This window comes from Nocardia sp. NPDC058666 (assembly GCF_042714895.1).
Taxonomy (GTDB): Bacteria; Actinomycetota; Actinomycetes; order Mycobacteriales; family Mycobacteriaceae; genus Nocardia.
The window spans coordinates 1-52,532 of record NZ_JBHXRY010000021.1; the positions used below are offsets into that span (position 1 = coordinate 1).

Below are 52,532 nucleotides of genomic sequence, written 5' to 3' on the forward strand. Positions count from 1 at the left end.
GCCCGAAACGGCCTGGATCAACCCACCTCCGAAGGAGAACACCGACACAGAACAGGCAGCCTGACCTGTCTCATCAGGATTGACAGATTCCGTACCGCCGCTGCGCGGCGGACCCTCCCTATGGGTCGGGTGTGCGGGGCTGGGAGTGCGGTAGGTGGCGGATCAAGGGTTGTGGGTGTGGGGGTGCGGTTTGGGCGGGGGCTGGGGTGGGTTCGGCGAATGTGGGACGACGCGGTGTCAGTTCGGGGTTGTTGCGTGGAGCACAGAGGCTAGGGTGGGGGCCGACGTTGTCTGACATCAAACCGATTGCGAGCCGACCGTGCGTGAAGTCCTCCTACTCTGCTGGCGTGACACCGGGCACCCGCAGGGCGGGGGCAGTGAGCGGTATCTGGAGCAGGTCGGTGCGCAGCTGGCCGCGCGCGGTATCAAGGTCACGTTGCGGACTGCCGGGTATCCGGGTGCGCCCAAGCGGGAGCGGATCGACGGGATAGATATCAGCCGCGCGGGCGGGCGTTTTACCGTGTACCCGCGTGCGCTGGCCGCCATCGTGGCTGGTCGGATGGGTTTCGGCCCGCTGAAGGGGCTGCGGCCCGATGTCGTGATCGACACCCAGAACGGCATCCCGTTCTTCGCCACCGCCACGGGCGTGCCGTCGGTGGTGCTGGTGCATCACGGGCATCGTGAGCAGTGGCCGGTGGCGGGCAAGCTGGTCGGGAAGATCGGGTGGTGGATCGAGTCGACGCTGTCCCCGCGCGTGCACCGCGACAATCAGTACCTCACCGTCTCCCTGCCCTCTGCCGAAGAACTGTCGGTGCTGGGCGTGGACCGTGAGCGCATCGCCGTGGTCCGCAACGGTGCCGAGCCGGTTCCTGCCGAGATCGTGCCCGGCGCCGACGCCACCCGCGCCACCCACCCGCGCATCGCCGTCCTGTCGCGCCTGGTCCCGCACAAGCAGATCGAAGACGCCCTCACCGCCGTCGCCCACCTGCGCGAAGACTTCCCCGACGTGCACCTGGACGTCATCGGTGACGGCTGGTGGGCCCCCAACCTGCGCGCCTGCGCCGACACGCTCGGCATCGCCGACGCCGTCACCTTCCACGGCCACGTCGACGAACGCCGCAAGCACGAGATCCTGTCGACCGCCTGGGTCCACGTCATGCCGTCCCGCAAAGAAGGCTGGGGCCTTGCGGTGATCGAAGCCGCCCAGCACGGCGTGCCCACCATCGGCTACCGCAGCTCCCGAGGCCTGACCGACTCCATCGTCGACGGCGTCACCGGCGTACTGGTCGACGACGCCCCCGCCCTGGCCTCCGCCGCCGCGGACCTGCTGGCCGACCCCGACACCCGCGCGGTCATGGGCGAAAAGGCCCGGGCCCGCGCGGGCGAGTTCTCCTGGGAACAAACCGGGGCAGGCGTCTACGAGGTCCTCGCCGCCGCCGCCCAAGGCACCCCGATCAGCGGCCTGGTTTCCCCGACTCGGGTCTAGTCTCGAACAGGCCGCTGACGCGATATCGCGGTCACTGGACAGTCCCCGAGTTGCGCACCGTCGTCACGGTTAGCGGGCTTGCTCGGCTGCGGCACAACCCCCGGGACGATGGGGGTCACGCGAATCTCGGTGGGGTGCGGTAGGGGTGGCGGGCTGCGGTGATGAGGCCGCCTAGTAGGAGGAGGGCCCAGAGGAGGTGGGCGGTGGTGGAGAGGTGGCGTTGGGTGGGGGTGGCGGTGTCGAGGGGGGTGGGGTTGGGGATTTTGTAGAGGGCTAGGTCTGCGTCCTGGTAGGTGAGTTCGGCTGTGGTGAGGGTGATTTGGGAGTTGCCGAGGGGGCCGGGGGTGGTGCGTTCTATCAGGATCCAGCCGATGCCGAGGGCTGCCAGGTCGGTGGTGGGGGCGCCTTGGAGGAGGGCTTGTTCTGCGGTGCGGGCGCGGTTGCCTTCGCCGGTTACGGCGTGGCCGCGGACTTGGAGTTCGCCGGTTTGTAGGACGTCGTTGGGCAGGATTCGGGGGGCGGGGTCCAGGACGGGAGCTGTTCCGCTGTAGGGGAATCGGCGGAACATGCCTGCGGGCAGGACTGCTACGTCGCCGGGGGCGTCGATGTGGTCGACGATCTGTGCCCAGCCTGCGGGGTAGTGGACTGGGCGTAGGGCGCCGCCTACCCCCCAGGCGAGATCTGCCAGGGGGAGGATCAGTAAGGCGATGAAAAGGGTTGCGACGACGCGTGTTCCGGAGGAGTAAGCATTGAGGGTGGAAGGCTCGGTGTCGGTATCCGACGCTGCGCGTGAGTGATTCGGGCCATCTTCGTTGACGCAGCTCGACTCGGTGATGCCATCGAGTCCGGTATCCGTCGAATTCTCGACGGTCGTTAGTCGCCGTGCTGCGGCTGTGACGGTTCGGCACGCGGCCGCGGCGCAGAGGGCGTAGGCGGGCATCGCCAGTGCTACGTATTTCTGTGTGTCGCGCAGCAATCCGGCACCAGGGACGTGCACCACCAGCCATTCGCCGACGGCGAGGCCCCAGGTGGTCGCGCCGAGGGCGGGCAGGGTGATTGCGACTACCGCGATGATCAGCAGTGTGCGCCCGTCACGTCCGAGGTTCCATACCGCGCGCACTCCGCAGGCGACGATGGCGAGCAGTAGGACGGTGCCTACCAGTGCGAGTGGTGTTGTGCGACTTGCGGGTACGGCTTCGCTGTTCCAGATTCCGCCGAGTCCGGCGAGGCTGCCGAGGGTGCCCAGCCAGGGTTCGGCGCGGGCGGCGAAGGCTGTGACGCCGGCGGGGTCGGAGGGGTCGGCGCCGGAGCCGAGGGCGGTTGCGGTCAGCCAGGGGGCGCAGGTTGCCAGCCATGCGACAGTGGCAGGGAGGAAGGCGCGTCGGCCGACCAGTGCGAGTCCGATGATGGCGGCCAGCAGCGAACCTGTCGGGGTCAAACCGGCGGCTGCGAAACTCGCGATCAGCGCCGCCCAGCCACCGAGAGTTCCTGTGCGCCTGGGCAACCCGAGACCGCTGGTTGTCTCGAGGGTGTCGGAGCTGGTTCCGCTGATCGCCGCCGGAATGTAGGTACTGATGGTCGCTTTCGGGCGCTGGCTGGATACGTGTCCGCTCGTGATTGTTCGGATTCGGGTGGCGGCTAGGGCGGTCCAGGGGAGGGCGGCGTAACCGGCGAGCAGGCTCCAGTGGCCTTGTAGAAGGCGTTCTGCGACAAAGGGATTCCAGAGTGCGAGGGTGGCGGCGACCAGTTGGGCGGAGGTGGAGGCGGAGACGAAGCGTCGGGCGAGTACCGCTGCGCCGTAGCCGGCTGACCAGAGGGAGACGATCAGGATCGCTTTCACCAGGATTCCGCCATCGATGATCGGCGACAGGACGGCGATCAGGGCGTCCTGGGGGACGGCGCGGGGGGCGGCGGCGCCGAGGCCGAGGGCGGAATCGGTGAGGTAGGAGCGTGGGGTGCTCACTGCGTCGCGCAGCAGTAGGTAGCCGGATCCGGCCAGTGGGCCGATGATGATCGCCGTGAGCAGGGCGCAATACCCGGCCACCCAGGCCCTTGCACGCCCACTACTCGTCACGTCCACGCACCTTACGTTCCGTTGGTCGTCGCCGGGAGTGGGGTCGACGACGCGGTGGTCGCGCGCCCTCACCGGCGTAATCGACCAATTCGAGGTCGAAGAGGCGGAAATAGCGACTGGCAGGTCGCCGATTGGTCGATTAGGCCGGTGTTCGGTGGGTGACGGTCGCAAGGTGAGTCCGGGTGGACTCACATTTTTGGGGTTGGCGTGATGGCGAACACAGTGGGGTGCGACGATGGGGCGTGTCCTCAGTCCGTCGCCCGCCCGTCGTTGCCGATCTGACCTGGGTGACGGCTGGCGCGATGACCGCCAACGTCGCCGGTTACCTGCTGCAACTGTTGGCCGGGCGCTGGCTAGGGGTGGCCGGGTACAGCGAGTTCGCGAGTCTGCTCGCGGTGCAGTTGTTGTGTGCGGTGCCTGCGCTGGCGATGCAGAACGTGGTGGCTCGGGAGGTTGTGCGCGGGGCTTCGCACGGTGCGGTGCGGGCGATGCAGTGGCGGGTGGCGGGGTTGGTCGCCGCGGTGGGGGTGGTACTGATTCCGGTGGTGGCGGCGCTGCTGGATGTGGGTGTGTGGGCTGCGGCTGCGGCGTTGGGTGCGGCGCCTGCGTTGGTGATTCTGTCGGGTGAGCAGGGGATTCTGCAGGGCAGCAACAAGTTTCGGCAGTTGGCGACGGTGTTGGCGATGGCGGGGACGGCTCGGGTGGTGCCTGCGTTGCTCGCGCTTGCGCTGGGGGGTGGGGCGGCTGGGGCGTTGTGGGCGGGGGCGGTGGGGATTGTCGGGGCGGCGATCGTGGCTGGGCGGATCACTGCTTCGGCTACTCGGACCGCCGCGCAGGTCGATGATCTCGGCGACGAGCTGCGCGGGAAGCATCGCGACGAGCCGCGCGGGAAGGACGGCGACGAGCTGCGCGGGAAGGACGCACTCGCGCGGGGAGCGATTTCGGGTGTGGTCGGTGTGCTGCCGGTGTTGCGGGCTGTTCAGGTGCAGGCGGCGTTGATGGCGTTGTCTTCGGTCGACTTGATCGTGGTGCGGATTGTGCTCGACGAGGTGGATGCGAGTCGGTATTCGTTGGGGACCATCGCTACGAAGATCGCGTTCTGGCTTCCGCAGGCGGTGGGGGTGGTGCTGTATCCGCGGATGGCTCAGCCTTCGCATTCGGCGCGTGCGATTCGGGATGCGTTGTCGGTGTTGTCGGTGATCGGGGTGGTTGCGGTGGTGGGGGCGGCTGTGGCTGCGCCGTTGGCTCCGTTGTTCGCGGGCGAGGACTATGCGCCGATTCAGGGCATGTTGTGGGTGTTTGCGCTGCATGGGGCGATTTTGGCGGTGTTGCAGGGGGCTTTGTTGTCGGCTATTGCGGTGGAGCGGACTGCTTTGGCGGTGGTTACTTGGGTGGGGTTGGTGGTTGAGGTGGTGCTGATGCTGACTTTGGCTCGGACGATTGAGGCTTTGATCGGTACGGCGGTGTCCGTGGCGGCGGTGACCACTGCGGTTGTGGTGGTTGGTGTTTTGCGGGGGGCTCGGGTGCGGTCGGAGATGCCTGGGTAAGGCTGGTTCGGAGTTCAGCGGGTGGGGTGGAAATGGCAACGGCCCCGGTCTGAGACCGGGGCCGTGCGGGAATGGTTTGTCTAGCGGGGTTTGTCGATGTCGATCTGCTCGGTGGGAGCGTCGTAGTCGCCGCGGGGGAACTCGGTGGTGGGGGTTTCGTCCTCGTCCCAGCGGGTGTCCGCGGTGTCATCGGGGGTCGGCTGGGGGCCGCGGCCGCCTGCGTGGGCGGGGGTGTGGCCACCGCGCAGGCCGAGGAACAGGCCGGCTAGCAATGCCAGCACGCCGAGTACGCCGAACAGGATCGGCACCACGCGGCCGAACAGCGACAGCTTGTCGGTGTTCTCCTTGGCGATCGCGATCTGCGATTCGACCGTCGCCTCGTCGAACACCAGGTGCGACTTCAGGGCGGTGACCTCGGGCTTGTCGCCGGACCTCGCGTAGAACAGGTGGATGGACTCGCCGCCCTTGATCACGGTGCCGGTCTGCGGTTCGACCCACAGGTCGCGCACGTTGGTGTAGTACCTGGTCATGGTGACCGGGTCGGTGCCTTCGAGGCCCCACTTGGCGGCGGGCAGGGTGAGGCGGTTGGTGGGGGACTGCTGCACGTCCCAGGTGCTGGTGACGGGCGCGGTCATCTGGAACCGGTAGACCTTCATGTTGTTGATCTCGGTCTCTTCGATGAAGTCCGCGTCGAAGGATTTGCGCACGTTGATGTCGAAGTACGGGTACGTCTTCTTCTCGGTGCCGATGGGGAAGCGGTAGCCGATGCCGGTGTGCTGCACCGGTTCCATGACGCTGCCGCCCTTGTTGTTCACGGTCACCGCGATGGACCCGTTGGGTTCGGTGTCCACCGGCATGCCGGTGGTGCGGGAGATGGTGACGCGGTCGATGGCGGCGGTGAGCAAGCCGGTGTCGCCCTGCACGTCGGTGCGGCGCAGCGTGGTGCCCGCCTGCAGTGTCATATCGTCGGCGCCGGAGGGCTCTTCGACGGTGACGAAGCGCTGGGAGACCAGCGGCACATCCTTGTTCACCACAGCGGGGCCGTCGCCGGAGGTCAGCGACTTGGAGTCCAGGACGAGGCTTTCCTCGTTGGGCTGGTTCACCGCGATCGTGGTGATCTCGAGGTCGAGGGGAGTCTTGGCGACTTTGCTCACCGTGTAGGTGGGGATCATCAGCGCGGCGACGAGCAATGCCGCGCCCAGACCCACGAGCACGCAGGCGACGGTCCTTCTGGTACCGGCACTCAGTGCCATGCAACTCTCCTCGTCGTTCGAACAGGGATGGCCCGGTGGTCGACACTAACAGTCCAGCCGATGAAGGTGCGGTGCTGTGCCGTCGAAATCGCCGACACGGCAGACTGGACCCCGATGACGACCGCCGCCGCCCCAGTTTCGCGCCCTCGCGCCTTCATTCCCGCCCTGGAAGGGATGCGCGGAATGGCGGCTCTCGGGGTGCTGGTCACGCACGTGGCGTTCCAGACCGGGACGAGCGGGACGCCGGTGATCGGCCCGATGCTGGAACGTTTCGATATGGCGGTCGCGGTGTTCTTCGCGCTGTCGGGGTTCCTGCTGTGGCGTCCGCACGCGGCGGCCGCGCATGGTGTCGGTCGCGCGCCCAAGGCTTCGCGCTATCTGCTGCATCGGGTGGCGCGCGTGCTGCCCGCGTACTGGGTGGTGGTGGTGTTCGTGCTGGTGTTGCTGCCCGGTGCCGCGCATTCGGCGAACTGGCGGGTGTGGGTGTCGAATCTGCATCTGCTGCAGGTGTTCGTGCCGTTGACCTTGACCGATGGGCTCACGCAGATGTGGAGCCTGTCGGTGGAGATGGCGTTCTATCTGGTGTTGCCGCTGCTGGCGTGGCTGGTGGTGCGGTTGCGTGGGCGCGCGGCGCGGTGGCGGGTGCCGGTGCTGTGTGGGCTGATCGCGGTGACGCTGACCTGGAATCTGTGGCCGATTCCCACGCCCGACGCGATCCACGCCGACAACTGGTTGCCCGGTTACCTGCCGTGGTTCGCGGCGGGGATGCTGCTGGCCGAACTGATCCATCTCGCGCGAACTGATGCGCGGTGGGTTGCGTTGCTGTCGAATCAGCGGTTGATGTGGGCGATCGCGGTGGCGGCGTTCTTGCTGTCGGCGACCGAGTTCGGTGGTCCGGCGGGACTGGAACGCGCGCAGCCGTGGCAGTACGCGATGAAGATGGTGCTGGGGGCGATCCTGGGGTTCTGCCTGCTGGCGCCGCTGGTGATGCGGTCGACCGGGGGGCATCATCGCTGGTTGGAGTCGCGGACGGCGGCGATTCTGGGGCGCTGGTCGTATGGGATCTTCCTGTGGCATCTGGTGGTTCTCACGGTGGTTTTCCCGGTGTTCGGGATTCTGCCGTTCCATGGGAACTTCGGGTACGTCATCGTGTTGACCACGTTGTTGACGCTGCCGTTGGCTGCGGCGAGTTTCGCTCTGGTCGAGGAACCGGCTCGGCGTTGGGCCGCGCGGTGGGATCGGCGGGATGCGGCCGCGCGCGCTGAACGGGCTCGTTCGACGGTCGGCTGAGCTTGTCAGCGGCGGCGCGGAATGGCCGCGACGCCGACGGCGACGACCGCGATGACGGCGGGTGCCTGGGCCCAGAGCGAGCCGCCCATGTATTCGGTGCCCGACCGCCAGGTTCCGGTCGACAGTGCTGCCGCCGAGGTCAGGGTTCCGATGCCGGCCAGCCACGGTAGGGCTCTGGCAGTGATGGCTGGGCGGAAGTGGTTGCAGCACACCGTGATCAGCGTGATTGCCGCGCCGAACGGGCCGGAGATCACCGCGATTGCGCCGGTGAGGCCGATGGTTGCGAGCCAGCGTGTACCCCAGGTGACTGGGGGTGGGCCGACGTCGGGGAGTTCGCGTCGTCGCGGAATCGCCAGCAGCACAAGGGGAATCAGCAACAGTAGTCCGCCGAAGATGGCTAGTCGGTACCAGCGGTCGGCGGGGAAGGACACGGTGATCTCGCCGGTGGTTCCCGGCGGGATGAGCCAGGCCTGCTGCCAGCCGTCGACGACGATGGGCGACAGTTCCTGGCCGGTGGCGGTGTGCGCCTGCCAACCGACGTTGGTGCTCAGCGGCAGGACCAGCAGTTGGGTGCCGGGGGAGCTGTTGGGTGCACCGGGATAGGGGTCCGTGCGGGGTAGGCGTAGGCGGTCGACGGTGAAGAGTTCGGTGGGGGCGACGGTGAGGTCGGGGTGGCCGGGGAGTAGTTCGATGTCGGCGGTGTCTTCGGGGCAGGAGTGGGCGGAAATCGGTGCGCCGGAGCGGAGTTCGTCGGCGGTGGCGGTGATCGTGGTGTGGATGGCGCGTCCGCCGATGGCGATGACCGGGCCCGCTTCGCAGCCGATGGTGATCAGGCGGTCGCCGGGTGTGTGGGCGGGGTAGTCGGGGCCGAGCACTTCTACTTCGGCCAGGCCCGCGGGCTGAGTCAGGACGAAGCCGAGGGCGGTGCGGTCCAGGACCTCGTTCCAGCTCTGGATGCTGATCTCGATGCGGTCGGTTTCGGTGGGGTACAGCGAGATTCGGGCCGGTTCGCCGTGTTCGCGGTCGGGCAGTTCGCGGATCTGGGGGCCGTTGCCGAGGTTCACCGCGACCGAGGTGGCTGTCGCGGGTAGGCCGCCCAGTGCGGTGGTGATGTCGAGGCCGGTCACCAGGGTGGGTTCTGGAAGTTCCAGTACCAGGGTGGGTTTGCCGCCGGTGAGGCTGCGCACGGTGGACTCGGGGGCGGTCCAGGTGGTTTTCGGGTCGCCGTCGGTGGCGGCGAAGGCGGCGCCGCGCAGGTCGGCGACATCGGCCTTGCCGCGTGCGACGGGGCGGGTGGGGTCGGTGAGCAGGGCTTCCAGGGCGGGGCCGGGGCGGGTGCGCACGGTCAGGTCGGTGCCGACGGTGAGTGGTTCCGGGACCGCGAGGGTGCGTCCGAAGAGGCCGGGTTCCTCGGCGGGCAGGCCGAGGCCCTTGCTGCAGTGCACACGGTCGGGACCGTCGAAACATGTACTGCGGCCGGGGAATTCCTGTCCGAGGTCCCAGCCGCGCACGGTAGTGCCCGCAGCGACGTCGGGCAGCACGATGCGGTGGCGGATATCGACGCGCACCGGCTCTTCGCGGTTCGAATAGTCGTCGAGAGTTAGTTCGCTGATCCCGAATTGCCCGCCGCGCGTGCCGGTTTCGGTGCGGGCGGCGCTGATCATCACCCAGTCCGACTTGCCCGCGGGCAGTGCGACCGACACTGGCGTACCGGGTTCGGTGATCCGCACCGACACTGTTCCGCGCGAGGTGCGGACCTCGACCCACTTCACCGGATCGCCCAGTGCGGCGGCGGTGGTGGTGAAGCGCAGTGATCCGTTGGCGATGGGCTTGTCGAGGTCGAGTCGAATCCATTGTCCCAGTGCGAATTCGGAGCCGTTGCTGATCCAGGCGGTGCTGGGGTCGCCGTCGACGGCGGCCGCGGTGGAGCTGCCGGGTGCGGCGCCGCCGATCTGGGTGGCGTCGGCGGCGGAGCTGGAGGCGGTGACCTTCGCGCCCGACCACTGGCCCTGCACGAGTTCGGTGTCGGCGACGGGGTAGTCGGGGACCAGGTTGTGGGTGCGTCGGGCGTCGTCGGGGGCGCGGACCGCGGAGTTGTGGTTGTCGACTCGGCCGAAATCGGTTTCGCGGTTCATGGGGGTGTCGGTCAGCAGGACCGGTTGTGGGGGTATGCCGGCACGGCGGGCGTCGGCTTCGAGAAGGGTTGGGGCGGCGGTGTTTTCGTCGTCGCGTCGGACGCGCTCCAAGACTTCGGGGCCGCCTCGGACGACCGGGACCGAGTCGAGCGGGGTCGTGTAGGCGCCGGGGAATCCGGGAGGGGCGCCGGTGCCGCTGCGCACGTGGGCGGGGGTGCCCGGCGGTGGTACGTCGACGCGGTAGATCTCGACGGCTGGGTAGGCAGGCAGCAGGTCGTTGTCGACTACCAGGCCCTCGTCTGCCGCGCGCGGGCCGATGGGGGCGCCGAACGAGGTGACCTTGGTCAGGCCGGGTGAGCCTTCGATCGCGCGGTGGGCCAGCATCGGGCGGGTCGAGCGGGAGGTTTCGGGGTCGAGGTCGTTGCGCAGCACCAGGATTCCGATGCCCTGGTCGGCGAGGGTGGCGGCCAGGCCGGTGGACGGTCTGCCGTCGGCGATCAGGCGCTGCACCGAATCCATCGCGCGGATGGTGCCCGGCGGATTCAGTGGGACCGAATCGCGCACGGCCCAGGGGGTTTTCGCCAAGGCTTGCAGTGGTTCGTCGCGGGTGAGTCCCCAGATCTGGCTGCCGAACGGTGCGCCGGGCACGATCAGGGCGCGGGTGTCGGCGGCGTTGTGTTCGAGCCAGGCGGCGGTGTCGTGCCAGTAGGCGGGGACTTCGTCGTAGGCGCCGCGCGGGGCGAGTCGGCCGGTCCAGGCCAGTGAGGTCGCGAGGGTGAGGGCGGCCAGGATCAGGGCGGCCACGGCGACGACGCGGTCGCGTTCGGGATGGGCAAAAGAGCTGCGCCACACCGGCATCGGCACGGAGGCGGGTAGGGCCACGCGGCCTAGTAGGTGGGCGAGACCGATCACCAGCGGTAAGCGGATCAGCGGCTCGAGCTTGTGGACGTTGCGCAGGGGTGCGCCGCCGGAGTCGAGGAAGATTCGCACCGATTCGGCGAACGGGCCACCGAGTGTGCCGACGTATCCCGCGCAGATTCCGGCCAGGCCCACGCACAGGATCAGCGCGAACCGGCCCCGATACGGCATCGAAGATCGTGCCAGCCCGGCCATGCCAGCGGCCGCGAGCAGGCCGGTCGCCAGTACTGCGGCGGGTTGCGTCACCAGCACCGCGCCCGCGATGCGTTCCGGCGAGACGAACGGCGTCCAACTATCGGTGCCGCGCAGTACTTCGCTCAGCGCCGCCCACTGCGTGGTGACGCCCGACGATTCGATGAAATCGAGGAACGGGGGGCTCACCTTGCCGAGCAACAGCAGCGGCACGACCCACCAGAAAGTAGCGAGGACCAGCAGTGGAATCCACGCACGCGTGAACCGCCACCACTGACGGTTCGGCCGGTAGGAGGCCCACCACAGCGCGGCGGGAAGGAACGCCGCCACGGTCGCGACCGCGTTCACCGACCCCATGAACGCGAGCGCCAGCGCGCTTCCGGCCGGTGAGAGTGGGCCGCCTCGAAACGCGACTCGACTCTGTGCGGCGCTCGACGGATCTGCGGCTGTGCTCCCGGACGGGGTCCGAGTCGCCCCGCTACCGGCTACGTCGTGAACCCCCGCCGTGCCTGCGCTATCGGGCGTCCGAACTTCAGCAGTGCCGTCAGCCGGCTCGCGAGAACCCGCGCGCCGACCTTTCACAGCGACACCGAGCGCCGCCGGCGCGAGGAGAACCCACGGTGCCAGCATCATCGGCAAAGTTTCCGACGAGATCGACCCCAGCGTGGTCAACACTCGCGGTGACAGCGCGAACGCCAGACCCGCGATCACCCGCGACCCGCGTGACCCGATCCCCAGCGTTTCGCACAGCTTGACGATTCCCCAGAATCCGGCCAGCAGCAGCAGCGCCCACCACACGCGTTGGGTCATCCAGGCGGGGATGTGCAGCAGGTGGCCTGCGGAGAAGAAGGCGCCGTGGGGGAAGAAGTAGCCGTAGGCCTGGTTTTGGACCTGGCCCATGGGGGCTTGGCTGTTCCACAGGTGGGCGGCGCGCGCGAGGAAACCCAGCGGGTTCTGGGCGAGGTCGTATTTGGTGTCGGCGACGGTGAGGCCTGGCGCCTGCGCGAAGGTCAGTACGAAGGCGGCTACTACCGAGCCGACGAGCCAGCGCCAACCCAATGGCGCCTTGTCCGGTTGCCCCGATGTGGGGCGCGACGCGCGGGCGTCGGCGTCAGCGGCTGCCGTATTCAGGGGCATTGAGCAGCGAGGAGTCTTTGTCTCCGCTGCGGTCGATCGAGGGTGCGGAGTTCTGCTGCACCGCTGCCGTGATCGCGAAGACGGCGATCGCGCTCAGCAGGGCGCCGCCGACCGCGCTGGCAACAGCCGGAACAGCAAACTTCATCGCGCACTCCAATACGCTCGACGTCGGGGCCTGTCTCCGGCCAACCTAGCAGGTGCGGGGGGCTGGGCTAGTCGTTGGGGAGCGCGCAACGCAGGGCACTCAGCAGGGTGCGAAGTTTGGCCGTGGTCTCGGCCAGTTCGGCCACCGGATCCGAGGCCGCGACGATGCCGCCGCCCGCGCTGGCTCGCAGGGTGCGCCGGTCGGTGGACAGTTCGCCGCCGCGGATGGCCACGACCCATTCGCCGTCGCCGGTGTCGTCGCACCAGCCGACCGCGCCGCCGTAGAAGCCGCGCCATGGTTCGTCGGCGGTGATGGTGTCCAGTGCTGCGGTGTAGGGCGTGCCGTTGACGGCGGGGGTGGGGTGCAGCAGCAGGGCCAGGTCCAGGGCGGTGGTGGAGGGGTCGCGCAGCACGCCGTGGATGGGGGTGGCCAGGTGCCAGACCTGTTCGGTGCTGAGGATTTCGGGTGCGTCGGGGATGTGCAGTTCGGCGCAGACGGGGGACAGTTGCTGCCGGATCCAGTCGATGACGAAGGCGTGTTCTTCGTGATTCTTGGTGCTGGACAACAGTTCTCCGGCCTGTTGGGCGTCGTCTGTCGGGTCGGATAGGCGGGGGAGGGTGCCTGCCAGGGGGTGCAGGCTGACGCGGTCACCGTGTCGCGCGACCAGCACTTCGGGGGTGGCGCCGATCAGGGTCTCGGCTCGGCCTGCCGCGAACAGGTCCACCGAGTACACGGCGGCGTTCGGATGCCTGGTCAGCAGGTGTGCGGCTAGTACTTCGGGGTGCAGCGGCGCGTCGGCTTCGAGCACCATCGAACGCGCGGCCACCACCTTGCGCAGTTCGTTGGCCGGGTCGCCGAGCTGTTCGACCAGTTTGGTCACCTTCGCCACATGTTCTGCGGCACTGGGCATTTCGGCGATCACCCGCACGTCGGGCAGATCCGGTAGCGCTGCGGGTCGCCATGGTCCGGCGGTGTGCAGGGACGTCTCGGGTTGCCAGAGCGCGGCCGGTTCGCGGGGATCGAACGGCAACGCTCCGACGATCAATCGTGGTGGTGCGCTGGAGGATTCGCTACCTGCGCTGGTGGGGTCGCCAGCTGCCGAGCCACGCGCTACCTCGCGCCCTTGTGCGGACGGGGGCGAACTCAGCCACCCGCGCAACGCCTCGACCGCGCGTCGCGGATCCGAAAAAACCTCGCGCACGCCCGACGCGCGCACCACCGCGTCAGGTCGAGCGAGCAGAAATTCGTTCATGGTCCTTCGACCATAACGCCGCAGGCATGGCATGCCGCCGCGAGAGCGACCGAACTCTCACTGATCCGGCGGCACCAGGAACACCGGCCGGTGCCCGTGCTTGAGCACCGCCTCGGCGACACTGCTGTGCAACAGCGCGCGCAACCCGGTGCTACCCCGCGTACCAGCGACGATGATGTCGACGTCGAGCTCGTCGGCGCAGTCCACGATCGCGTTCCAGATCGTGGTGGTGCATTCGGCGGTGCGCGGTTCGGCGTCGATGCCTGCCAGTTTCGCCAGGTGCACGCCCTCGGCGTTGATCTTGCGGGCGTCGGAGTAGGCGATGTCTTCCATCTCCTCGTCGGGCACCCAGTCCGGCTGCATCACCCCGGCCAGGCCGGAGATGCGCGCGGCTTGGCGGACCATCGGTTCCCACGCGGTGAGCAGGATCGCGCGTTCGGCGGTGAGGAACCGCCCGGCGTACTGGACGGCGCGTTTGGCGTGTTCGGAACCGTCGTAGGCGATGAGCATCCGATCGCATGCCATGACGACCTCCTGCGCTGGTCGGAGCGGCTTTTCACTCAGGTTACCCCCGAACTGCGGGTATCAATCCGAACCCGGGTGCTGGGGTTGACGCGCTGTGCGGGCTACCGTGGAGCGCATGCGGAAATCGCCTGTGGTCGTGTTCGCAGTTCTCGCCACCGTTGCTACCGCCTGTTCGGGAGGTTCGTCGACCGAGACGTCGCCCGCGGCGAGCAGCAGTGCGGTGGCCGCCCCGTCGGGAACGGGGGAGTCGGGAACGCCCGCTTCGGCTACGCCGGTGCAAAACAATTGCGGCGCAGACTATCTCGGCAAACTCAGCCAGCGCGAGAAACTCGCGCAGTTGCTGACCGTCGGCATCACCGGGTCGGCGGACGCGTCGAATGTGGTGAGTTCCGAGCAGGTCGGCGGCATTTTCGTGGGTAGCTGGACCGATCCGAGCCTGCTGGACGCCTCGGCGTTGGACGCGGTGAAGGCGCAGGCGAAGGTGCCGTTGATGGTGACCATCGACGAAGAGGGCGGGCGTGTCTCGCGCGCGAAGAACGTGATCGGCACCGCCCCGTCCGCGCGCGAGATCGCGCAGTCGCAGACGCCCGAGCAGTACTACCAGTTCACCCGGACCAGGTCGCAGGCGTTGAAGGACGTCGGCATCACCGTGGATTTCGCGCCCGATACCGACGTGAGCAGCCAGCCCGACGACAGCGTCATCGGCGACCGTTCGTACAGCGACGACCCGAAGGTGGTCACCGAGTACGCGGGCGCCTACATTCGCGCGTCCAACGAGGTCGGGCTCGGTTCGGTGATCAAGCATTTCCCCGGCCACGGCTCCGGATCGGGCGACTCGCACACCGGCGCGGTCACCACCCCGCCGCTGGACCAGCTGCAGAACAAGGACCTGGTGCCGTTCCGCGACCTGGTGAATTCGGGTGCGGCGGTGATGGTCGGTCACCTGGACGTGCCCGGCCTGACCGAGCCCGGCGTGCCCGCGAGCATCAGTCCGGCGGTGATGTCGCTGCTGCGCGAGGGCAAGGGGTACGGCGCCGCGCCGTTCAACGGCCCGATCTTCACCGACGATCTCAGTGGCATGGCCGCCATCACCGACCGCATGTCGATCGAGGAAGCGGTCGAGGCCACCCTGATCGCCGGCGCCGACAACGCACTGTGGATCAGCACCGCCGCGGTGCCGTCGGTGCTCGACCGTTTGGAACAGTCGGTGGCTAGTGGCAAACTGCCCGCCGACCGGGTCGACACTTCCGTGCTGCGGATGGCGCGCTACAAGGGCGTAGCGCTGGGCTGCTGATGCCCCCGGCGACTGTGCGGCAAATGAGCGCGGGCGAACTTACCTTGCAGTAAGATAGGTGGTTCACCCTGCGGTAGGAGACTGGATGGCAGGCGGGACCAAGCGACTTCCCCGGGCGGTTCGCGAGCAACAGATGCTCGATGCCGCTGTCGAGGTGTTCGCGCGAAAGGGCTTCCACGACACGTCGATGGACGCCATCGCTGCCGAGGCGAAGATCTCCAAACCCATGCTCTACCTGTACTACGGCTCCAAAGACGAGCTTTTCCGCGCGTGCATCCAGCGCGAGGGCCTTCGCTTCATCGAGGCCGTCGCCCCCGCGGGCAACCCGCAACTGACCCCGCACGAACAGGTCCGCACCGCGCTGGAGGGCTTTCTCGATTTCGTCGACCGCAACCGGCAGTCCTGGCAGGTTCTGTACCGGCAGGCGATCGGCCAGCAAACTTTCGCCTCCGAAATCGACAATGCTCGCGAGCGCGTCATCGAGCTCACTGCGAAACTGCTGGAATCCAGCGCCAAGCACGCCGACCCCGGCACCAATTTCGAGGTGGTCGCGGCGGCGGTGATCGGGGCGGGCGAGGCGATCGCCGACCGGGTCGCGGGCGGGCGGATCGAAGTGGCCGAGGCGGTGGATCTGCTCGACGATCTCGCCTGGCGGGGTCTGGCCGGTCGGAAGAAGGCCGACTAGCTGTTGCGGTGGACCCCTACGCCTGCGAAGGTGGACGGTTCACGACAGACGGGGTGGCAGTTGTTCGGTGTGTTGAAGCCGTGTGCGCACGGCGCGGCGAAATATGGCATCGATCCGGGGCAGTGGCAGGCGCACATGTGCGGGCTGTGTCTGGGTTTGCGCGACGGGCACGGCCAATTGGCCCGTGCGGCAACCAATACCGACGCGATCGTGCTCAGCGTGCTCACCGAGGCGCAGGCGGGACAGGGGGCGCGCACGATGGCGGCACCGTGTCCGCTGCGGGGGATGAAACGGGCCTCGGTGGTGAGTGCGAGTGCGCCGGGGGTGCAGTTGGCGGCTACGGCGTCATTGTTGTTGGGGGCGGCCAAGATCGGTGATCATGTCGATGATGGTGATGCGTCGGTGCTTGCTCGTGGGCCGATGCGCAGGGTCTCGAAGGCGTGGGCGGTCAGTGCGCAGCGGCAGGCCGATCTGATCGGGCTGGATGTGCGGCCGATGCTCGCGGCGATCGCCTCGCAGTCCGCACTCGAAGCTCGAGCAGTGTCGGCCGATGCTGTTGCGGTACACGAGAATCCGCCGTCTGCTCCCGCGATCACGCTCGACGAACTCACCGGGCCGACTCAGTTGTGTGCCGCCACGCTTTTCGGGCATACCGCGACGCTGGCCGGTCGGCCGGAAAACGTTGCGGCGCTGCAGGAGATCGGGCGACATGTCGGGCGTATCGCGCATCTGGCGGACGCTATCGAGGATCTCGAACGTGACCGGGTGCGTGGGCGGTTCAATCCGCTCGAAGCGACCGGGACGGGTATGCCGCGTGCTTATGAGCTGTTGCGCGAGAGCGAGTCTCGGATTCGGGAGGCTGCGGTCGAAGCCGAACTCGATCAGCTGCCGACCGTGCGTTGGGCGCTACTGGATCCACTGGCGAGTCTGTTGCGTCGGCTCGGTCGAGGTCTCGGGATCGCGGTCGGTCATGCGTGCCGCAATTCCGCTACCGCTCAACAGCAGTCGCCGTACGAGTTCCCGTCGCCGCCCGAACAGCGGCCGAATCCGCCCGGTCCGTTCCGGGCCGCGGGGCAGGTCTTCGGCGTCTACTGCACCGGGATGGCCTTCTGTTTCGACCACACCAATCCGTGCACCGGCGAACGAAAGGACGCTTGGGGCAAGCACTGCAATGACTGCTGCGGTTGGTGCGACTGCTGCAGCAGTTGCGCGGACTGCTGCGGTGACGGGTGTTGCTGCGACGGCTGCTGCTGCGATTGCAACTGCTGACGAAAGCGGCTCGCGCGCAGGGATTTTCACCCTACGCGCGAGCCATCTACCGAATCCCTACTCGCACTTCACCACGGGAATCGGGTCGTACTTCACCGTGCGTGTGTGCCGCGAGACCTGCGCACCCGTCTTCGCATCGGTGATCACCCGCGTATCGGAGATCGTGAAACCGGGCGCACCCTCGGACGCGATGCAGTCCTTACCCTTGGGCAGTTTCACCTCGTTGGGTTCGGTCGGCTTGGACTTCTCGCCCGTAATCGATTCCACGTTCACGGTTTTGGTGCCCCACAGCCGCACGGTGATGTCGGAGCCGGACGCCACGGCCTGGATGTAGACGCCCGTGGTCGCGGGGTTGCGGAAGGCCAGGTCGATCGCCCCGTCGAACACGGTCGCTTCACGCGCGGCCGGGTATCGGGAGATGTAGTAGCTGTGTTCGGTGTGTCCGCCGTCTTCCATTCCGGCGAAGTAGGCCGCGTTGTACAGCGTGGTGGCGAACTGGCTGATGCCGCCGCCGACCGCGGTGCTGGGCCTTCCCTTGTCGATGATGCCCGATTCCACGTAGCCTTCCGCGGCGGTGCGCGGGCCGGTGAAGTCGTTGAGCGAGAAGGTTTCTCCCGGTTTCACGAACGCGCCGTTCACCTTCGCGGCCACGGTGCGGATGTTCACCCCGGAGGGTCCGCTGAAGCCGCCGGTGGTGAATTCGCCGATGGACTCGTTGACGCCGAGCGCGTTGGCGGCCTCGGTGGTGAGCTTGGGTTCGATCCGCTGGTACACCACGGGGCTGGTGCGCGGTCCCGGCTGCGTGAGCACCGCGGGCAGCTGCTCCAGAGTCTTTGCCCAGTCGACCTTTTCGCCGACGACCGACGGCACCACGGTCGGCTTGCCAACGCCCAAGGCGAAGGTGGCGTCCTTGGGTTCGATCTCGGATTTCACCAGTTGCGGTGCGAGCAAGGCGATTACGGCGTCGTTGTCGATCTTCGGCGCGAGCCCACCGTTGCCGTCGGGCACGAAGCTCAACACGTCGGCGATCTGACCGGTGGTCAGGGACGTCTGAACATCCTTGCCCGCCAACGTGATCGGCGAGGCGACTGCCGGAGTGGCGATATCGCGCACGGCCGCCTGCACGGCATCGGTGCGCACCGACACCGGCGCGTCGACCACGGGCAGATCCAGCTCGCTGGTGGCGGCCCATCGTTCGGTGATGGTGGCGCGCGCGGCCTCGGTGTCGAGCACCCGGCCCGGTACCGGCGCGACCGCGACGGGCTTGCCGTTGTCGAATCGGACGGTGCCCTCGACGGTCGGGTTGTCGTGCGCGCGGAACGCCTCGACCTGAGCGTTCAAGGCGATCGTGTCAACGGTGCTGGACACGGGTACCTCGCGCGTCCCGAACAGTGAGATCAGTCGGCGCATCGGGTTCAGCGGCTGACTGCCCACCGCGTCCCAGGTGCGGTCGTAGTCCACGGCCAGACCGGCGGCGGCGGGCACCAGGCTCGCCTGGACGTCACCGATGCGCACCGGCAGCGGTCGCTCGGCCTTGGGCCCGAGCTCGGCGTGCAGCAGCGCGTCGGCCTCGGTCTGGTCCATGCCGCCCAGCTCCACACCGGCGACAACGACGCCGCGCGGCACCTCGCCCGCGCTGAACGCGAGGTCGGCCAGGTAGGCGGCGGTACCGACGGCGAACACGGCACCGACCACGATCCCGATCCGCTTGACCAGCTGCTGGTTGACCGGGGAGGTCGGCGGCGGCGGGGTGGGGCCGGGGGTGGGCGACCAGCGATCGCGGGTCACGGTACTGAGGGGCTGGGTCAGGGCGGTGGTGTCGGCATCGAAAGTGCGATTGGAGTCGAGCAGCTTGCGTAGTCCGACCTCGCCCCTTCGGTCGGCCGGTCGTCCGGCAGTCGACTCGCTGGGCACGGAGGTCCTTCCGTAATGTTTGAGGGTTCCGGCCCGAGGGTAACGCGCATCGGCGCGCTCGGCAGCCCGGCGACCGGTGTGCGGGCAACAGAAAGGCTCCGCGTAGTTGCCGGGTCGGGGGTCTGGCAACTACACGGAGCCGATCTGTTTATCGGTGCTCCGACCGGGGCGTTACACCCCATTCGGAACAATGTCGGCGCGCCGCACAGGCACCGCCCTGACGTCGCGCTCGCCCGCGCGAGACAATCGACGTGAGACTGGACACCACCACCGGACTACGAGGAGAACTGATGCAGCTGGGAATGATCGGCCTCGGCCGGATGGGCGCCAATATCGTGCGTCGCATCGTGCGCGACGGGCACACCGCCGTCGGCTACGAACGGCACCCAGGGCCCATCCCCGAGCTGGAATCCGAGCTCGGCGACAAGTTCCGTGGCACCACCGATATGGCCGAGTTCATCGGCATGCTCGACGTGCCGCGCGTGGTGTGGGTGATGATCCCCGCGGGCGCCACCGGCAAGGTGATCGAGGAGGTCGCCGAGCTGCTCGAGCCCGGCGACATCATCATCGACGGTGGCAACAGCCGCTACCACGAGGACATCAAGCGCGCGAAGGCGTTGAAGCCCAAGGGGATTCACTACCTCGACATCGGCACCTCGGGTGGCGTGTTCGGTCTGCAGCGCGGCTACTGTCTGATGATCGGTGGCGAGCAGGCGCAGGTCGACTACCTGCAGCCGCTGCTGGAGACCATCGCCCCCGGCTACGAGTCGGCCCCGCGGACGCCCGGCCGCACCGGTGAGCCGTCGCAGGCGGAGAAGGGCTACCTGCTGTGTGGCCCGCACGGTGCCGGGCACTTCGTGAAGATGGTGCACAACGGCATCGAGTACGGCGCGATGGGCGCGTACGCGGAGGGTCTGAACATCCTGAAGCACGCGAACGCGGGCTCGGAGTACCTGCACGGTGAGCACTCGGCGGAGGAGACGCCGATGGAGCACCCCGAGTACTACATGTACGACCTGGACATCCCGGCCATCACCGAGGTGTGGCGTCGCGGCTCGGTCGTGGCCTCCTGGCTGCTGGACCTGACCGCATCCGCCCTGGTCGCCGACCCGGACCTGGACTCCTTCAGCGGCCGCGTCTCCGACTCCGGCGAAGGCCGCTGGACCATCGACGCCGCCATCGACACCGCCGTGCCCGTCCCGGTCCTGTCCGCCGCGCTCTACCAGCGCTTCTCCTCGCGCGGCCAGGCCCTGTACGCGGACAAGATGCTGTCGGCGATGCGCAAGGCGTTCGGCGGCCACAACGAGCTGCCGCAGAAGTAGCCCCCTTGACGCCCGCAACCGGCCTTCTCGCACGTCAGAAGGCCGGTTGTCGCGTTGTCGGATCAATTTGGAATGTGAATGTTCCACAAAAACGGGAACGTGTTCCAGTTTTCAGGACAAGCGTCCAGTAGGGCCGATACGTTGTGCGCGAAGGGGGTCAGCCTTGGAGGAAATCATGTTCCGGACTTCGCGTCTCGCCGCGGGCTTCGCCACAACAGCCCTGGTCGTCGCCGGTGTCGGTGTCGGTGTCGGCTTCGGCTCCGGCGTCGCCGCGGCGCAAACCTGTGCGAGCAGCAGCCACGACACCAAGCAGGATTGGAGCACCGTCGGCGTCACCCACATCTACGACAAGAAGGTCGAGGCGGCGGAGATCGGCGTGGGCACCGCCGCCACGTACACCGTGGTCATCGGCACCACCGGCATCGGCAACCCGTACGTCAACACCATCACCGACTTCCCGCCCACCGGCTTCGGCGCGCCGACCAAGGCCACCATCACCGCCTATCACGCGGTCGGCGGGCAGGTGACCGAAGAGGTCACGCCCACCCCCAACGCGGGCGGCTGGAAGGTCACCAGCACCGGCTGGTTCGTCAACTCCGGCAACCCGGTCACCCTGACCATCACCTACCCGGTCCCCAGCTCGCTCACGGTGGGCCAGTCGGTCACCAGCGGTGGCGTCGGAGTGGCGGGCACCGTGGGTGTCAGCAACGAAATGCCCAACCTCACAGCCTGTTTCACCGCGCGCGGCGCGAACGCGGGGGAGACCGTGATCGGCAGCCTCGGCGACAACGGGCTCGGCTCGTCGGACGGTCAGCTCAGCTCCACCGGTTCGGTGTCCGACATCATCGGCGATGTGCTGCGCAACCTGATCGGGAGCTGATCCGATCGCCGGGACGGGGTTCGCGCTGCCGTCCCGGCGCTTCGGTACGTGTCGAAAGTTGTTGCGGCCCTGCGTGTGCGAGGAAGTTCTCTGTTGAAGTCTGTGCTGGCAGTCATCGTTGCGCTGCTGTGTGTTTCGTCGATCGGCAGCGCCCGCGCCGACGGTTCGCGACTCGATCACGTCGACCGGCCGGGCCAGCGTCAGCAGACGCTGTCGGTGTACTCGGCCGCGATGGACCGGGTGATCCCGCTGCGGGTCATCACCCCCGCCGACACCAGTGTGCCGCGTCCGACGCTGTACCTGCTCAACGGCGCGGGCGGCGGTGAGGACGTCGCGAATTGGTACAACCAGACCGATCTCGTGAGCTTCTTCGCCGACAAGAACGTCAACGTGGTGACCCCGGTCGAGGGCGCGTTCTCCTATTACACCGACTGGCAGCGCGACGACCCCAAGCGCGGCCGCAACAAATGGCAGACCTTCCTCACCGAAGAACTCCCCCCGATCATCGACGCCACCCTGCGGACCACCGGGGTGAATGCCATTGCGGGCCTTTCGATGTCGGCCACGGCTGTGCTCAACCTCGCCATCGCCGCCCCCGACCGCTACCGCGCCGTCGGTGCCTACAGCGGTTGCGCCTCGGTCGATGACCCCGTGAGCCGCGCCTACATCGATTTCGTGTTGGCTCGTGGTGGCGCCGACCCCGTCAACATGTGGGGCCCACCCGGCGACCCCGCGTGGCGCGCGAATGACCCGTATCTCCACGCAGAAGGCTTGCGCGGCAAGGCAATCTACCTCTCCAGCGCGACCGGCCTGCCCGGCTCCGCCGAAGTCCTCCCGCCCGGCGCGACCCCCGGAAAAGCCCTCGGCATGACCAACCAGATCCTGCTCGGCGGCGCTATCGAAGCCGCCGCGAACCAGTGCACTCAGCGCCTCGCCGCGCGCCTCGCCGAGCTGAACATCCCCGCCCACACCGAGTTCCGTCCGGCAGGCACCCATACCTGGCAGTACTGGGAACAGGACCTGCACAATTCCTGGCCACTGATCGCCGCCGCTATCGGCGCGAGCTGACACCCCGGCGAAATCACGCAATCGGCCTCGCTGGAATCAGTTTTCTGACTATTCGGCGACGAAGTGCGTGAAAATGCCGACGGCGGGCGATCTCCTCGGAGACCACCCGCCGTCGTTGTCGATCAGCAGCGATTAACGCTCGATGATCGCGACCACGCCCTGTCCACCGGCGGCGCAGATGGAGATCAGCGCACGGCCGGATCCCTTCTCCGCCAACATCTTTGCCGTCGAGGCGACGATGCGCCCACCGGTCGCGGCGAACGGGTGGCCCGCGGCCAGCGAGGAGCCGTTGACGTTGAGCTTGCTGCGGTCGATGGAACCGAGCGCGCCGTCCAGGCCCAGGCGCTCCTTGCAGTACGCGTCGGACTCCCACGCGGCCAGCGTCGCCAGCACCACCGAGGCGAAGGCTTCGTGGATCTCGTAGTAGTCGAAGTCCTGCAGGGTCAGGCCGTTGCGGGCCAGCAGGCGGGCGACCGCGTAGGTGGGGGCCATCAGCAGGCCGTCGGGGCCGTGGATGTAGTCCACCGCGGCGACCTCGGAGTCCACCAGGTGCGCGAGCACGGGCAGCTTGTGCTCGGCGGCCCACTCGTCGGTGGACAGCAGCACCGCCGACGCGCCGTCGGTGAGCGGGGTGGAGTTACCCGCGGTCATGGTGGCGTCGCCTGCCTTGACGCCGAAGACCGGCTTCAGGGTGGACAGCTTCTCCACGGTCGAGCCGGGGCGCAGGTTGTCGTCGCGGGTCAGGCCCAGGAACGGGGTGACCAGGTCGTCGAAGAAGCCACGGTCGTAGGCGGCGGCCATGTTCTTGTGCGAGAGGTAGGCCAGCTCGTCCTGCGCCTCGCGGGCGATGCCGAATTCCTTGGCGGTGACCGCGGCGTGCTCGCCCATCGACAGACCGGTGCGCGGCTCGGCGTTCTTGGGGATCTCGATGCCCAGCATCGAGGGCCGCAGCTGGCCGACCAGCTTGAGCTTGTCCTTGTTGGTGCGGGCGCGGTTGGCGGTGAGCATCCACTCGCGCATGTCCTCGCTCACGCCGATCGGCGCGTCGGAGGTGGTGTCGGCGCCCCCGCCGATACCGGAGTCGATGCGGCCCAACGCGATTGCGTCACCGACGGTGACGATCGACTGCAGGCCGGTGCCGCAGGCCAGCTGCAGGTCGTGGGCCGGGGTGTAGGGCGAGAGCTTCGAGCCGAGCACGCTCTCGCGGATGAGGCTGTGCTCGCCGACCTTCTTGAGCACCGCGCCACCGACGACCATGCCCAGGCGCTCGCCCTGCAGGCCGAACCGGCTGACCAGGCCGTCGAGTGCGGCGGTGAACATGTCCTGGTTGGACGCCTTGGCGTAGGCCTTGTCGGAGCGCGCGAACGGGATGCGGTTGCCGCCAACGATGGCGACCGGGCGCTGGGTCTTGGCGGCCTTGGCGGTGCTGGACTTGGCCGTCGCCGAGCGGGCTTTGCTTGTCACTCGAGTTTCTCCATGGTCTCGTCGGTTCCGGGTACGCCGGCCGGTGGATGGGCCCCCGTGCGGTCACAGCGTCGTATCGGTTTACATTAAACTTACTCCGGAGTAAGTTCGTTGTCGACACCGTACCCGCAAGTGTGCGCTCACACGGGGGACACTGGGCGGAGCACGGTCACACACTCGTCGAGCACAGAAGGTAGGAACAGTGGCAGCCAAGAGCAAGGGTGCACCGAACCTCTACGGATCTTTCATCCACTCCGCCCCCGGCGCGTTCCTCGCGAACAAGCTGGGTCTGCCGCAGCCTGCGCAGCTGCGTCGGTACAAGGCCGGCGAGCCCGCGCTGCCGGGTCCGGTTCTGTTGGGCGGCAAGGGACGTCTGGCCGAACCGGTGCGTGCGCTGCTGTCGGATTACACCGTCGCCGACACGGTCGAGTCGGGCACCAAGTACGGCGCGCTGGTCTTCGACGCCACCGGCATCGACTCCATCGACAAGCTCGCGCAGCTGTTCGAATTCTTCCAGCCCGCCATGCGCAGCCTCGCGCCGTCGGGTCGCGTCGTGGTGCTGGGCACCACCCCTGAGCTGGTCGGTTCGGTCGACGAGCAGATCGCCCAGCGTGCGCTGGAAGGCTTCACCCGCTCGATCGCCAAGGAACTGCTGCGCGGCGCGACCGGTCAGCTGGTCTACGTGCACCCCGAATCCGGTGCTGCTGCAACGGGTCTCGAGTCCACCCTGCGCTTCCTGCTCTCGGCCAAGTCGGCCTTCGTCGACGGCCAGGTCATCCGCGTCGGTGCCGCCGATTCCGTCGCCCCCGCTTCGTGGGACAAGCCCCTCGCCGGCAAGGTCGCCGTCGTGACCGGTGCCGCGCGCGGTATCGGCGCCACCATCGCCGAGGTGTTCGCCCGTGACGGCGCCACCGTGATCGTCGCCGACATCCCCGCCGCGGGCGAGGCGCTGTCGGACACCGCGAACCGGGTCGGCGCCACCGCGCTGGCGCTGGACGTCACCGCGCCCGACGCCGCCGAGCGTTTGGCCGATTTCGCCACCGAGCGTTTCGGCGGCATCGACATCGTCGTGCACAACGCGGGCATCACCCGCGACAAGCTCCTGGCGAACATGGACGAGGGTCGCTGGAGCTCGGTCATCAACGTCAATCTCGCTGCCCCGCACCGGATTACCTCCGGCCTGGTCGCCAAGGGTGTGCTCAAGGAAGGCGGTCGCGTGATCGACGTGTCCTCCATCGCGGGCATCGCGGGCAACCGCGGCCAGACCAACTACGGCGCGTCCAAGGCCGGCGTCATCGGCATGGTCGACGCCGAAGCGCCGCTGCTGGCCGAGAAGGGCATCACCATCAACGCGGTGGCCCCCGGTTTCATCGAGACCGCCATGACCGCCGCCATCCCCGTGGGCACCCGTGAGGCCGGCCGCCTGATGAGCTCGCTGCTGCAGGGTGGCGAGACCGTCGACGTCGCCGAGACCATCGCCTACTTCGCGAGCCCGGCGTCGAACGCGGTGAGCGGCAACGTGGTTCGCGTCTGCGGTCAGAGCCTGATCGGCGCCTGATGACCCAGACGATCACTCTCACCGAGGTCCCCGGCAACGGCGGACTGTACGCGAAGGCGGCGCTGGGCGCGGTCCCGCTGCCCGCCGCGCTGTCGGCCCGCAAGCCGACCCTGCCCGACCGTCGCGTGGTCATCGAGGGCGTGCGGGTCGACCCCGATCACCTGGCCGCCTACTGCCACGCCACCGGTTTGCGTTTCAGCGACTCGCTGCCGTTGACGTATCCGTTCATCCTGGCGTTCCCGCTGGTCATGGAACTGCTTGTGGCACGGGACTTTCCGTTCACCGCCGTCGGCTCGGTGCATTTCTCGAACGTCATCGAACGCACCCGCGAGATCTCGATCGCCGAGCCGCTCGACTTCACCGCGCACATCGAGAACCTGCGGGAACACCCGAAAGGTCTTCTGGTGGACGCGATCACCGAGATCCGGGTGGGTCGTGAACTGGTCTGGCGCCAGGTCTCCACCTTCCTGCACCAGCAGCGCACGTCCCTGTCCGGCGGCCCCAAATCGGCACCCCCCGCCGACGAGGTCCCCCCGCCGCCCCTGCGCGTGCAGCGCGTCGATCAGAAAATGATCAGCCGCTACGCCGCAGCCTCGGGCGACCGCAACCCGATCCACGTCTCCGGAATCGGCGCCAAGGCAATGGGTTTCCCGCAAACCATCGCCCACGGCATGTGGTCCGCAGCCACGATCCTGGCTTCGGTCGAAGGCCGCATCCCCGAAAAGGTCACCTACGCCGTGAAATTCGGCAAGCCGATCTTCCTGCCGTCGTCGATCAACATCTACGCCGACCAAGCAGACCCCGGCTGGGACCTGTCCATCCTGCACCCCAAAAAGGGCTACCCCCACCTCACCGCAACCTTGCGCTGAGTTCCCGCTGACCGGGCCGCACACTCCAGGGGGGTGTGCGGCCCGTTTGGTACTCAGGGGCCTTCTGACAGAAGGCGATCGTTGACGATTATCGGCCGTTACAGCTTTATGTCGTGAGATCAATCATGGTTTCGCTGGGTGAATGCCTCGAACGCAGCGAGGTTAGGATTTCAACTATGCTTTCGGTTGATCTTGTTCAAATCTTTTGCGGTGCGGTGTGACGAAACCTGATGAGGTTCGTGTCGGTCCGATCGCGCCTGGCGTAGTAGACGTACGTTCTCGCGGTGGCCGGTACGAGTATTTGGATGCTCTTCGAGGCTTGGCAGCCCTGGCCGTGGTTCTTCAACATTGTTCGGAGCTCGCGTGGCCTGCGTACGCCCGATTCTCGGGAACGCATTTCGGTGCTGGCATGTTCGGCGTCTTTGTCTTCTTTGTCGTCAGCGGCTTCATCATCCCCGCATCATTGGAGCGAGGGCGGTCGCTCGGCGCGTTCTGGGTAGGCCGATTCTTCCGGCTTTTCCCGCTGTTCTGGGGCTGTCTGATCGCCGCGATGATCCTTCATTCGGTCGGCAGGTTCAGCCTGCAAGCGGGCCTACTTGCCGATCCCGGATGGCACTTCGCCACGAATGCCACCATGGTGCAGTTCTTCCTCGGCGCACCGAATACTCAGGTGATCGGGGTTGCTTGGACGCTGTCCTATGAGCTGGTGTTTTACCTATTCGTGTCGCTGTTGTTCCTCGGTGGGCTGAACCGTCGATCGGTGCCGCTGGCGGTCCTGGCGATCGGCTCGATTGTCGCCGCCCTGTTTCTACCGGCCGCGATGGTCAACGGCCCCGACGCGAGCCTCGCCAGCCGCCTGATGGTCGTAGCCGCGACACTGGCGGTCGCAGTATTTTTCGCTCGTCGTGCGGCGAGCAGTCGCTCGGCCGCCGCGGCGATCCTGCTCGCATCGATCGCCGTTCCATTGGTTCTCAACCAACCGGGCCCGTCTTCATACTCCGCCATGATCTTCGCGACGATGTTCGTCGGCACGGTGCTCTACCGGATGACGGCGGGCGAGATCAGCACCACGCTCGGCTGGGGGGTCTTCGGCTTCGCCGCGTTCGTGATCGTCGGATTCAAGTTCGTCGTAGAGCAGCCCCACTGGGATCCGGCGATCGGCGCGTGGATCCCTTGGTGGAAGGAAGCGGTCACCATGGCCTGTGCCTACCTGCTGTTCGCTGCCGCCCTGCTGCTGCGCCGGTATTCCTTCCCGCGCCCCCTGCTTTTCCTCGGGCGGATCAGCTTCTCGCTATATCTCATACATGCCCTCGTGCTCGGCGCCATAAAACCCTGGACGACATCGGTCCTAGGAATTCCCGCGGCCTGGCTCACCTGGTTCACCTGGGTGCTCGGCTCGATCGCGCTCGCGACTCTGACTTACCACGCGATCGAGAAGCCCTTCCACAACCTCGGTCGCCGTCTCATGACCAAGATGGACGCGCGGCCGCGCCCGGAGACAACCCCAGTCGCCTGAGGCGTCATTCGACGGACGAACCGATTCGCCTGGCCGAACCGCGGCTTTTGATGCTTTGGCATCAAAGTAGGTGATGGTATGATGCCTTCATGCGAACCACGGTAACTCTGGATCCCGATGTCGCAGCTCTGATTGCGAAGCGGATGCGTGAGACGGGCGCCTCCTTCAAGAAGGCGCTCAACGATGCTGTCCGCGCGACTCTCGCTTCGCGGCCGTCGCGGACGGAGGTCCGGCTGCCTGTCCGGAACTTGGGCGCGCCGACGGTTGACCTGGACAAGGCGCTCGGGTTGGCGGCTTCGCTCGAAGACGAAGAGATCGTGCGCAAACTCGAGATGCGCAAATGAAGGTCGTTGACCTGAATGTGCTGCTGTATTCGGTCAACGCCGACTCGCCCCATCACGCCGATGCGCATGGATGGCTGACAAAGGCGCTGAACGGTCAGGAGCCGATCGGTTTCTGCTGGGCGGTCATGCTGGGATATGTCCGCTTGAGCACGAATCCACGGATTTTCCCCAATGCCGCCTCGTCGGTAGAAGCCATCGACGACGTTCGGTCCTGGCTCAGCAGTGAAATGGCCGTGGTTATCGGGCCAGGAACGGGGCACCTGGAGTTACTCGACGGCATCCTGCAAAAGTGCGGAACGGCCGGGAACCTGGTGACCGACGGTCATATCGCCGCGCTTGCCGTCGAGTTGGGTGCCGAGGTTGCGACCTTCGACAACGACTTCCACCGATTCGACGGCGTGCGGGTATTCCGGCCCGCAGGGTAGCTGGCAATCGACGTCGAGCTCGGGTCAGCAGGTGTTGATCGCTGTTCTTCCGGCGAGGCGGTCCAGCAGCCAGGCACCGATCTGTGGACCTGAGTTCAGCGTGGTGTGCCCTTCGCCGGGCTGCACTTCGAACTGGATATGGTCGCCGATTCCGCAGCCCGTTCGGACAGCTTGACGTACCCAAGAAGCGTTCACCGTCTGATCGGCCTCGCCGTGTGTGGTGGTCGGGACCGAACTCCTCGGTCATCCCGTCCTGGGCCGGGCAGCCTTTTCCGTTCTCGCCGCCTACCTACTGTTCGCCGCGGCGCTGCTGCTGCGCCGCTGTTCCTTCCCCGACCTGCTGCTGTGGCTGGGCCGGATCAGCTTCTCGCTGTACATCGTTCACGGCCTGATAACCAACATAGTACCCAAATGGCCGGTGTCGGTGTTCGGGGCATACGCGGCCTGGCTCACGTTCTGCACGTGGATCATCGTCTCGCTCGCCCTGTCCGTCCTGACCTACAGCAAGATCGAAAAACCCTTCATAGCCCTCGGTCACCGCGTCATGGCCAAGATGGACGTACCGTCGCCACGGTGACTTGTCAGCAAGTATTTCCCGCCATTGACGGTTGGACTCACAACGCCGTATTCGGTTGTCCGCCAATCGAATACGGGCGGTAACCTGTTATAGGTTTCGGGCGTGAGGTCGGGGGAAGAGCCGGTCGAGACCGGCAAGGTCGGCCCACCTACCGGCAGGCCGCCGAGTTGGGTGACGGTCGTCGACCGACTCCGTGCGACGAGCGAATGCCCCACGGGGAGTAGGGCATTCGCTGAGCATCCATCGCTAGCGGCACGCCGGGGTCGGGTGGGGTTCGGCGCCTGCGTAGGGGCCGCAGAGGAGGATATTGATGATCGCGAGGGGGACGTCGATTGCCGCAGAGCCTGTCCCGGCCATCGCGGCTGGTCGGGCGGGGGCTGCGAGTGCAGGGGCCGCGCCCGCGGTGGCGATGCCGGCGATTGCGGTGGTGGCGAGCAGGATTCGGATCATTCGACGATGCATGAAGTACCTTCCGAAGGAATTCTGAGTAACGCTAACGACTACATCGGGTGGGTCGGCGTCGCTGTTAGCCAGAGCTTTTCGGGGCTTGTCATCGCGAAAGCTGCTGCGTAAAGGGCAGATTCGGCAACACGGCGAGTTGTCCCAATCGGCCTCGAGTCGAATTTTCGTGCGCGCCAATCGTATTCACATACCCCAGCGTTACCGGATTCGGGCGTGATATCTCTCATGGTCTACGCCGGGTGATAACTGGGTATACAGAAAGGTTCGGCACAAGCACATATCGACATCGCAGTTCGGGCACCGTATAGCTCGAGTCGATAGATCGATTGTGCAGCGGTAATGATCTCGGTCGCGGTTGACACCGTTCAACCCGGGGTACCACGGTTCGCTCGATCTGAACCGGGGCGTGGCGAACCTCCGGCTATCGCGTTACGGGAGCCCCGAAGGCCTGGGGCTAGGGAAGTGTCGCTGTAACGTGTTAGAAATCTTCCAGTCGGCACAATGTCGGCAATCTTGTTGCATACCAAGGGGTTTCATTACATGAAGAAGATCCGCACGCTCGGTTTCGGCATCGTCATCGCGGCCGGGATGGCCATGTTCGGCACCGGCATCGCCGCCGCCGAGGAGACCAAGCCCGAAACCGGCGGCGCCGCCGAAGAGGCGACCACCGGTTCGGCCGACGGCCTTGCCGAGTTCCTGAAGCTGCTGGTGTCCGGTTCGTCCGCGGCCGAGGATCCGGCAGACCCTGCCACCCCGGCGCCCGCCCCGGCCCCCGCCACCCCCGTCGCCGACGAGGTCACTCCCGAGGTTCCCCCCGCGACCGGCGGTACCGAGGACGAAGCCCCCGACACCGGTTCGGCCGACGGCCTGGCCGAGTTCCTGAAGCTGCTGGTCAGCGGCTCGGCCGAGGCTGAGGCCGAGGACCCGGCTGTCGACCCGGTTAAGTGACGCATTCCTGACGACGTATGCCCGGCCATGAGCCGGGCATCCGTCGTTTCAGGTCGTGCGACGGAGCTGTGTGGTCCCTATGGGCGCTTGACGACGGTCCTGCTGGGATACGTCCGACTCAGCACGAACCCGCGAATTTTTCCCAACGCCGCCTCGTCGGTCGAAGCTATCGACGATGTCCGGTCCTGGCTCAGCAGCGAGATGGCGGTAGTCGTCGGCCCGGGAACGGGACACCTGGAACTGCTCGACGGCATCCTACAAAAGTGCGAAACGGCCGGAAATCTGGTGACCGACGGTCATATCGCCGCTCTTCGCAGTCGAATTGGGAGCGGAGGTGGCTACTTTCGACAACGACTTCCATCGGTTCGACTGGGTGCGGGTATTCCGGCCCGCCGGGTAGTTGATCAGCACGAGCAGATAACGAACGAATGCCCCACGCTGAGTGGGGCATTCGTCGTTGTCGTGCGGAGGTAATGGCCCTCAGACACCGCGTGCAGCGCGAAATCCGTTGACGTACACCGCGATCGTGCGCAAATCATCCACCGACAGCCCGGCGAGATTGACGATCGCTTCGGGGTCGACGGCGTTCTCGGCAGGCTCGTCCTCGACGTGCGACGCCCCGACACTCTCCAGGCCCGCCCGCTCGAGCAGCGGTGCCGGGTCGACCCCGACCGCCCGTGCCATGGCCTGCAGTGTCTCGGCGGTGGTGCTCGCCTCGACCCGCTCGCCACGCTTGTACTGGACGCCACTTTCCACCTGCGTCCACAGGCTCGCGCTGATGCGCGCTGTTCTTGCTGCTCGGTCCATCGTCATGTCACGCGCCTTGCGAGCGTGTCGCAGTGTTGCACTGACCTCAGAGGGGACCACCGCACTCCGATGCCTCACCATGCAACCAATGTAGCAGGTGAGGGGTATTGATGCGTACAACGGATGACTCGTTGTGGACTGATCATGCAACAACGCGGTGAACGCAGGGCGGTGTTTGTGCATTCGGTGTGCATTGAGGCCCGCGAGATGTGATGAACACCAGGTCGGAATCGCCGATTTGCACTGCAACGATTGCTGCTGTTGCATATGCATCGTGCAAAGTTGCAGTCGTCACTACGAGTGCCTCGATGCACGATCAGCGCCGCCCGCGGGGTCGCGGCGCGCCACACGCGACCCGGCCGCGAACTACGCGAGGCCGCATCGAAATCTAAGGAGCAAGTTGATGGGTGCAGGCGACGAGGTGACGGGTTCGCCCCGTGAGCGCGAGGACACCTGTGGGGTGACGCCGCTGGATCTCGCGATCGACGACCGGCATCTGTTCCTCGACCGCGAAGCGGCTCGGGGACTTTTCCGTCTTTTGGGTGGCATTCCGGAGCTGGCCGAGGATCTCGCGGACAGTCGGACGAGGCAGACGCGTTTCGGCACCGCCGATGTCCGGGTGCGTGGCGGGTCGACGGTGTCCAAACTTCCGTTCAACCCCGCCGCTGCCAGGGTCGAAGACCACCTGCGTGCGGTCCTGGTCGCGTGGGTGCGGCTGGTCTGCGAGCCACGCGCGATCTCCTATGACGGATCGGCGACCATTGCCGGCATGGCGCGATGGCTACAACGGCACATCGTTGCACTTGCAATGACTGAAGGTGTGGAAGTTGCACTGCCGGAGATCTCCGCCGCGGTGGAAGCGGCCGTCGCGGTGGTCTGCCCGCCGACCGAAACCGCGCAGGTCGATGTCGAACTACTGAGCCGCGCGCGGGCTGTTCGACTCAATGTCAGCGGCATCCACACGCTGGCGACGCAACTGGGTGCCGGGTTCTCGAACCTGACTCCGCGCCGAATCCGCACGCTGCGCGAGGCCGGGCTGGTCGCGCCGGTGCCGGGACCGTGGGCCATGGACTGGCCTGAACTGTTCGTCGTCGGTGAGGTGCTGGATGCTCACGTCGCACTGCCGATGCGGCAGCGTAGGTGCATCGACTGACTAGATAACGACCCAACCGGGGCGGCGAACGCTTGCAGTCGGCGCCCCGGGGTCGTTCTCGGGCCCTGAAAACGCTTACGCCAGAGCGAGTGGCGCAACACCAGCCCGGAAAAGTGGCGTAGCACAACGTCTTTGACCTGCGCCTTGTGACCAATTTCGACGGAACTGTTGACATCGCAGACCCGCTCAGTCATCATTTGCTCAGCGGGCGGACGCATGCCCAAAGCGGTTGCAGCACACCGCATTCCTTCCTCTTCCTCTTCCTCTTCCTCTTCCTCGGGTTCGTCCGTGGGCGATGGCGTCGGAGGTTTACCTGCCCATTAAGGTGGGTAGCCGAAGCCCCCAGCAGTGGGGGCAATGATCGTGATCATGGTTAGGGTGCAGGTGTCTACTTTGTTCGGTGCAGGTCCGTCCGACGAGGCGGGTGGTGGGAGCGAAACCCCGTCGTACCCGAGCGTTTCGTCTCGGGAATCCAGGTCGAGCTACCAGCGTCCACCCGGTCACCTCGACCCCGCCAGCTTCGACATCGAGGATCTGCGCACGGTCGCCCGAGTTGTCGCCCAGTGGCGGTCGCTACGCGATCCGATCGGCTGAGGCACCGGATGACCGCGCAAGATTTCGACGTGCTGCCCAGCGCCTACAACGCCTTTGAGGAGGCATTCAAGCAGGGCATCAAGGTCGCAATCGTTCACCTGAACAACCAGGACTGGAACTGGTCGCACCGCGACCGGGGCATTCTGGTGTCGAAGGCGCTTGATCACCGTGCCCGAAACGAAGCGGTGGCCCACTGCATCGCCCACTTCGATCTGTCGTCGTCCAGGAAGGGCCAAGAAGCGCTCAAGTGGGTGGGGTGGCGTGGGCGGCTGGAGATGGATATCCACAGCATGGTGGCCGGGCGAATGATCAGCCTTCCGGCGTTGTCGGACGCGATCAGCCTGTCCGAGGATTTCGTCGATGTCGCTGCGTGCCTTGGCGTTTCCGAGTTCCTGCTCAGCTGGCGGCTGCAGTACCTGACGGATGACGAGATCGGCGAGCTGCCGGTCCACGCGCTGAACCGACTGCAATGGGGCCCCAGTCACGACACCGTCGTCCCGACGGGGTGCGGGTGGCCGCCGCCTGGCACCGGCGACATGTACCTACAGATAGCAAAACACCAGCTCTAGCCATCGACGACAAGAACCCTCGGCCCTCACGGACCGGGGGTTCTTTCGTTGACCCCTAGACCCGAACTCATGCGGCAGGCCCCCGGACGAAAACTTCCGATCCAGCGGGTTCAGAGCCCGCCGCATGCCCACCCCTGACGCGCCCGTCTCCCGCAGCTCGCTGCGGTCGAACGACGTTGTAGCAGCTCAGGGGTGAATTGGTCCCGCTCCGGACAATGCAGTCCGGAGCGGGACCTCCACCAACGTCCCAGAGAGGCAATTCCTATGTGGTCAATGAAAGGTTCACGGCCCCAACGGGACCCACGAACCATCGACGTTCTCGTCATGGGCGGTACCTGGAACCCCGGCGGTGACGGCGTCACCGGCGCGTTCACCGAGGCGCTGAACAAGTCGATCTTCACGTCTCGGATGGTCCCGTATCCGGCCGACTACGGCTCGTACGTGAGCTATACCGAGAGTGTCGCCGAAGGCAAACGCGCACTGCTCGCGGCGATCGATCGTTCACCGAATCCGGTTGTCCTGGCTGGGTATTCGCAGGGAGCGGCGGTTGCCGGTGACCTCGCTGCTGAGATCGGTCGAGGCGAGCATCCCGGTCGCGAAGTGATCGCCTGCGCGCTGATCGCCGACCCTCGCAGGCCGGCAGGCAAGTTCATCGGTCTGGTCGATCCCGGCGGCTACGGCGTCGTCGGTGAACGGCAGATCCGAGGCATCCCCGCGTATTGGGCTGCCGCACCGGGTGATCCGATCACTGCCCTGCCCGCAGGCAACCCGCTGCGAACCATCGCCGATCTGAGCGCCTTCTTCAGTTTCGCCAGTACGAACGCCGCCATCACCTGGGCGCAGCAGATGCTGCAGACGGCAACTCGAAATCAGTTGCAGCGCTGGTGGTCTCCAGAGAACTGGCGCAACTGGACAGGCGCGATCGCCTATGCCCGCGGCTATCTCTTCGACGGTCGTCACACCGACGACTACGTCCGCTTCGGTCATGCCCGCGCGCTGGCGCAGGCATTGAACCGCGATGTCGCCGATGGGCGCATCTGACACCCGCGAACCTGCGGAAAGGAACTCAACATGCGAATCAGTAAGGTGCCCGAACCCGCGCTGATCCGGTCGGTACTCGTCGCGGTCACCGGTGTGATCGCGTATCTCATCGCCCGCGAGGTCGACGCCGCGTGGGTCGAAGCCCTGCTCACCCTGTACGGCCTCGCCACCCCGGTGATCGCCGGCGCGGTGATCAGGCCCGCCGTGACCCCGGTGTCGGGATCGGTGGGTGAATCCGATGGCCTCGTGGTTAAGCCCTGAATTCATCCAGGCGACCGGCATCGCCGTTGCGACCGTGGTCACCGCCGTGACGGCGTGGCAGGCCCGCGAAGTCGCCAAGTTGCGTGAGCGCGTAGTCGCGCTCGAGGAACAAGCCGTCGACGATCAGCTGCGATTCCGCGATGCGATCCGCCTGATCCGCGCCCTCCAGCGGCACATCGATGAACTGCTCGGCTTCCTTCGCCTGCACGTCCCCGGCCAGGAACCTCCCGTGTCGCACTACAAGATCCCCGCGACACTCCAAGAAGAAATCTGACGGCTTCGCGCCGTTCCCGAACTGCATGCGGTCGGCCCCCGGAGAACACTTGACACAGTGCGGGATTCGAGCCCGCCGCATGCCGCGCTCCTGAAGCGCGCAGTCTCCCGCAGGTGGTCTGCGGTCGTAGACGTCGCCGCAGCATCAGGAGTGACCGGTCCCGCCCTCGGCACTTCCCCCTCATCAGCCGGGGGCGGGACCCCAAACCTTCACTTACACAAGGAGTTACCCCATGGGTTGGACAGGTGACCCGGTATGGCTGGCCGACGTGCTACGCGATGCCGGGCTGAATGTGATCGAACACGAAGGCTGGCGCAACCGAGGCCACGGCAACTTCCGTGACCTGCGTGGCGTGCTGTGCCACCACACCGCAGGCGGCGGCAAGAACGACTGGCGCATCGTCCAAGACGGCCGCGCCGACCTGCCCGGCCCCCTCGCCCAGCTGGTCCTCGAACGCGATGGCACCTTCCGCGTGATCGCCGCAGGAGTCTGCTGGCACGCGGGCCGAGGTTCTTGGCCCGGCTGGCCCACCAACAACGCCAACTACCACGTGATCGGCATCGAAGCCGTCTCCCGTGGTGACGGAAGTGACTGGACCCCAGAACAACTCGACGCCTACAAGCGCGGTTGCGCGGCAATCCTGGCCCGAATCGGCGTCGACGCGCAGGACTGTGTGGCCCACCGCGAGTACTCGCACGAAGGAAAAATCGACCCCGCCGGCATCGATATGGACCAGTTCCGTAGCGACGTGCAGGCATTCATCGACGGAGAGGACGCTCCGATGAGCGCAGCCGAAGTGAACCAGATCCAAGATTTCGTCGCCGCCTTCTGCGGCCCGATCGGCACCGATGTCAAAGACATCCGCGAGCAGCTGTGCGGCAGCCAGCAGCGTGACGCGGGCATGTTCGCAGGCTGGGAACAGCTCGACGGCATGACCGTGGTCGACGCGTTGGCCGACGTACTGGACCGCCTGAAGGCCCTCGAAACGCCCGCACCCGAGGGGAGGTGAATTCCATGCTTCCTGTCCTTCTCGAACTGCTTCAGCTGGCCATCGTGCTCGCGCCAGTTGTCCTGCCGCTGCTCGGCCTCTGAGCTGTCAGACCACGTCGTAAGAAACAACATTGGGAGACGATGATGGCACCTAGCGACGCCGCCGAGGACGCCGCCGACGACATCGGCGCCGGCACCCTCCACGTCGACGTGCAGGTCAAACTGTGACGTCGCCGTATCCGATTCCGGGCAAGTTCCCCGACTTCGAGCAGTTCATGGTCGACCTGCTCACCCCGATCGAGACCACGCTGACAGCGTTGCCCGCCAGCGGCACCGACTTACAGACCGCGATGCCCTTCTTCTGGGTCCGGGTTGTCAGCGGTAGCACCGACATCAACGAGATCACCTACACCGCGAAGGTGCGCATCGTCGCCGCCGCGGCCAACCGCGCCGCGGCGCAACTGCTGATCGGCACTGCGCGCGAAGCAATGCTGTCGACCCCCGGCACACGGGTGAACGGCGTTCTCGTCGATTGGGCGGAGGAATCCGCAGTATCCGAAGTCAAGTACTTCCCGCCAACTCTGCAACGCAGCCAAGGCGTTGCAGACCTTCCCGACCTCGATCCGGTTCACCAACTGGTCGAAGTCGGGTTCACCGTGCACGCCCGCCGTCAGTAGTCGGCAGTACGTAAGCACATTTTTCCGAGAATGGAGACGCTATGCCCGCCACCAACCTGATGGCACTCAAGGACGCGCAGCGCGAACTGCTGCTCAAGCCGCTCGACGCGGCCGTGTTCCTCGCTCCCTGGTACACCCCGGTTCCGGCTGCTTTCACCGACGCGACCGGCGCCCTGCAGACTCTGCCGGCGGCCTACAAGTCGGTCGGCCTGATCGACAAGAAGGCCGGTATCGCCTTCGCCCGCAACGTGACTGCCGCACCCATCGAGTCCTATGGCGAGCTGGAGCCGGTGCGTAACGACATCACCAGCGACACCACCACCATCGAGTTCGAGCCGCAGCAGATCACCGCCACCACGCTGGCGCTGACCACGAACGCGAACCTGGACCAGGTCCGTGCGGATGCGGCTTCGGGCGAGGTGCGCTTCGCGCAGCCGTCGTCGGAGCAGATCACCTACTACTCGGCCATCGTCATCGCCAAGGACGGCAACGACGCCGCGCCGATCTACATCTTCAAGGTGCTGCCGAAGGTCGCTGTCACCAAGTACGCCGGTGAGCAGTGGACCGCGACCAACATCATGTCGCAGAAGCTGACCCTGACCGCGTTCAAGGACGACACCGCCGGCTACTCGGTGGCGCACGGCTTCGGTGGCGCGGGTTGGAAGAAGGTTCTGTCCAAGACCGGCATCGCCACCGCCTCGGCCTGATCTCAGGCCCCCTGATTGTGGGTGCGCGTCGTGTGTCTCCGGTCACGGCGCGCACCCACTCCCTTTTGCATCAGCACCGGAGGAGAGAACAGGTCATCATGTCCGCGATTCCCACCGAATACCCCGTCACCATGACCGACGGCGAAGCCGAGTACCTGGTCTTCGACGCCACGTCCTACGTCAATGCCGTGTTCACTCACGGCCATCAGCCGAAAGCGACCGCGCCTGCCGCGAAGCCGCGCCAGAAGTAGTCGGGTTGCCCCGTCCCTTGCGTCGGTACTGACTGGTGCAAGGGCACGGGGCTACCAAGTCCCACCACAAAAACCGGAGACACCACCATGGCTACACCACGAAAGTCCACCATCGCCGGGACCAGCGACGAAGGTCGGTTCTACGAGATCCAGCAGGAACTCGCTGCCAGGCGCCGCGGCCCCTACCACCTCACCGCCGAGATCAGCATTCAGCCGATGACCCGCCGCCAGGCGAAGGCGTTGCGCGATACCAATGATGAAGACGCCCAACTGGCGATCCTCCTCGGCGACCAGCACGACGCGGTCGAGAATCTCTTCGACGATCGACCGATCGACGAATGGATCGCCTTCCAGGAAGATCTCTACGCCCACTTCTTCGGCGAGGGGTCCGCGCAGCTTCCGGGGGGATCCGAGGGCTCGTAGAGTTCTGGGACCGTTTCGGCGCCGCGCTCGACTACGACTTGCTCGAGCGCGGCATCGATGTCCGGGATTGCTTCGGGCCCTTGGAATTACGTACACGAGACTGGCGCACGATCTGGCGGTTCAAGGATCGGCTACCGCGCGGGTCGCAGTACAAGACCGCTCTCTCGATGGATCGTGAACTGGCAGAACAGTTGCTCGGGCACGACGACGATGACGACTTCGCCACCGATGACGGTCCATCACCGGACGGCTATACGCTCGACACCTACCTCCTGCTGACCGTCATCGATGGTCTACAGGGTGTGCAGGCGGCGGTGATCGCCGCGGCAGGTGCCGATCCACCTCCGATCAAGCCGATGCCTCGCCCTATGACCGCGGTTGATCTGCTTCGGGAAGAGCGGCGATTGCAGACAATGCACGATCTGGTCGAGGCCTTCGAGGCGCCAGCGGAGATCATTGATGTGGACGAACAGCCTGCGCCCAGCAGGTCTGTTGCGACAGTCGATGCCTGATCAGTCAACGGCTAATATAGCCACAGCGCGTCGACGGAAGGAAGAAGAGAGTGAACTGCTCCGACTACCGAGATATGGCGCTGACGTGGGAACACGGGCGTGACGGCGAATTTCCATATAAGAAAGACCTCGACGGTGTTGCGTTAGAGATCAGAATCGGCGAATTTCCCGAAGAATCAGTGTACAACCTCCTCGTAGATGGAGTCCCAGTCGACGAATTCGATGCCTGGCCTGAAGGTTGGGTCCGCCCAATCGGCTGATTGGGGATATTACCTGATAGTTACTCACCAGTGATCCCGCGGTGCGCCGTGGGATCACTTTTCATTTAACGGGTTCCGTAGCTTTCGACGCGGATTCGACCAGGCGACAATTCGTTGCATGGGTGAGCTATGCCCGGCGACCGCAATTGGCAGGCAGATTACCAGTGAGCTCTGAAAACAATACGCAGCCGTCCCGTAGACCTGCGGCCGCGGAACCGAATACGCCATTCATGGGGCCGTTACCCGCTCGAACCAGAGTGTCAGTTCCTCAAGGCCAGGGTACGCAAGCTTCGAAACCGGACGAATCGTTACCGGAACTGTTCGCCAGAATTCGTGTTTGGTACAACGATCAGCAGCAGAAGATTCCAGAACTGAACGCCCAATGGAAAAATGAGGGCGTGCCGCTGAGGGAGCGAGCACAGAGGGCGCAAGGGATACGCCACGAGGCGCGACTGGGTGCTCGTGAGTTGATGCCAGAGGATGCTGTCGAAGATCTGCGCCATCGCGATGCAAGTAAATACAATGGAAACCCTGATGGGCCTACTTTCGACTCTTTGGTCGCAAAAAACATGGCGGAAGGGTATACCGGCGATGCGGTATACGAACAGGTAATCGGAAGCTCCACGCGCACCGATTCTAGCTTCAACAAGGCCAATGGCCTTGCCGCTGACGGATCGAAGAATCCTTCGAAAGAATCCGCAGCGCCGCCGAGTCCGATCCCTGGACGCGGACCAAGTACTCCGCATCGCGATCAGTTGAAGAATCCAAGTCAGCTGGGAAATCTCGCAGGCAAAGCGAAGGCGGCTCCCTTGGCTCTGGGGGGCAAGGTCAAGAGAGCGGTAGGCAGGACAGCAGCCATGGCCGGAGACGCCGCCGGCATGCTGCCCCAGTTCGCCGGTGCTGCCAGCGATCCGACTGCGTTCGTTCAGGGGATGGCGGGAACTGCCCCCGATGCAGCGATGGAGATGCTCCAGAATGCTGGGGAAGCGGGTTTTGTTCAAGATGATGCTGTGAGTTCCGGGGGTGACAGCGCGCAAACCCGAGGCCCTCGCCCCGGACTCGCGCAGCCTTCTGGTGATCGTGTTGCGGGAAATCCCGATACGAGGGCGAAGGGCGGACCAACCGCCAGCATGCAGGGTGCACAGTCCGTATCGGGCGCAGTCGATGCCTCGGCAGCTGCAATGAAGAAGTCGACAGACGCGGCCAAAGGTCAGTCCGACGCCATGAAGAAATCCGCTGAAGCAGTGAAGGGCGCTTCGGATGGGATGAAGAGACTATCGACTGAGGCATCGAAATCCGTAGGTGCGCAGAAGAACGCCGCCGATGCGACGAAGAGCATGGCTGGTGCGCAGAAGAATTTGAACACCTCCATGAAAGGAGGCGTATTCGGCACAATCGTTACCGTGATCGGCCTGGTCATCTCGGGTGTGATGTTGCTGATCCAGCACTGGGACAAGGTGAAGGTCGGCTTCGACTGGGTGTTCAAGAATGTCTTGACGCCGATCGGCAAGTGGTTCTCAGACATCTGGGCCGGAACTCTGGCTCCGATGTTCAAATCCAGCATCGACAGTATTTCTGGCGTCTTCTCCGGAATGGGGTCAGCTGTGACTGGGGTGCTCGACGGCATCATGGACAAAGTCAGGTTCGTGGTCGGTATCATCGCGAACGTGATCGGCTCACTCCCTGAGATCAAATTTCTTGGCGTGAGCACCAAAGATGTCGCCAGCAAGCTGCATTCATTCGCATCGCCGGACAAGAAGGCCGACGGAGGCAAGTTGTCCGGGCCGGGGGGACCGCGCGATGACGTGATTCCTGTGCTGGCATCTAACGGTGAATTCATCGTCAACGCCGCGTCTACCTCGCAGAACCTACCGCTACTGGAAGCGATCAACTCCGGCGCGGTGCCTAGGTTTGCAGACGGCGGCGTCGTGCACTCCGAGTGGTCCTCACTGCTCGGTTCGCAGGCACAATCTGCTGTTGGCCGTTTCTTTTTCGGTTCAACCGGCGAACCTGCCCCAACGAAGGATGGCAAAGAACGCACGGGTTGGGACTATGTCGATACCACTGCAAAGACTGCCTTCGCGGGCGCGGCGAGCAGTTTCATGTCGGGCATGTTCGGAGATGCGTTGGGTGTCTTCGGCATCGATCGGATCCCCCCGGCGTTCCAAGCGATCGGTGAAGCCAAGAATCTGATCGAAGCCGACCGCGCGAAGTCGACGGAGGCCGCCTCGGGTGACGAAGGCGCCGGTGATGAGAACGCCGAGGTGGATGACCAGGAACAGCCTACGTCCGCTACACCGGCGGGTATGTCGGACAAGACGCGGCGCCTGATCGAATTCGCGCAGGGTGTCGATGGCGCGCCCTACGTGTGGGGTGGTGTCAACTGGGGGGATTGTTCCGGTGCGGTGTCCGCGCTGGCCAACTTCGCCGCTGGCTGGCCGGAGTTCGGCTCGCGCTTCGCGACCGGCAATCAGGAGGAGGCATTGCGCGCTCGCGGGGCCAACAGCGGGCTGGGACCCACCGGTAGTTTGAATATTGGCTGGTATCACAACGGAGGCGGAGACGGCCATACCGCAGCCACTCTGCCGAACGGGGTGAACTTCGAGATGGGAGGCGCGCGAGGAAACGGCCAATACGGAAAGTCTGCCGCCGGAGCGCACAACGGACAGTTCACCCACCACGCACATTTCCCGCCCGAGGTATTCATGGCGGCAGGTGGCTCGGTCTTCGGCCCCGGGTCATCGATCGGCGACATGGTTCCGGCATGGCTCTCTGATGGTGAGTTCGTAGTCAACGCCAAGTCCGCCGATGCGAACCGCTCGTTGCTCGAGACGATCAATCAAGATGCCGGCGCATTGGCGAACCTTGTCGGCCATGGCCTGGTCCCGACCAAGGCGCTGGCGGATGCCGGTGGTGGTGAGTCGGTCGATCAGTCGACTGCCATCCACCTGTCGACTCCGGATGTTGATACCGCATACCAGAAGGCGAAAACATTCATTGCCCAGCGTGGTCTGAGCTATGTCGGCAGGTTCGGCTGAGTTCCTTCGCATGGATGTGCGTTCGTAGAACGGCGAGCGCACATCCATGCGAATCCGGTAGGTTCTGGTTGGCAGCCTTGTCGCAGCAATGACGGCGACACCCCGCGGCACCGGGTTCACTGTATCTAGGAGATGTAATGATGTACGTCGATATTGCTGGTGCAGTTCGCGCGGCGAAGCTGTTTGCCGAATTTAATTGGACTTGGACCATGTCAGATATTCCGAAGCTGTGTTCACTGGCTGGATGGTTGATTTCTGACGCAGATGAGGGTGGGGCAATTATAGCCACCGATCTAGATGTCAGGCGCCCCGAAGCCATCGCCTTCGAAGCGCAGCAGTCTTTTGCATACTGGGGTCGTCCTGAGCAGGAAGTGCAAGGCATCTCCGTGCGCGTTGGCGATCGACCAGCTGCCGAGGCTCCAAATGACCTTCTTACGCGGCAACACTACACGAGTCTGCACACCGAACTGTCTACTGCGTTGGGGGGCCTAGACGAGGGCCGTGCTGGCACGAACCCTCCGTTCACAATATGGCATGGTCGGAACGTTATTATCGAGCTCGCGATGGCTCCAGGACTGATAAAACTAGATGCCACCAATCCAACTTATCGCTGGATGGTTGATCAGGAATCAGATTCCGCAGACTGACCGTACCATTCAGCAAGAGGTGCATTCGTACCCGACCCCTCCTTCCGTGACCTCCTTCGAAAACAAAACTTACAGCTCGGCTGAGAAATATATTGAAACTTGGCGGAGGAAGGAATTGTGCGCGTTGGTATTGAAAGGTGCGGTACGAGCGATCCTTGCTATTGCTGGCTTCGACTGGAGTCGGACATCGGCCGAGGCTGCGAAATTCTGCGCAAGTGCAGGGTGGATGATTCCCGGAAGTGACGAAATCGGAGCGGCAATCGCCACTGACCTAGAGATGCACCGTCGGTACGGATGGATAGTCGACCGCGAGTCTGGATTCAACGGATAATCGCCGTGGGTCAACGCCCATTGAGTCGAACGTTCATGACTAAACCTAATGCTCGCCATCTGTCGGGGAACCGTGGCCGACCTGTGGAATCTGCCAAAAAGCGCAGCGCGTAGGCAGGCCAGCGCAGGTTTCCTCGAAGCTCGCGACATCGTGTCTATCCATTAGGAACATCGCCGACAACGAACGGTCCCTGCTACCGGCCGGTCGCCTTGGCTATGGTGCTGCGCGGCGGCTGGCGCCAGCGCATCCATCGCTAAGCGGCATTTTATTGTAACGACCATTCGCAGGTCTACTGCCGTAAAGCTCGACCGCTCGATACAGATCCTCGTATTAGTCAGGGGCTCTGCTCGACTGTTATGTCGACTTCTCGCGTCGCTGCGCGACGGTGCTGAGGAGATCCTTGCCTAACCATAGGCTCAGATTTCATCTTTATGAAATACATGGCCGCCTGCGTTGGTGCCGGTCCATGCGCAGACTGACGGTCAATTTACCGTGTAGGAAATAGAGAAACCTTCCCGCGGCATTCGAGTGTGCGGAAAATTGTTCTATTTCGGATATCGAATCAGGAAGTGAAATGTGGCGAAAAAGATAGTTCAAGAGGTTCGTCAACCTGGACATTCGAGCGGTCTATATGTTATTTATGAAGATGGCACAGCTCAAGATTTCCACGGTAGATTTATTAGGAATCCTAATCGCCCGGTCGCTGACGACTCGGTTGTAGACCCTGTGCACATCACCCAGTGGGATGATAGCGACGTCGCCCTATCGGTGGCAGGGCTCAACGAGCTGAAAAGAACTCGGCGTATTCGGAATTTGGCCATCGAGGGGCCGGCGGGTAGCCGCGACATTATGAAGCGCCGGAACGAGCTGGCAAGGAGGCTTGGCGCAAACATTGATGAGCTAGGCCGCACGAAGGTTTCGGGTCCCGATGGACGTAGCACGACCAAGCTCGAAAGGGAGTTACTTCGACTCGAAACCGAACTGGATGCGTCTGCGGCCGATGTTCGCAGATTAAGGCAGTTGTCGTCTCAGGCTAGTGATTCTATTTCTCGCGTTAATCGCTGGTCGGAAGAGATGGGAATGGTTTCCGCCCGCGATATATCAGAGGGTCGCGGTGAATCACTTTTACTGGGCGGTCGTGATGAAAGATTCAACGATCAGCCGATGCGCGGAGTCCCGTGGAAACCGACGGGTAGTGATGCTCTTGACCTAGTATCGGTCTCAGGCGATGGTAAGCGGCTGATCGTTTACGAGGCCAAAGGTGGCAGTTCGGCGCTGGGAACGCGATCCATCCCGGATCCGAATGATCCGACTAGGAAGATTCGGGTTCAGCAAGGCTCTCGACTATACCTTGAATACCAACTGAAGAACGATGTTCGGTTGCAGGAGAGGCTGAAAGATCCCAAATATGCGGAACTGGCCGCGTCGCTCGCCAATGGTACCGCTGAGATTGAGTACCATGTCGTTCACGCTAAAGCCTCGGGCACGGTTAGGACGCATAGATTTGATATCGGAGGTCCTACCGGGCTGACCGTTCCAGCGGAATCTACGCCGATGCACAAGAAGTCACCAGGAAAGAAGTCGCGTCTTCCGCGGAGTGCTCTTGCGCGCGCTGGCATGTTCGTGCCGCCAGCTGTCGCAACTGGCATCGGTGCATCCTTATCAGGCGCGCTGGGCGGCACGGTTGCATCTGCGGCGCCGGTGGACGGAATTTTGTCCGGTGCTCTCCGTGCAAATTCCTCAGCAAATATTGAATTCGCTGATGGAATGAACAAGTTGGATGCTTCGGGCGAAGCCGCTGTCGGTTTGCAAGACTCCGAGCTGCTTGCGGGGGCTGGCTCGCCGATCGAGCGATTCGCATCGCTTCTCGAGCCCTACTCATCGATATTCGAGGCTGCTGCTGTCGCTATCCAGATCTGGGCCATCGGCCAGCTTGCGCTCAACTTGCTACTTTCGGGAAACCCGCTGGGTGCACTGGTTACAGCGATTGGGTTGGCCGTCACCGGCGTGATTCTGATCGTCGAGAACTGGGATCTGATAAAGAAGGCATTGAGCGACTTCTATCAACTCATACTGATTCCCGCGGGGAAATGGATTTCGGAGAAATTCGCGGACCTTATAGCGCCGATGTTCGAAATGTGCGCGAATGGTATCGGGGCATTCCTTGATGGAATATCAAAATCGCTGTCAGGTTTGATCGACAGTATTGAGGATATGATCAAGGGTTTCCTTCGGAGAGTCGCCGATTTTGTCGATAATTTCCCGTTCTTCGGAGATGGTGTCGCTGATCAAATTCGTCGATTCACCGACCCGGAGCGTCGGGCGGATGGCGGGTTGTTGCTGGGCCCTGGCGTGGGTCGTAGCGAACTCTCCCTGAGCAGTTCGGAACTGGCGGGCAGACATCCGGTGATCGGTGATAATCCCCCCACCGCCCCGCGGTTCGCCGATGGTGGTGCAGTCGGAGTGTCATCGTTGCGGCAGGCTGTCGAGCTAGCGGCTGGCGGACCAGTTTCTTGGGGCGGGACGTACGAGCCGACCCGACCGGGCTCGCAGTTCGGTGTCGAGTCCGGGACAGCGAACGCATCTGGCGGTCGAGGCTCACGCAGTCGTCGATCCGCCGGCACCAGGAACTCATTCGCCTATCCAGCTGTCACCGAGCCGTGGATGTCGGTAGGAAGTTCAGGCGGATCGACCGTAGCGACAAGGCTTGGTCGGTTCGCTGCGGGTGGTTTCGTTGGTCTCGATCGTACTGCCGCTGAGGGTCATTCGAGCGGCGTGTCCGGCAGTCATGTGCGGCCGATGTTCGTGACCGACAACTTGCTCGCTACCGGCGGATATGCGGGCAACGCCGGCGGGTCAGTTTCCGGATTCGCCGATACCAACCCATCGATGCTCGAGCTGATCAGTCAAGACGCGGGAGTTGTATCGAATCTTGTTGGGCAGCAATCAAATCCTACGTCCGCACTCGAGGGTTCCGGTCGGCGTCGGCGCCGGTCCACCGATCGCTCGCTGGCGATTCATATCTCTTCGCCGGATGTGGATGGCGAATTCCTCAAGGACCAAGCCGACTCCGCGCGCGGGGCATTGACCTACGCCGGTCGGTGGTAATGGCATCGAACGTTAGAACTGAGGTGAATCTGTAATGGCACAAGCCGCGACTATTGAAGTCGAGGGCGTCGATGGCTCGCTATGGACGCTGGCCGGCCCCGGTCAGGGACGCGAGGGCGTCGAGCTCGGCACCACCCCGACTGGGCTCTACGACGCACCTGTCACCACGATTTGGAACTCCACGGCGTTCCAGATCGGCGCGACCTACGGTGGCGCGAACTGGCAGAAGCGAGATGTCGTCTTCGGAGTGAACGTCTCCGCGACCGACTCGTCGAATTGGGAGTCGGTGGACTCGGCCTGGCGGAAAGCCTGGGCGTACGACCGTGATTCCAAGCTGATCATCACGACCGAGTACGGTGCGCGCACGCTGCACCTGCGGATGTCTCAGCAGCCGGAGTTCAAGCCGCTGCGCGACCCACATCTCAAGCACTGGGCGCAGGTCACCATGACTTGCACGGCGGGTATTCCGTGGTGGGTTGAAGAAGACACGACAGCGACCGCGGTCTCGACCGTCGACACCCGAGGTGAGGGTGCGTCGGAAACGTTGTGGTTGCCGATCTCCAATCCCACCGATCAGCCGATGTGGCTGCAGTGGGTCGGTAGCGCGCCAGCACAGTGGACACTGCCTGATTTCTCCTGGCGGGAGGACTCTTTCGCCGCGAGGGTTATTACCTTGCCGTCGCTTGTCGCGGGCCAGGACATCACGGTGGACACAGACCCGATCGAAGAGATGATCGTCGCCGCGGACAACAGTTCGGTCTGGGCGCGCATGAACGGTCGGATGTTCCTGCATTCGGTTCCACCGTGGACTCCTGAGACGTTGCTGCCGGCCACCGTGCGCGGTGCGGCACCGGGTGCACAGATTCAGGTCAGGTGCCCTCGTAACTGGTCGCGGCCTTGGGGGCTGCAGTGACCGACATCGAAGCTATCCACCGTGCGGGCCGGGCAGTTCGGGATACGCGCAGGACCCTGCGCCTGGAGCCGCCGTTGATCAGGCTGTGGGACGGCGACTGGAATCTGCGTGGCATCTGTCGATCGGAGGTGTCGGCCGACTTCAAGTGGCTACTCAACGAATCCGGCACCGGTCAACTGGTGTTGCCGGCAGAGCACTACCTGGCCAAATGGGTCATGGATGCGCGCGGCCGGACCACGCAGAACGTGCACATCACCGTGGACAAGGACGGCGCGCGTTGGAGCGGGCGTATGAAGACGGCGACCCTGCAGAAGACCGCGGCCGGACTGAAGACCGTGGTCATTCAGTTCATGCACGACTACGAGGAACTGAAGTACATCCAGGTGTGGAGTAATCCGCTGCTGCCTGCGATTTTTCAGTTCCCGAAGGTCTTCATGCTGGCCGGACCATCGGCATGGTGTTTGAAGCTGTCGCTGTTCCTCAACATCCTCCGCAAAGAGGCAAGTCTGTGGGCGCTACCGGATGATCCACTCGATCCGTCGGAGTGGTTCAACCTCGATCAATCGACATGGTCGATGGTGGTGGCACCCAACGACTTCTTCTCCGATTCGTCTATCTGGACGATCATTTCGTCCAGGTGGAAGACCTGGCACGACATGGCGTCGACGACTCTCGACGACGCGCACCTGATGGTCACCTGCCGGCGCTACCTCGAAGGCGATCCGCCGCCGTGGCCGGGAGCAGTCCTGCGGCACGGGTGTCTGGTGTTCGACATCGTTGACAAGTCAGGGTACTACTCCGGCACCTCCGAGGGCGGCTCGGTGCTCGACGGCCTGGTGCACACGGTGCAGGAATTCGTCAACGACATGGCCGAGCAGCAACCCAATATCCTGCCTGATCCGAACGCGCCAGAGGAGTACAAGCGCCACGATTGGCTCGGTACGTTGCCGTCGAATCCGTGGGTTGTGTACCGGGAGAACGAGTACACCGGAATCGAGACATCGGAGTTCACGATCTCGCCGGCCACTGCTGTGCAGATCAACTGCGGCGGCAACAGCATGCCGGGTGTGAACGAGGCGATCTCGGCGATGGTGCAGATGGTCGGGAACCTGACATCGACTGTGACAGTGAGCATTCCGATCATCGGTGGCGCCGGCGTAAGTCTGCCTCCGATGGGCGGCCCTCTGGATACTTTCCTCAAGCCGCTTTACAGCGACACGATCCTTGCCTGGATGTCGTTCAAGTCGCCGTTGAGGCCGCCCCGAATGGGGTGGTCACACTACTTCGAGCACTTCGAGTCCGGCGCTGACAAGGCGTACACGCTGTCGTCATTGCTGGCGATTCGCGCCGGGCTTTGGGCAACCCGGTCATTCACCGCACACAAGATCACAGTGTCCGACGGCGCTCCCTATCTGATCGGGGAGAGCGGTCGTGGGCACTTCTTCCTCGGCGACCGCATCGGCGCGACCGTCGAGGGGATGCCGGTAGGCGAGATCTTCGTCGAGCAGGTGACCGCATTGGACCTGACTTGGTCCCGAGGGGTCACTCCGTCATGGCGCATCACCGTCGGCTCGGACAAGGCGCTGGAGGATCCGGCGGTCAAGGCCCTGCGCCACGTTCAAACCATCATGGGCGACTTGCAGATGCTCGGCGTCATGTAGTTCGTTATCGAGATCCGGAGAAAAACATGGCACTTCCCGCGCAGGAAGACTGCAATCAAGACGATCCCGAGGACGCTTTCGTATGGGCGTTCGTCGGTCTGCCCGGTCCCCGCAACGGTCCGATGCTGGTTCCGCAGCAGGTCCTGGGAAAGTGGTCAAAACACTTGTGGGACTTGGGATTCCGGCACCACCCAGCAGAGCAGCAGCTCGAGTACCATCCGGCGACGCCAGGTACTGAACATTGGATTTCCCAGGCGGGGAACTGGGTTCCGATCGGCACGCCGCGTCCGCCGGAGATCGCTGTGGGTTCGGTAGCCGATCTCAGTATCGACGAGCGACGCGAACTGGTTCGGCAGCTACAGCAGTCCGGTGAGTTGGCGCACCTGGTTGATGCGCGTTCGCTGGAACCCGATGTGGCTCGAGACGGCACGTTTGATGGGCCGATGCCGTGACGAGTCCTGATCGGGCGATCCCGCCGGGTGGATTGACCGGGCCAGGGGGTAAAACAGTTGGCACTATTTCCCAGGTCACCCAGGATTCGATGAAGTCAGTAGTGGCCGGCGACATCGTCAAATCCTTCAGTGGCGTCTCCGTCAATCTGGGTGCTGCTGTCGACGCCGGTGTAAAACGGTTCGCTGCTGACCTGTGTGATGCGGTGACCGGTGCGACCGGTGGGCTGATCAACCTCGGCGGTTGGGCGCGGGATCTGCGCGCGGAAGCCGATCAGGCACTGCGGGATTCGACTCAGGCGCAACAGACCGCCCAGGGCGCGCAGGTGACCGCAGACGGTCAGACCACGATCATCAAAGCGACGAACTCGCGTGTGCAGGTCGTGATCGATGGGCTTCCGGTCAAGCCCTACTGGGAAACGATGAACCTCACCGAAGAGGCTTCGTTTCCGCGCAACTTCCTGCAGCGCGCAGCGTGGGAGCTTTCGGCAAGCGGCGGTGGCGTGGGCGCCAACTACGTGCCCAGTTACACGCCGGCGGCGAACTCGTTGGAGGGAGCGTTCATTCGCTGCCTGTACAGCGGCGGGCGGAAGGTGGTCAGCTACATTCCGGACGCTGTTTCCTCCCCGTGCGAGCTGTATGTCGTTGTCGGTCGGATGCTGGACAACGGTGACATCAAGATCGAGTGGGTGTCGCCGAACCAGACGCCTCTCATCACCGGCGCTCGCGGGGAGCAGTCCGTCGAGATGCCGAACGACCTGATGTTCGAGCAGGGTGAGACGACATTCGTCGGAATTCATCAGCGCGGCGGCGGAAATCGCAGGCCGCTGCTCGGGATCGAGGCGGTCGACATCCCGCGGCCGGCCACGGTGTGGCCGCCCCAGGTGAACGCGCAGTTCGGCACCTCGTCACTGCTGTCGGCGGGAGTTACCCTCGCCGCGGGAACGCTATCGTTCGCGTCTCGGCGGACGCCCTACATCTCGATCGGAAAGTCTTCTGTCACAGGCGATCCGATCAAGTTGTCGTTCTTCGAGGACTTCGAAAACGGGATGCCGACCGCGCTGGTTCGGATGTCGGCGCGGATTGCCACCACCGCCGACGGCATCTTTCAGGTCGATGGCCTGGACGACGGTCTGCGTCGGTATCTCTACGGGCAAAGACTCAACTATGACGACCAGATGGTGACCGGGCGAATTCGATACCCTTCGGATTTCAGTGGTCGACTATTCCTGCGTTCCGATGCTGCCAACAGCAGCTATATGTCCTTGTCGGTGACCAGTTCGGCGCTCGTGATCGGGCGGTGGACCAACGGCTCCAACAACACGCCACTGGCGGCGTTGTCGCACTCGGTCGGCGACAACGCCGAACTTCGCTTCAAAGCGGTCGGCAATGTCTACACCGCCGAACGCAAGATCGGCGGGGTGTGGACCGCGGTGCTGGTACATACCGATACGGCGAACACGCTGCCGTCGGGACCCGCTTACCGCTATACCGGCCTCGGCACCGAGCGGCAGTCGTGGACAGACGGCGGTGGCTGGGGCGACTGGCAGGCGGAGGACTTGTGACCAGCCCCGACAACAGGTTCCCGGACGGCGCGTATTCCGGTACCGCGGGTTCGCGCAGCATCGCCAGACTCGGCGGGCAGACGCAGCAGTCGATGCAGACAGCGATGCGCGCACAGGTGATGCGCGCTTACGCCGATATTCCGTACAACTTCGCCAAGGCAGTGCAGGCGGGGTTGCACGAGCTGGCAGCCGCACTCTGTGACGCGATCACCGGCTTCACCGGTGGGCTGATCAACCTCGGCGACTGGGCCCGCGCATCCCGCGCGCGTGCTCAGGAGGCGAGGGAGCAGGCGACCACCGCGCGTGATTCGGCAGATGTTGCCGAGGAAGCTGTGGTTCAGACCGGCGAAGTAGTCCAGGCGACGAATTCGCAGGTTCAGGTGATCATCGACGGCCTGCCGGTGAAGCCGTATTGGGACTCGATGAACCTCACCGAGGAAGCGTCGTTTCCGCGTTGCATGCTGCACAGACGGGTGTGGGATCACGCCGATGTCGCCAAACCCGGATACGTCCCGTACAGCTACACATACGTCGCCTACTACGACGTCAATGGCTACCCGGTCTATGCCGATCACACGGTATGGGCCCGCTACGAGCCGTCCTACACGCCGCCGACCAACGCCCTCGACGGTGCGTTCATCCGGTGCCGGTACAGCGGCGGTCGCAAGGTCGTCACGTTCATCGTGGACGAGGTGAGCAATCCGTGTGAGCTGTATGTGGTGGTCGGCCGGATGGTGCCGAACGGGGACATCCGGATCGAATGGGTTTCGCCGAATCAGACGCCGAGCATTGCCAACTCACGGTTCGAGCGTTCTGTCGAACTGCCGAACGAGGTGGTTTTCGACGTGGGTGAGACCGCCTTCATCGGAATTCACCAACGGGGAGGCGGTAATCCGCGCCCCCTGCTCGGCACCAATTCCACTGACCTGCCGCGTGCACCCAGTGCCTGGCCGCCCCGGCCGAGTGCTCGGTTCGCGACGTCGGCAGCGCTGGTGGCCGGCTCGACGTTGGCGGCGGGGTCGATGAGCTTCAATTCGAACTCGGTGCCGTACGTAGCGCTGAGCAAGAGTCTGATAGCCGGACCGCCGTCGAAGCTGGTCTATTACGAGAACTTCGACTCAGGTTCCCTACCAGTGGCTTTGGGGCAGGTGTCCAGTCTGCCGGCGACCGTGTCCGGCGGGGTATTCGTGGTGTCCGGTGGTACCGACGGCATCCGACGTTACCTCTACGGCCAGACACTCAATTACGACGACGTGATGGTGACCGGCCGGATCATCAGTCCTTCGGTACGCCATGCCTGGCTGATGTTGCGATCGACGCCGGACAACAAGCGCTTCGTATCGCTGAATGTCACCCAGTCCATCGTCTCGATCTGCAAATACGACAACGGCGTCTGGAGGGCACTGTCCAGCGTCGAGATCGCGATCGTGAGCGGTGACGTGGTGCGACTTCGTGCCACGAACAACCTGTTCACGGCACAACGGAAAACCGCTTCGGGGTGGGACGACGTGCTCACCTACACCGACACCACGGGCACCCTCCCCGCCGGCCCCGGCACCCGCTACACGGGCCTCGGCAACGAACGCGCCGACTGGGTGAACGGCGGCGGCTGGGACTACTGGAAAGCAGAGGATCTATGACAACCACCGTGACGGTCCGGAATCTGTCAATCCTGATGAGACAGGTCAGGCTGCCTGTTCTGTGTCGGTGTTCTCCTTCGGAGGTGGGTTGATCCAGGCCGTTTCGGGCAGC

45 protein-coding genes are annotated in these 52,532 nt (G+C 64.8%); 36 read left to right on the forward strand and 9 right to left on the reverse strand.

Annotated features, from left to right (window positions below; genetic code table 11):
- The first annotated feature begins 319 nt into the window (after positions 1–319).
- Entirely contained in the window at positions 320–1,486 is a 1,167-nt protein-coding gene (locus tag ACFWVD_RS26870) for a glycosyltransferase family 4 protein (protein WP_379247420.1), read from the forward strand.
- A 115-nt stretch (positions 1,487–1,601) separates the two neighbouring features.
- On the opposite strand, the gene ACFWVD_RS26875 is transcribed toward ACFWVD_RS26870, so the two are convergent.
- Positions 1,602–3,560: a hypothetical protein gene (locus ACFWVD_RS26875; RefSeq protein ID WP_379247422.1), complete on the reverse strand. Its 1,959-nt coding sequence runs from the start codon at positions 3,558–3,560 to the stop codon at positions 1,602–1,604.
- A gap of 302 nt (positions 3,561–3,862) precedes the next feature.
- Here ACFWVD_RS26875 and ACFWVD_RS26880 point away from each other — a divergent pair, with 302 nt between their 5' ends.
- Positions 3,863–5,107, forward strand: coding sequence for a polysaccharide biosynthesis protein (locus ACFWVD_RS26880; protein ID WP_379247504.1), 1,245 nt, complete (start codon positions 3,863–3,865; stop codon positions 5,105–5,107).
- An 80-nt stretch (positions 5,108–5,187) separates the two neighbouring features.
- On the opposite strand, the gene ACFWVD_RS26885 is transcribed toward ACFWVD_RS26880, so the two are convergent.
- Positions 5,188–6,360, reverse strand: a complete 1,173-nt coding sequence (locus tag ACFWVD_RS26885) for a DUF3068 domain-containing protein (protein ID WP_379247424.1) — start codon at positions 6,358–6,360, stop codon at positions 5,188–5,190.
- Between the two features lie 114 nt (positions 6,361–6,474).
- Here ACFWVD_RS26885 and ACFWVD_RS26890 point away from each other — a divergent pair, with 114 nt between their 5' ends.
- Complete coding sequence (locus tag ACFWVD_RS26890; RefSeq protein ID WP_379247426.1) at positions 6,475–7,650, forward strand: acyltransferase family protein; 1,176 nt, start codon at positions 6,475–6,477, stop codon at positions 7,648–7,650.
- A 5-nt stretch (positions 7,651–7,655) separates the two neighbouring features.
- Here ACFWVD_RS26890 and ACFWVD_RS26895 read toward each other — a convergent pair whose 3' ends face one another.
- The 4 genes from ACFWVD_RS26895 to ACFWVD_RS26910 all read right to left on the reverse strand — a co-directional run bounded on the left by ACFWVD_RS26895 (position 7,656) and on the right by ACFWVD_RS26910 (position 13,954).
- Positions 7,656–12,032 (reverse strand): alpha-(1->3)-arabinofuranosyltransferase, encoded by a 4,377-nt coding sequence (locus ACFWVD_RS26895; protein WP_379247428.1) that lies wholly within the window; start codon positions 12,030–12,032, stop codon positions 7,656–7,658.
- Entirely contained in the window at positions 12,007–12,177 is a 171-nt protein-coding gene (locus ACFWVD_RS26900; RefSeq protein WP_181698846.1) for a DUF2613 domain-containing protein, read from the reverse strand. Before ACFWVD_RS26900 ends, ACFWVD_RS26895 begins: the two co-directional genes overlap by 26 nt.
- Positions 12,178–12,244: 67 nt before the next feature.
- Positions 12,245–13,429 carry an isochorismate synthase MenF gene (locus ACFWVD_RS26905; protein WP_379247430.1) on the reverse strand — a complete coding sequence of 395 codons (1,185 nt, stop codon included), beginning with the start codon at positions 13,427–13,429 and terminating at the stop codon, positions 12,245–12,247.
- Positions 13,430–13,486: 57 nt separating this feature from the next.
- Positions 13,487–13,954, reverse strand: a complete 468-nt coding sequence (locus ACFWVD_RS26910) for a universal stress protein (protein ID WP_379247432.1) — start codon at positions 13,952–13,954, stop codon at positions 13,487–13,489.
- A gap of 115 nt (positions 13,955–14,069) precedes the next feature.
- On the opposite strand from ACFWVD_RS26910, the gene ACFWVD_RS26915 reads away from it, so the two are divergent.
- The 3 genes from ACFWVD_RS26915 (at position 14,070) to ACFWVD_RS26925 (ending at position 17,202) form a co-directional block, all read left to right on the forward strand.
- Positions 14,070–15,248, forward strand: coding sequence for a glycoside hydrolase family 3 N-terminal domain-containing protein (locus ACFWVD_RS26915; RefSeq protein WP_379247434.1), 1,179 nt, complete (start codon positions 14,070–14,072; stop codon positions 15,246–15,248).
- 85 nt (positions 15,249–15,333) lie between these two features.
- A complete protein-coding gene (locus ACFWVD_RS26920; protein WP_379247436.1) occupies positions 15,334–15,933 on the forward strand; it encodes a TetR/AcrR family transcriptional regulator in 600 nt (199 codons plus the stop codon).
- A 30-nt stretch (positions 15,934–15,963) separates the two neighbouring features.
- The gene (locus tag ACFWVD_RS26925) at positions 15,964–17,202 is read left to right on the forward strand and encodes a DUF5685 family protein (protein ID WP_379247438.1); all 1,239 of its coding nucleotides are present in this window, start codon (positions 15,964–15,966) and stop codon (positions 17,200–17,202) included.
- Between the two features lie 57 nt (positions 17,203–17,259).
- On the opposite strand, the gene ACFWVD_RS26930 is transcribed toward ACFWVD_RS26925, so the two are convergent.
- A complete protein-coding gene (locus ACFWVD_RS26930; protein ID WP_379247440.1) occupies positions 17,260–19,116 on the reverse strand; it encodes a VanW family protein in 1,857 nt (618 codons plus the stop codon).
- Between the two features lie 290 nt (positions 19,117–19,406).
- Here ACFWVD_RS26930 and gnd point away from each other — a divergent pair, with 290 nt between their 5' ends.
- The 3 genes from gnd (at position 19,407) to ACFWVD_RS26945 (ending at position 22,386) form a co-directional block, all read left to right on the forward strand.
- Positions 19,407–20,438 (forward strand): phosphogluconate dehydrogenase (NAD(+)-dependent, decarboxylating), encoded by a 1,032-nt coding sequence (gene gnd, locus ACFWVD_RS26935; protein WP_379247442.1) that lies wholly within the window; start codon positions 19,407–19,409, stop codon positions 20,436–20,438.
- Positions 20,439–20,613: 175 nt separating this feature from the next.
- Positions 20,614–21,318 (forward strand): hypothetical protein, encoded by a 705-nt coding sequence (locus ACFWVD_RS26940; RefSeq protein WP_379247444.1) that lies wholly within the window; start codon positions 20,614–20,616, stop codon positions 21,316–21,318.
- Positions 21,319–21,411: 93 nt separating this feature from the next.
- On the forward strand, positions 21,412–22,386 hold the full coding sequence (locus ACFWVD_RS26945; RefSeq protein WP_379247446.1) for an alpha/beta hydrolase: 975 nt from the start codon (positions 21,412–21,414) through the stop codon (positions 22,384–22,386).
- 132 nt (positions 22,387–22,518) lie between these two features.
- On the opposite strand, the gene ACFWVD_RS26950 is transcribed toward ACFWVD_RS26945, so the two are convergent.
- Positions 22,519–23,850, reverse strand: coding sequence for an acetyl-CoA C-acetyltransferase (locus ACFWVD_RS26950; RefSeq protein WP_379247448.1), 1,332 nt, complete (start codon positions 23,848–23,850; stop codon positions 22,519–22,521).
- 202 nt (positions 23,851–24,052) lie between these two features.
- Here ACFWVD_RS26950 and ACFWVD_RS26955 point away from each other — a divergent pair, with 202 nt between their 5' ends.
- The 7 genes from ACFWVD_RS26955 to ACFWVD_RS26985 all read left to right on the forward strand — a co-directional run bounded on the left by ACFWVD_RS26955 (position 24,053) and on the right by ACFWVD_RS26985 (position 30,549).
- Positions 24,053–25,408, forward strand: a complete 1,356-nt coding sequence (locus ACFWVD_RS26955) for a 3-oxoacyl-ACP reductase (protein ID WP_379247450.1) — start codon at positions 24,053–24,055, stop codon at positions 25,406–25,408.
- The gene (locus ACFWVD_RS26960; RefSeq protein ID WP_379247452.1) at positions 25,408–26,277 is read left to right on the forward strand and encodes a MaoC family dehydratase; all 870 of its coding nucleotides are present in this window, start codon (positions 25,408–25,410) and stop codon (positions 26,275–26,277) included. The genes ACFWVD_RS26955 and ACFWVD_RS26960 overlap by 1 nt, the downstream gene beginning before the upstream one ends.
- A 217-nt stretch (positions 26,278–26,494) precedes the next feature.
- Complete coding sequence (locus ACFWVD_RS26965; protein ID WP_379247453.1) at positions 26,495–27,793, forward strand: acyltransferase family protein; 1,299 nt, start codon at positions 26,495–26,497, stop codon at positions 27,791–27,793.
- A gap of 89 nt (positions 27,794–27,882) precedes the next feature.
- The gene (locus ACFWVD_RS26970) at positions 27,883–28,137 is read left to right on the forward strand and encodes an antitoxin (protein WP_379247455.1); all 255 of its coding nucleotides are present in this window, start codon (positions 27,883–27,885) and stop codon (positions 28,135–28,137) included.
- A complete protein-coding gene (locus ACFWVD_RS26975) occupies positions 28,134–28,562 on the forward strand; it encodes a type II toxin-antitoxin system VapC family toxin (protein WP_379247457.1) in 429 nt (142 codons plus the stop codon). Before ACFWVD_RS26970 ends, ACFWVD_RS26975 begins: the two co-directional genes overlap by 4 nt.
- A 217-nt stretch (positions 28,563–28,779) precedes the next feature.
- Positions 28,780–29,139, forward strand: a complete 360-nt coding sequence (locus ACFWVD_RS26980) for a hypothetical protein (RefSeq protein WP_379247459.1) — start codon at positions 28,780–28,782, stop codon at positions 29,137–29,139.
- Between the two features lie 963 nt (positions 29,140–30,102).
- Positions 30,103–30,549 carry a hypothetical protein gene (locus ACFWVD_RS26985; protein ID WP_379247461.1) on the forward strand — a complete coding sequence of 149 codons (447 nt, stop codon included), beginning with the start codon at positions 30,103–30,105 and terminating at the stop codon, positions 30,547–30,549.
- A 480-nt stretch (positions 30,550–31,029) separates the two neighbouring features.
- Here the strand turns inward: ACFWVD_RS26985 and ACFWVD_RS26990 are convergent, their stop codons facing one another.
- Positions 31,030–31,629, reverse strand: coding sequence for a helix-turn-helix domain-containing protein (locus tag ACFWVD_RS26990; RefSeq protein ID WP_379247463.1), 600 nt, complete (start codon positions 31,627–31,629; stop codon positions 31,030–31,032).
- Between the two features lie 130 nt (positions 31,630–31,759).
- Between ACFWVD_RS26990 and ACFWVD_RS26995 the strand changes: the two genes are divergently transcribed.
- The 20 genes from ACFWVD_RS26995 to ACFWVD_RS27090 all read left to right on the forward strand — a co-directional run bounded on the left by ACFWVD_RS26995 (position 31,760) and on the right by ACFWVD_RS27090 (position 52,420).
- On the forward strand, positions 31,760–32,509 hold the full coding sequence (locus tag ACFWVD_RS26995) for a hypothetical protein (protein ID WP_379247465.1): 750 nt from the start codon (positions 31,760–31,762) through the stop codon (positions 32,507–32,509).
- Positions 32,510–32,893: 384 nt separating this feature from the next.
- Positions 32,894–33,103: a hypothetical protein gene (locus ACFWVD_RS27000; RefSeq protein ID WP_379247467.1), complete on the forward strand. Its 210-nt coding sequence runs from the start codon at positions 32,894–32,896 to the stop codon at positions 33,101–33,103.
- An 8-nt stretch (positions 33,104–33,111) separates the two neighbouring features.
- Positions 33,112–33,672 (forward strand): hypothetical protein, encoded by a 561-nt coding sequence (locus tag ACFWVD_RS27005; RefSeq protein ID WP_379247469.1) that lies wholly within the window; start codon positions 33,112–33,114, stop codon positions 33,670–33,672.
- A gap of 324 nt (positions 33,673–33,996) precedes the next feature.
- Entirely contained in the window at positions 33,997–34,713 is a 717-nt protein-coding gene (locus ACFWVD_RS27010; RefSeq protein ID WP_379247471.1) for an alpha/beta fold hydrolase, read from the forward strand.
- A 30-nt stretch (positions 34,714–34,743) separates the two neighbouring features.
- Positions 34,744–34,974: a hypothetical protein gene (locus ACFWVD_RS27015; protein ID WP_379247473.1), complete on the forward strand. Its 231-nt coding sequence runs from the start codon at positions 34,744–34,746 to the stop codon at positions 34,972–34,974.
- On the forward strand, positions 34,952–35,248 hold the full coding sequence (locus ACFWVD_RS27020) for a hypothetical protein (RefSeq protein WP_379247474.1): 297 nt from the start codon (positions 34,952–34,954) through the stop codon (positions 35,246–35,248). The genes ACFWVD_RS27015 and ACFWVD_RS27020 overlap by 23 nt, the downstream gene beginning before the upstream one ends.
- Before the next feature lie 232 nt (positions 35,249–35,480).
- The gene (locus tag ACFWVD_RS27025) at positions 35,481–36,257 is read left to right on the forward strand and encodes an N-acetylmuramoyl-L-alanine amidase (RefSeq protein WP_379247476.1); all 777 of its coding nucleotides are present in this window, start codon (positions 35,481–35,483) and stop codon (positions 36,255–36,257) included.
- 205 nt (positions 36,258–36,462) lie between these two features.
- On the forward strand, positions 36,463–36,915 hold the full coding sequence (locus tag ACFWVD_RS27030) for a hypothetical protein (RefSeq protein ID WP_379247478.1): 453 nt from the start codon (positions 36,463–36,465) through the stop codon (positions 36,913–36,915).
- A gap of 41 nt (positions 36,916–36,956) precedes the next feature.
- Positions 36,957–37,622 carry a hypothetical protein gene (locus ACFWVD_RS27035; protein ID WP_379247480.1) on the forward strand — a complete coding sequence of 222 codons (666 nt, stop codon included), beginning with the start codon at positions 36,957–36,959 and terminating at the stop codon, positions 37,620–37,622.
- A gap of 98 nt (positions 37,623–37,720) precedes the next feature.
- Entirely contained in the window at positions 37,721–37,873 is a 153-nt protein-coding gene (locus tag ACFWVD_RS27040) for a hypothetical protein (protein ID WP_379247482.1), read from the forward strand.
- A gap of 87 nt (positions 37,874–37,960) precedes the next feature.
- Positions 37,961–38,296 (forward strand): hypothetical protein, encoded by a 336-nt coding sequence (locus ACFWVD_RS27045; RefSeq protein ID WP_379247484.1) that lies wholly within the window; start codon positions 37,961–37,963, stop codon positions 38,294–38,296.
- Positions 38,297–38,463: 167 nt separating this feature from the next.
- Entirely contained in the window at positions 38,464–38,808 is a 345-nt protein-coding gene (locus tag ACFWVD_RS27050) for a hypothetical protein (protein ID WP_379247486.1), read from the forward strand.
- A 517-nt stretch (positions 38,809–39,325) separates the two neighbouring features.
- On the forward strand, positions 39,326–42,106 hold the full coding sequence (locus ACFWVD_RS27055; RefSeq protein WP_379247488.1) for a hypothetical protein: 2,781 nt from the start codon (positions 39,326–39,328) through the stop codon (positions 42,104–42,106).
- Positions 42,107–42,243: 137 nt separating this feature from the next.
- On the forward strand, positions 42,244–42,753 hold the full coding sequence (locus ACFWVD_RS27060) for a DUF6301 family protein (RefSeq protein WP_379247490.1): 510 nt from the start codon (positions 42,244–42,246) through the stop codon (positions 42,751–42,753).
- 907 nt (positions 42,754–43,660) lie between these two features.
- Entirely contained in the window at positions 43,661–46,192 is a 2,532-nt protein-coding gene (locus tag ACFWVD_RS27065; protein ID WP_379247492.1) for a hypothetical protein, read from the forward strand.
- Positions 46,193–46,226: 34 nt separating this feature from the next.
- Positions 46,227–47,105 carry a phage tail protein gene (locus tag ACFWVD_RS27070; RefSeq protein ID WP_379247494.1) on the forward strand — a complete coding sequence of 293 codons (879 nt, stop codon included), beginning with the start codon at positions 46,227–46,229 and terminating at the stop codon, positions 47,103–47,105.
- Positions 47,102–48,766 carry a phage tail protein gene (locus tag ACFWVD_RS27075; RefSeq protein ID WP_379247496.1) on the forward strand — a complete coding sequence of 555 codons (1,665 nt, stop codon included), beginning with the start codon at positions 47,102–47,104 and terminating at the stop codon, positions 48,764–48,766. The genes ACFWVD_RS27070 and ACFWVD_RS27075 overlap by 4 nt, the downstream gene beginning before the upstream one ends.
- A gap of 26 nt (positions 48,767–48,792) precedes the next feature.
- Positions 48,793–49,218, forward strand: coding sequence for a DUF2744 domain-containing protein (locus ACFWVD_RS27080; RefSeq protein WP_379247498.1), 426 nt, complete (start codon positions 48,793–48,795; stop codon positions 49,216–49,218).
- Positions 49,219–49,307: 89 nt separating this feature from the next.
- Entirely contained in the window at positions 49,308–50,780 is a 1,473-nt protein-coding gene (locus ACFWVD_RS27085; protein WP_379247500.1) for a hypothetical protein, read from the forward strand.
- Positions 50,777–52,420, forward strand: a complete 1,644-nt coding sequence (locus tag ACFWVD_RS27090) for a hypothetical protein (protein ID WP_379247502.1) — start codon at positions 50,777–50,779, stop codon at positions 52,418–52,420. Before ACFWVD_RS27085 ends, ACFWVD_RS27090 begins: the two co-directional genes overlap by 4 nt.
- Positions 52,421–52,532: the final 112 nt, after the last annotated feature.

Excerpts from the sequence above, each read along its gene's own strand:
- ACFWVD_RS26880 (WP_379247504.1), top strand. The coding sequence starts at position 3,863 with ATGACCGCCAACGTCGCCGGTTACCTGCTGCAACTGTTGGCCGGGCGC.
- ACFWVD_RS26885 (WP_379247424.1), bottom strand. The coding sequence starts at position 6,360 with ATGGCACTGAGTGCCGGTACCAGAAGGACCGTCGCCTGCGTGCTCGTG.
- ACFWVD_RS26890 (WP_379247426.1), top strand. The coding sequence starts at position 6,475 with ATGACGACCGCCGCCGCCCCAGTTTCGCGCCCTCGCGCCTTCATTCCC.
- ACFWVD_RS26895 (WP_379247428.1), bottom strand. The coding sequence starts at position 12,032 with ATGCCCCTGAATACGGCAGCCGCTGACGCCGACGCCCGCGCGTCGCGC.
- ACFWVD_RS26900 (WP_181698846.1), bottom strand. The coding sequence starts at position 12,177 with ATGAAGTTTGCTGTTCCGGCTGTTGCCAGCGCGGTCGGCGGCGCCCTG.
- ACFWVD_RS26905 (WP_379247430.1), bottom strand. The coding sequence starts at position 13,429 with ATGAACGAATTTCTGCTCGCTCGACCTGACGCGGTGGTGCGCGCGTCG.
- ACFWVD_RS26910 (WP_379247432.1), bottom strand. The coding sequence starts at position 13,954 with ATGGCATGCGATCGGATGCTCATCGCCTACGACGGTTCCGAACACGCC.
- ACFWVD_RS26915 (WP_379247434.1), top strand. The coding sequence starts at position 14,070 with ATGCGGAAATCGCCTGTGGTCGTGTTCGCAGTTCTCGCCACCGTTGCT.
- ACFWVD_RS26920 (WP_379247436.1), top strand. The coding sequence starts at position 15,334 with ATGGCAGGCGGGACCAAGCGACTTCCCCGGGCGGTTCGCGAGCAACAG.
- gnd (WP_379247442.1), top strand. The coding sequence starts at position 19,407 with ATGCAGCTGGGAATGATCGGCCTCGGCCGGATGGGCGCCAATATCGTG.
- ACFWVD_RS26940 (WP_379247444.1), top strand. The coding sequence starts at position 20,614 with ATGTTCCGGACTTCGCGTCTCGCCGCGGGCTTCGCCACAACAGCCCTG.
- ACFWVD_RS26960 (WP_379247452.1), top strand. The coding sequence starts at position 25,408 with ATGACCCAGACGATCACTCTCACCGAGGTCCCCGGCAACGGCGGACTG.
- ACFWVD_RS26970 (WP_379247455.1), top strand. The coding sequence starts at position 27,883 with ATGCGAACCACGGTAACTCTGGATCCCGATGTCGCAGCTCTGATTGCG.
- ACFWVD_RS26975 (WP_379247457.1), top strand. The coding sequence starts at position 28,134 with ATGAAGGTCGTTGACCTGAATGTGCTGCTGTATTCGGTCAACGCCGAC.
- ACFWVD_RS26985 (WP_379247461.1), top strand. The coding sequence starts at position 30,103 with ATGTCGGCAATCTTGTTGCATACCAAGGGGTTTCATTACATGAAGAAG.
- ACFWVD_RS26990 (WP_379247463.1), bottom strand. The coding sequence starts at position 31,629 with ATGCATATGCAACAGCAGCAATCGTTGCAGTGCAAATCGGCGATTCCG.
- ACFWVD_RS26995 (WP_379247465.1), top strand. The coding sequence starts at position 31,760 with ATGGGTGCAGGCGACGAGGTGACGGGTTCGCCCCGTGAGCGCGAGGAC.
- ACFWVD_RS27005 (WP_379247469.1), top strand. The coding sequence starts at position 33,112 with ATGACCGCGCAAGATTTCGACGTGCTGCCCAGCGCCTACAACGCCTTT.
- ACFWVD_RS27010 (WP_379247471.1), top strand. The coding sequence starts at position 33,997 with ATGGGCGGTACCTGGAACCCCGGCGGTGACGGCGTCACCGGCGCGTTC.
- ACFWVD_RS27015 (WP_379247473.1), top strand. The coding sequence starts at position 34,744 with ATGCGAATCAGTAAGGTGCCCGAACCCGCGCTGATCCGGTCGGTACTC.
- ACFWVD_RS27020 (WP_379247474.1), top strand. The coding sequence starts at position 34,952 with ATGGCCTCGTGGTTAAGCCCTGAATTCATCCAGGCGACCGGCATCGCC.
- ACFWVD_RS27025 (WP_379247476.1), top strand. The coding sequence starts at position 35,481 with ATGGGTTGGACAGGTGACCCGGTATGGCTGGCCGACGTGCTACGCGAT.
- ACFWVD_RS27035 (WP_379247480.1), top strand. The coding sequence starts at position 36,957 with ATGCCCGCCACCAACCTGATGGCACTCAAGGACGCGCAGCGCGAACTG.
- ACFWVD_RS27040 (WP_379247482.1), top strand. The coding sequence starts at position 37,721 with ATGTCCGCGATTCCCACCGAATACCCCGTCACCATGACCGACGGCGAA.
- ACFWVD_RS27045 (WP_379247484.1), top strand. The coding sequence starts at position 37,961 with ATGGCTACACCACGAAAGTCCACCATCGCCGGGACCAGCGACGAAGGT.
- ACFWVD_RS27050 (WP_379247486.1), top strand. The coding sequence starts at position 38,464 with ATGGATCGTGAACTGGCAGAACAGTTGCTCGGGCACGACGACGATGAC.
- ACFWVD_RS27060 (WP_379247490.1), top strand. The coding sequence starts at position 42,244 with ATGATGTACGTCGATATTGCTGGTGCAGTTCGCGCGGCGAAGCTGTTT.
- ACFWVD_RS27070 (WP_379247494.1), top strand. The coding sequence starts at position 46,227 with ATGGCACAAGCCGCGACTATTGAAGTCGAGGGCGTCGATGGCTCGCTA.
- ACFWVD_RS27080 (WP_379247498.1), top strand. The coding sequence starts at position 48,793 with ATGGCACTTCCCGCGCAGGAAGACTGCAATCAAGACGATCCCGAGGAC.
- ACFWVD_RS27085 (WP_379247500.1), top strand. The coding sequence starts at position 49,308 with ATGAAGTCAGTAGTGGCCGGCGACATCGTCAAATCCTTCAGTGGCGTC.